Source organism: Vreelandella hamiltonii (genome assembly GCF_014651775.1).
GTDB classification, from domain to species: Bacteria; Pseudomonadota; Gammaproteobacteria; order Pseudomonadales; family Halomonadaceae; genus Vreelandella; species Vreelandella hamiltonii.
In genome coordinates, this window is the sequence record NZ_BMXN01000022.1 from 1 (window position 1) to 56,938 (window position 56,938).

49 protein-coding genes and 1 tRNA gene are annotated in these 56,938 nt (G+C 59.9%); 31 read left to right on the forward strand and 19 right to left on the reverse strand.

All coding sequences use genetic code 11. The annotated features are described in order from the left end of the window. Positions 1 to 257: 257 nt before the first annotated feature. The 7 genes from rpsA to IE091_RS14935 form a co-directional block, all read right to left on the reverse strand. Complete coding sequence (gene rpsA, locus IE091_RS14905; RefSeq protein ID WP_039178097.1) at positions 258 to 1,937, reverse strand: 30S ribosomal protein S1; 1,680 nt, start codon at positions 1,935 to 1,937, stop codon at positions 258 to 260. 184 nt (positions 1,938 to 2,121) lie between these two features. Beyond that, on the reverse strand, positions 2,122 to 2,811 hold the full coding sequence (gene cmk / locus IE091_RS14910) for a (d)CMP kinase (RefSeq protein WP_096923040.1): 690 nt from the start codon (positions 2,809 to 2,811) through the stop codon (positions 2,122 to 2,124). Beyond that, positions 2,801 to 5,089, reverse strand: coding sequence for a bifunctional prephenate dehydrogenase/3-phosphoshikimate 1-carboxyvinyltransferase (locus IE091_RS14915; RefSeq protein ID WP_229800858.1), 2,289 nt, complete (start codon positions 5,087 to 5,089; stop codon positions 2,801 to 2,803). Before IE091_RS14915 ends, cmk begins: the two co-directional genes overlap by 11 nt. After that, positions 5,086 to 6,177 (reverse strand): prephenate dehydratase, encoded by a 1,092-nt coding sequence (pheA, locus tag IE091_RS14920; protein ID WP_039178103.1) that lies wholly within the window; start codon positions 6,175 to 6,177, stop codon positions 5,086 to 5,088. Before pheA ends, IE091_RS14915 begins: the two co-directional genes overlap by 4 nt. A 5-nt stretch (positions 6,178 to 6,182) precedes the next feature. Further along, positions 6,183 to 7,286: a 3-phosphoserine/phosphohydroxythreonine transaminase gene (gene serC, locus IE091_RS14925; RefSeq protein WP_189464013.1), complete on the reverse strand. Its 1,104-nt coding sequence runs from the start codon at positions 7,284 to 7,286 to the stop codon at positions 6,183 to 6,185. Continuing rightward, a complete protein-coding gene (gene gyrA, locus IE091_RS14930; RefSeq protein WP_189464014.1) occupies positions 7,270 to 9,969 on the reverse strand; it encodes a DNA gyrase subunit A in 2,700 nt (899 codons plus the stop codon). Before gyrA ends, serC begins: the two co-directional genes overlap by 17 nt. A gap of 153 nt (positions 9,970 to 10,122) precedes the next feature. Beyond that, positions 10,123 to 10,572 carry an acyl-CoA thioesterase gene (locus IE091_RS14935; RefSeq protein WP_096923045.1) on the reverse strand — a complete coding sequence of 150 codons (450 nt, stop codon included), beginning with the start codon at positions 10,570 to 10,572 and terminating at the stop codon, positions 10,123 to 10,125. Between the two features lie 184 nt (positions 10,573 to 10,756). Here IE091_RS14935 and IE091_RS14940 point away from each other — a divergent pair, with 184 nt between their 5' ends. From IE091_RS14940 to IE091_RS15000, 13 genes are all read left to right on the forward strand, one after another. Then, a complete protein-coding gene (locus IE091_RS14940) occupies positions 10,757 to 11,695 on the forward strand; it encodes a recombination-associated protein RdgC (protein WP_144982700.1) in 939 nt (312 codons plus the stop codon). A 64-nt stretch (positions 11,696 to 11,759) separates the two neighbouring features. Then, positions 11,760 to 12,941: a 1-acyl-sn-glycerol-3-phosphate acyltransferase gene (locus tag IE091_RS14945; protein WP_096923047.1), complete on the forward strand. Its 1,182-nt coding sequence runs from the start codon at positions 11,760 to 11,762 to the stop codon at positions 12,939 to 12,941. 132 nt (positions 12,942 to 13,073) lie between these two features. Further along, entirely contained in the window at positions 13,074 to 13,355 is a 282-nt protein-coding gene (locus IE091_RS14950; protein WP_039178116.1) for a hypothetical protein, read from the forward strand. An 83-nt stretch (positions 13,356 to 13,438) separates the two neighbouring features. Continuing rightward, positions 13,439 to 15,475, forward strand: coding sequence for a methionine--tRNA ligase (gene metG, locus IE091_RS14955; RefSeq protein WP_096923048.1), 2,037 nt, complete (start codon positions 13,439 to 13,441; stop codon positions 15,473 to 15,475). Between the two features lie 146 nt (positions 15,476 to 15,621). Then, positions 15,622 to 17,211, forward strand: coding sequence for a diguanylate cyclase domain-containing protein (locus IE091_RS14960; protein WP_189464015.1), 1,590 nt, complete (start codon positions 15,622 to 15,624; stop codon positions 17,209 to 17,211). Further along, positions 17,208 to 17,795, forward strand: coding sequence for an electron transport complex subunit RsxA (rsxA, locus tag IE091_RS14965; RefSeq protein ID WP_016913743.1), 588 nt, complete (start codon positions 17,208 to 17,210; stop codon positions 17,793 to 17,795). The genes IE091_RS14960 and rsxA overlap by 4 nt, the downstream gene beginning before the upstream one ends. Continuing rightward, on the forward strand, positions 17,795 to 18,376 hold the full coding sequence (rsxB, locus tag IE091_RS14970) for an electron transport complex subunit RsxB (RefSeq protein ID WP_039178126.1): 582 nt from the start codon (positions 17,795 to 17,797) through the stop codon (positions 18,374 to 18,376). The genes rsxA and rsxB overlap by 1 nt, the downstream gene beginning before the upstream one ends. Further along, on the forward strand, positions 18,363 to 20,030 hold the full coding sequence (gene rsxC, locus IE091_RS14975; protein ID WP_189464016.1) for an electron transport complex subunit RsxC: 1,668 nt from the start codon (positions 18,363 to 18,365) through the stop codon (positions 20,028 to 20,030). Before rsxB ends, rsxC begins: the two co-directional genes overlap by 14 nt. Next, on the forward strand, positions 20,027 to 21,055 hold the full coding sequence (locus IE091_RS14980; protein WP_189464017.1) for an RnfABCDGE type electron transport complex subunit D: 1,029 nt from the start codon (positions 20,027 to 20,029) through the stop codon (positions 21,053 to 21,055). Before rsxC ends, IE091_RS14980 begins: the two co-directional genes overlap by 4 nt. Continuing rightward, on the forward strand, positions 21,052 to 21,687 hold the full coding sequence (locus IE091_RS14985) for an RnfABCDGE type electron transport complex subunit G (protein ID WP_189464018.1): 636 nt from the start codon (positions 21,052 to 21,054) through the stop codon (positions 21,685 to 21,687). The genes IE091_RS14980 and IE091_RS14985 overlap by 4 nt, the downstream gene beginning before the upstream one ends. Then, complete coding sequence (locus tag IE091_RS14990) at positions 21,684 to 22,382, forward strand: electron transport complex subunit E (RefSeq protein WP_096923055.1); 699 nt, start codon at positions 21,684 to 21,686, stop codon at positions 22,380 to 22,382. Before IE091_RS14985 ends, IE091_RS14990 begins: the two co-directional genes overlap by 4 nt. 15 nt (positions 22,383 to 22,397) lie before the next feature. Then, complete coding sequence (nth, locus tag IE091_RS14995) at positions 22,398 to 23,036, forward strand: endonuclease III (protein ID WP_039178135.1); 639 nt, start codon at positions 22,398 to 22,400, stop codon at positions 23,034 to 23,036. 28 nt (positions 23,037 to 23,064) lie between these two features. Beyond that, positions 23,065 to 24,204 carry a carboxysome shell carbonic anhydrase gene (locus IE091_RS15000; RefSeq protein WP_229800859.1) on the forward strand — a complete coding sequence of 380 codons (1,140 nt, stop codon included), beginning with the start codon at positions 23,065 to 23,067 and terminating at the stop codon, positions 24,202 to 24,204. Here IE091_RS15000 and IE091_RS15005 read toward each other — a convergent pair. Genes IE091_RS15005 through IE091_RS15020 form a run of 4 tightly spaced genes read right to left on the reverse strand, consistent with a single transcriptional unit; the run spans position 24,189 to position 28,290 of the window. Beyond that, positions 24,189 to 25,241: a tRNA-queuosine alpha-mannosyltransferase domain-containing protein gene (locus IE091_RS15005; protein ID WP_189464019.1), complete on the reverse strand. Its 1,053-nt coding sequence runs from the start codon at positions 25,239 to 25,241 to the stop codon at positions 24,189 to 24,191. The genes IE091_RS15000 and IE091_RS15005 overlap by 16 nt on opposite strands. Further along, positions 25,241 to 26,248 (reverse strand): ArsA family ATPase, encoded by a 1,008-nt coding sequence (locus IE091_RS15010; protein WP_096923058.1) that lies wholly within the window; start codon positions 26,246 to 26,248, stop codon positions 25,241 to 25,243. The genes IE091_RS15005 and IE091_RS15010 overlap by 1 nt, the downstream gene beginning before the upstream one ends. A gap of 39 nt (positions 26,249 to 26,287) precedes the next feature. After that, entirely contained in the window at positions 26,288 to 26,587 is a 300-nt protein-coding gene (locus tag IE091_RS15015; RefSeq protein ID WP_016913733.1) for a cory-CC-star protein, read from the reverse strand. A gap of 26 nt (positions 26,588 to 26,613) precedes the next feature. Continuing rightward, the gene (locus IE091_RS15020; RefSeq protein WP_039178148.1) at positions 26,614 to 28,290 is read right to left on the reverse strand and encodes a carbon starvation CstA family protein; all 1,677 of its coding nucleotides are present in this window, start codon (positions 28,288 to 28,290) and stop codon (positions 26,614 to 26,616) included. A gap of 243 nt (positions 28,291 to 28,533) precedes the next feature. Between IE091_RS15020 and IE091_RS15025 the strand changes: the two genes are divergently transcribed. The 5 genes from IE091_RS15025 (at position 28,534) to IE091_RS15045 (ending at position 35,215) form a co-directional block, all read left to right on the forward strand. Next, positions 28,534 to 28,917, forward strand: coding sequence for a response regulator transcription factor (locus tag IE091_RS15025; protein WP_189464020.1), 384 nt, complete (start codon positions 28,534 to 28,536; stop codon positions 28,915 to 28,917). Beyond that, positions 28,914 to 30,971 carry a 3'-5' exonuclease gene (locus IE091_RS15030; RefSeq protein WP_144982663.1) on the forward strand — a complete coding sequence of 686 codons (2,058 nt, stop codon included), beginning with the start codon at positions 28,914 to 28,916 and terminating at the stop codon, positions 30,969 to 30,971. The genes IE091_RS15025 and IE091_RS15030 overlap by 4 nt, the downstream gene beginning before the upstream one ends. Then, positions 30,968 to 31,174 carry a hypothetical protein gene (locus IE091_RS15035; protein ID WP_039178157.1) on the forward strand — a complete coding sequence of 69 codons (207 nt, stop codon included), beginning with the start codon at positions 30,968 to 30,970 and terminating at the stop codon, positions 31,172 to 31,174. The genes IE091_RS15030 and IE091_RS15035 overlap by 4 nt, the downstream gene beginning before the upstream one ends. Positions 31,175 to 31,176: 2 nt before the next feature. Next, entirely contained in the window at positions 31,177 to 33,891 is a 2,715-nt protein-coding gene (locus tag IE091_RS15040) for a sensor histidine kinase (RefSeq protein ID WP_189464029.1), read from the forward strand. Between the two features lie 112 nt (positions 33,892 to 34,003). Continuing rightward, positions 34,004 to 35,215 carry an EAL and HDOD domain-containing protein gene (locus tag IE091_RS15045; protein ID WP_144982660.1) on the forward strand — a complete coding sequence of 404 codons (1,212 nt, stop codon included), beginning with the start codon at positions 34,004 to 34,006 and terminating at the stop codon, positions 35,213 to 35,215. Here IE091_RS15045 and IE091_RS15050 read toward each other — a convergent pair. Further along, positions 35,208 to 35,540, reverse strand: coding sequence for an HlyU family transcriptional regulator (locus IE091_RS15050; protein WP_189464021.1), 333 nt, complete (start codon positions 35,538 to 35,540; stop codon positions 35,208 to 35,210). The genes IE091_RS15045 and IE091_RS15050 overlap by 8 nt on opposite strands. A 54-nt stretch (positions 35,541 to 35,594) precedes the next feature. Then, the gene (locus IE091_RS15055) at positions 35,595 to 36,815 is read right to left on the reverse strand and encodes an argininosuccinate synthase (RefSeq protein WP_096923063.1); all 1,221 of its coding nucleotides are present in this window, start codon (positions 36,813 to 36,815) and stop codon (positions 35,595 to 35,597) included. Positions 36,816 to 37,028: 213 nt separating this feature from the next. Here IE091_RS15055 and rnt point away from each other — a divergent pair, with 213 nt between their 5' ends. Both rnt and IE091_RS15065 read left to right on the forward strand, forming a co-directional pair. Next, entirely contained in the window at positions 37,029 to 37,700 is a 672-nt protein-coding gene (rnt, locus tag IE091_RS15060; RefSeq protein ID WP_016913724.1) for a ribonuclease T, read from the forward strand. Positions 37,701 to 37,829: 129 nt separating this feature from the next. Continuing rightward, complete coding sequence (locus IE091_RS15065) at positions 37,830 to 39,089, forward strand: 6-phosphofructokinase (RefSeq protein ID WP_189464030.1); 1,260 nt, start codon at positions 37,830 to 37,832, stop codon at positions 39,087 to 39,089. A gap of 70 nt (positions 39,090 to 39,159) precedes the next feature. On the opposite strand, the gene IE091_RS15070 is transcribed toward IE091_RS15065, so the two are convergent. Then, positions 39,160 to 40,875 carry a bifunctional protein-serine/threonine kinase/phosphatase gene (locus IE091_RS15070; RefSeq protein ID WP_039178470.1) on the reverse strand — a complete coding sequence of 572 codons (1,716 nt, stop codon included), beginning with the start codon at positions 40,873 to 40,875 and terminating at the stop codon, positions 39,160 to 39,162. 259 nt (positions 40,876 to 41,134) lie between these two features. On the opposite strand from IE091_RS15070, the gene ppa reads away from it, so the two are divergent. From ppa to purH, 8 genes are all read left to right on the forward strand, one after another. Next, positions 41,135 to 41,665 carry an inorganic diphosphatase gene (ppa, locus tag IE091_RS15075; RefSeq protein ID WP_039178176.1) on the forward strand — a complete coding sequence of 177 codons (531 nt, stop codon included), beginning with the start codon at positions 41,135 to 41,137 and terminating at the stop codon, positions 41,663 to 41,665. A 186-nt stretch (positions 41,666 to 41,851) separates the two neighbouring features. Beyond that, positions 41,852 to 43,717 (forward strand): protein-disulfide reductase DsbD, encoded by a 1,866-nt coding sequence (gene dsbD / locus IE091_RS15080; protein ID WP_189464022.1) that lies wholly within the window; start codon positions 41,852 to 41,854, stop codon positions 43,715 to 43,717. A gap of 325 nt (positions 43,718 to 44,042) precedes the next feature. After that, positions 44,043 to 44,504 (forward strand): acetyl-CoA carboxylase biotin carboxyl carrier protein, encoded by a 462-nt coding sequence (gene accB, locus IE091_RS15085; protein WP_039178182.1) that lies wholly within the window; start codon positions 44,043 to 44,045, stop codon positions 44,502 to 44,504. Between the two features lie 30 nt (positions 44,505 to 44,534). Continuing rightward, positions 44,535 to 45,875, forward strand: coding sequence for an acetyl-CoA carboxylase biotin carboxylase subunit (gene accC / locus IE091_RS15090; protein ID WP_039178186.1), 1,341 nt, complete (start codon positions 44,535 to 44,537; stop codon positions 45,873 to 45,875). Between the two features lie 126 nt (positions 45,876 to 46,001). Then, positions 46,002 to 46,916, forward strand: coding sequence for a 50S ribosomal protein L11 methyltransferase (prmA, locus tag IE091_RS15095; RefSeq protein ID WP_189464023.1), 915 nt, complete (start codon positions 46,002 to 46,004; stop codon positions 46,914 to 46,916). Positions 46,917 to 47,015: 99 nt separating this feature from the next. Then, complete coding sequence (gene dusB, locus IE091_RS15100; protein WP_189464024.1) at positions 47,016 to 48,056, forward strand: tRNA dihydrouridine synthase DusB; 1,041 nt, start codon at positions 47,016 to 47,018, stop codon at positions 48,054 to 48,056. After that, entirely contained in the window at positions 48,053 to 48,376 is a 324-nt protein-coding gene (gene fis, locus IE091_RS15105) for a DNA-binding transcriptional regulator Fis (RefSeq protein ID WP_189464025.1), read from the forward strand. Before dusB ends, fis begins: the two co-directional genes overlap by 4 nt. Positions 48,377 to 48,436: 60 nt before the next feature. Beyond that, entirely contained in the window at positions 48,437 to 50,017 is a 1,581-nt protein-coding gene (purH, locus tag IE091_RS15110) for a bifunctional phosphoribosylaminoimidazolecarboxamide formyltransferase/IMP cyclohydrolase (protein WP_039178194.1), read from the forward strand. 49 nt (positions 50,018 to 50,066) lie between these two features. Here the strand turns inward: purH and IE091_RS15115 are convergent, their stop codons facing one another. Next, a complete protein-coding gene (locus tag IE091_RS15115) occupies positions 50,067 to 51,524 on the reverse strand; it encodes an NAD-dependent succinate-semialdehyde dehydrogenase (RefSeq protein WP_039178199.1) in 1,458 nt (485 codons plus the stop codon). A 132-nt stretch (positions 51,525 to 51,656) separates the two neighbouring features. Further along, a complete protein-coding gene (gene folE / locus IE091_RS15120; RefSeq protein ID WP_039178202.1) occupies positions 51,657 to 52,208 on the reverse strand; it encodes a GTP cyclohydrolase I FolE in 552 nt (183 codons plus the stop codon). Positions 52,209 to 52,588: 380 nt separating this feature from the next. On the opposite strand from folE, the gene IE091_RS15125 reads away from it, so the two are divergent. Next, positions 52,589 to 53,164: a hypothetical protein gene (locus tag IE091_RS15125; RefSeq protein WP_096923069.1), complete on the forward strand. Its 576-nt coding sequence runs from the start codon at positions 52,589 to 52,591 to the stop codon at positions 53,162 to 53,164. Between the two features lie 51 nt (positions 53,165 to 53,215). Here the strand turns inward: IE091_RS15125 and IE091_RS15130 are convergent, their stop codons facing one another. Together IE091_RS15130 and IE091_RS15135 are read right to left on the reverse strand one after the other, a co-directional pair. Next, complete coding sequence (locus IE091_RS15130; protein ID WP_096923070.1) at positions 53,216 to 54,202, reverse strand: serine/threonine protein kinase; 987 nt, start codon at positions 54,200 to 54,202, stop codon at positions 53,216 to 53,218. A gap of 32 nt (positions 54,203 to 54,234) precedes the next feature. After that, entirely contained in the window at positions 54,235 to 54,933 is a 699-nt protein-coding gene (locus IE091_RS15135; RefSeq protein WP_229800860.1) for a ComF family protein, read from the reverse strand. A gap of 84 nt (positions 54,934 to 55,017) precedes the next feature. On the opposite strand from IE091_RS15135, the gene IE091_RS15140 reads away from it, so the two are divergent. Together IE091_RS15140 and IE091_RS15145 are read left to right on the forward strand one after the other, a co-directional pair. Then, positions 55,018 to 55,102, forward strand: a tRNA-Leu gene (locus tag IE091_RS15140). A 160-nt stretch (positions 55,103 to 55,262) separates the two neighbouring features. After that, the gene (locus IE091_RS15145; RefSeq protein ID WP_189464026.1) at positions 55,263 to 56,501 is read left to right on the forward strand and encodes a tyrosine-type recombinase/integrase; all 1,239 of its coding nucleotides are present in this window, start codon (positions 55,263 to 55,265) and stop codon (positions 56,499 to 56,501) included. A gap of 212 nt (positions 56,502 to 56,713) precedes the next feature. Here the strand turns inward: IE091_RS15145 and IE091_RS15150 are convergent. Beyond that, positions 56,714 to 56,938: hypothetical protein (locus IE091_RS15150; RefSeq protein ID WP_229800861.1), on the reverse strand; the 225-nt coding region annotated here is incomplete at its 5' end.

The following is a 56,938-nucleotide window of genomic DNA, read 5'->3' on the forward strand; positions in this document are numbered from 1 at the left end:
AAGGGGTGGCGGCGCATACCGCACTGGAGCAACTGTTTGCGGGGGAGGTGCCAGCCTTCATGCAGCAAGAAGCCCCGACTCAGCCAACCGGTGCTGAATAGTTACCAATTTTATACACTCTTGCGCTATTTAAAGGCGCCATGACAATTGCAAACCCCTTTTATAGCAACGCATGCAACGCTTAATCACAACGTATTTTAAAACCACAGAAACAAAAACGCCGCCCCAAGGGCGGCGTTTTTCGAGACAGGACTAAATTAGTCTTGACCCATTTGCTGCTTGATCAGATCACCAATCGTGGTCGGACCACCGGCAGCTTCCGGCTCTTGCTCACGCAGTTTCTTCATGTTCTGACGCGTGTCATCCTGCTCTTTGGCTTTCACGGACAGAGCAATCTGACGGCTCTTGCGGTCGACGCTGACGATACGCGCTTCGACGCTGTCGCCTTCGCTCAGCACGTTACGCGCGTCTTCAACGCGGTCAGCACTGATTTCAGAGGCTTTCAGAATCGCGATGACGTCGGTAGCCAGCTCGATGTGAGCTTCTTTGGCGTCAACTTCCACGACGCGACCCGTCACGATGCTGCCCTTGTCATTGACGGACAGGTATTCGGCAACCGGATCGGAATCCATCTGCTTGATACCCAGAGAGATGCGCTCGCGCTCGGGGTCGATAGACAGGATAACGGCTTCTGCCTCGTCGCCTTTCTTGAAGTTGCGAACCGCTTCTTCGCCGGTTTCTGTCCAGGAGATGTCGGACAGGTGAACCAGACCGTCGATACCGCCTTCCAGGCCGATGAAGATACCGAAGTCCGTGATGGACTTGATGGTACCAGAAACGCGATCGCCCTTGTTGTACTCGGCGTTGAAGGTTTCCCACGGGTTAGCAGTGCACTGCTTGATACCCAGGGAGATACGACGACGCTCTTCGTCGATATCGAGCACCATGACGTCAACATCGTCGCCCACTTGAACGACTTTAGACGGATGGATGTTCTTGTTGGTCCAGTCCATTTCAGACACGTGAACCAGACCTTCGACGCCTTCTTCCAGCTCGGCGAAGCAGCCGTAATCGGTCAGATTAGTGACCACTGCCTGCACTTTCATGCCTTCCGGGTAGCGCTCTTTGATGTTGACCCACGGGTCTTCACCCAGCTGCTTCAGACCCAGAGAAACGCGGTTGCGCTCACGGTCGAACTTCAGCACTTTGACGTTGATCTCGTCGCCAACGGCAACGATTTCAGACGGATGCTTGATACGCTTCCACGCCATGTCGGTGATGTGCAGCAGGCCATCGACACCGCCCAGATCTACGAAAGCACCGTAGTCGGTCAGGTTCTTGACGATACCCTTGATTTGCTGACCTTCTTGCAGCGTCGCCAGCAGTGCTTCACGCTCGGCGCTGTTTTCGGCTTCAAGCACGGCGCGACGCGAAACAACGACGTTGTTACGCTTCGGATCCAGCTTGATGACTTTGAAGTCCAGCTCTTTGTTTTCCAGGTGCGCAGTGTCGCGAACCGGACGAACGTCAACCAGAGAGCCCGGCAGGAAGGCACGGATGGAGTCGACGTCGACAGTGAAGCCGCCTTTGACTTTACCGTTGATCACGCCTTTGATGATTTCGTCTTTCTCGAAGGCCGCTTCCAGAATCTTCCAAGCTTCTGCGCGCTTGGCTTTTTCACGGGACAGGCGAGTTTCGCCGAAGCCATCTTCCACGGCTTCCAGCGCAACGTGCACATCGTCACCGATCGCGATGGTCAGCTCACCATTTTCGTCACGGAATTGTGCCGCAGGGATCTGACCTTCGGATTTCAGACCAGCGTTGACGGTAACCCAGTCACCGTCGATGTCGACAACTTGAGCCGCAACGATGGCGCCCGGCTCCATGTTGATGTCGTTAAGGGACTGTTCAAACAGTTCAGCAAAGCTTTCGCTCATGGTTTTCCTACGTGATCAACGTTGTTGAGGCATAACTGCCTTCTCCGTACCACCAGCGAGTACGGGCCTAATGTCATTCAGCTTCTGGAGGCGTTAGCGCTGGTTGGACCTGACCGGGCTCACTAAGATATTACTGTCGCCCTGCCACGTCGTGACACCTTTCCAAAAACGCCGCAAGGGAGAATCAAGCGCCGTCAAACATGCCCCGTTGGGCAAGCAGCTCGGTCAGTTGATCAACCACTTCCGGTATACTCAGGCGCGTGGTGTCAAGCGTAATGGCATCATCTGCCGGCTTGAGCGGAGCCACACTGCGCTGCGTGTCGCGTGCATCGCGTGCCTGAATCTCCTTCAAAAGACTCGACAGACTAGCATCCACCCCCGATTCCTGCAACTGCAGATGCCGTCTACGCGCCCTTTCCTCCGCACTGGCGGTCAAAAAAATCTTCAGCGGCGCCTCTGGAAACACCACCGTACCCATATCGCGCCCATCCGCCACCAGGCCGGGGAATTGACAGAAATCCCGTTGCCGCTGAAGTAGCGCCGCGCGCACCTGCGGCAATGCGGCCACTTGAGAAGCACACTCGCCCGCTTGCTCGGTACGAATGAGCCGACTGACGTCTTCGCCTTCCAGCAGCGTACGTGGCTGACCCTCTTCCACGGGGAAAGCAACGTCCAGGGTTGCCGCAATATCGGCCAGCGCCGCTTCGTCATCCAGCGCCACGTGATGCTTGACGGCCGCCTGGGCCGTCAACCGATAGAGCGCACCGCTGTCCAGCAGATGCCAGCCCAGTCGCTCAGCCACCAGACTGCTGATCGTGCCTTTACCGGCACCGCCGGGGCCATCGATCGTCAGCACAGGTACGTTAGCGGCCATGGACGCCCTCCACATCGACACGCATCCCGATACGCTGAGCCAGCGCAACGAAGTCAGGGAAGGATGTCGCCACGTTGGCGCAATCGTCGATGACGATCTCGGCACCCGCGCGCAGGGAGGCAATCGCAAACGCCATGGCAATGCGGTGATCCCCGAGGCTATCGATGCGGCCACCGCCGTAACTCGGCACGCTCTCGTCAGCGTTACCGATGATGTCGATGCCGTCTTCCACGACCGTATGCTCGACCCCCAGAATCGCCAAACCATCTGCCATGGCCTGAATACGATCTGACTCTTTGACGCGTAGCTCTTCAGCACCGCGCAGCCGCGTGGTGCCTTGTGCATTGGCCGCCGCAATGAACAGCGCCGGGAACTCATCGATGGCGAGCGGCACTTGATCGACAGGAATATCAATACCCTTCAGCGGCGCATGGCGAATACGGATGTCGGCCACGGGCTCACCGCCTACCTCGCGCTGGTTTTCAAGCGTCAGGTCAGCGCCCATCAGGGTCAGAATATTGATGACACCGATACGCGTCGGGTTGATACCCACGTGCTCCAGCGTGATGTCGGAACCTGGAGTAATGGCCGCGGCGACCAGGAAGAAGGTAGCCGAAGAGATGTCGGAGGGTACGTCAATCGGCCCCGCCGTCAGTTGACCGCCTCCCTGCAGCCAGCAGGTGTCGCCCTCGCGAGAAACGGCATAGCCAAACCCGTTGAGCATCCGCTCGGTATGATCGCGGGTCGGCGCTGGCTCGCGCACGCGGGTCTCTCCCTCGGCGTAGAGCCCTGCCAGCAGCAGACACGACTTCACCTGAGCACTGGCCATGGGCATATCATAATGAATGCCTTTCAGCGCAGCGCCGCCATGAATTTTCAATGGCGGACGACCACCCTCTGCCGTATCGATGGTCGCTCCCATCAGGCGCAGCGGGTCTGCCACACGCCCCATGGGGCGCTTGGTGAGTGACTCATCACCGGTCAATTCGCTATCGAACGCCTGACCCGCCAGCAGCCCGGCAAACAGGCGCATGGCGGTGCCAGAGTTACCTACATATAGCGGGCCTGCCGGCGCCTTGAGGCCGTGCATGCCAACCCCATGAATGGTCACACGCCCCTGGTGCGGGCCTTCGATGGCCACTCCCATTTCACGAAAGGCCTGCAAGGTGGCCAGACTATCTTCGCCCTCCAGGAAGCCTTTGACCTCGGTCACCCCTTCGGCCAACGCGCCAAGCATGATCGAGCGGTGAGACATGGATTTATCGCCCGGCACCCGCAAACGCCCCTGCGCCTGGCCGCCTGGCTGCACGCGATAAGTCACTTGACCGTGTGGTTGCATATGATATTCCGCCTGGTAACTGGTTTTATTCAATAACGTATCAAAATAGTGGCGAGCATGACTGGCTCGGTCGAAGGTGGCAATCATCGCATCGCTGTCGGCACTTTCCACCGCCTGACGCAGCCGCTTGAGCCCCGCCTCGAAATCATCCAGAGAAGAGAGCACGGCGTCACGATTGGCCACGAAAATGTCGCGCCACATGACCGGGTCACTGCCTGCAATACGGGTAAAATCACGAAACCCACCCGCGGCATAGCGGAAGATATCCAGCCGCTCGTCCTGCCGCGCCAGCGTGTCCACCAGTGAAAACGCCAACAAGTGGGGCAAGTGACTGGTGCGCGCCAGCACCTGATCATGGCGCTCGACGCTCATTTGCAGCACGTCGGCGCCACAGGCTCTCCACAGGGTTTCTACTCGCGCCAGCGCTACCGGGTCGACATCCGGCTCCGGCGTCAGGATCACCTTGTGATTGACGTACAGCGATGGATTGGCGGCTGCCACACCGCTTTTCTCGGAGCCCGCAATAGGATGACCCAGCACGATATTAGGCATGACACGGCCGAATACGCGCTCGGCGCAGTCACGTATGGTGGCCTTGGTGCTGCCTACATCGGTGATCACGACATCGGGAGCCGCCTGATCGAGAGAACGCGACAGCATGCTCATCACGCTTTCCATGGCCAGCACCGGTACCGCCAGCACGACCATGGAAACGTCTTTCAAGCAGTTGGCAAGCTCGACACCGCCGGCATCCACCAACCCCAGCTCGATGCCCAATGCCACTTCCTGCTCATTGGGGTCGCAGGCGATGATCTGGCCAGCGTAGCCCGAGGCACGCAATGCGGCGGCCAACGAGCCGCCGATCAGGCCAAGGCCGACAATCAGAATGCGCGGCTCGACACACGCCACCCGAGGTGCAAGAGAAGGTGGAACCGTCACAGCACACCCTGAGGGTAGGAACCCAGCACCCGCAGTTCAGAGGCGCGAAGGCGAACTTCTTCCAGCACCGCAGCCACCTGGGGCTCGTCACGGTGGCCCTTGAAGTCGATGAAGAAGACGTAGTTCCACACACCGGTGCGCGAGGGCCGCGTTTCGATACGCGTCAGATCGATCTTGTGGCGATGGAAGGGCTCCAGCAAATCGTGCAGCGCACCGGGCTGGTTACGCATTGCCACGACGATGGAGGTCTTGTCTTCGCCCGACATGGGCACGTCCTGATTGCCAATGATCAGGAAGCGCGTGGAGTTATCCGGTCGGTCTTCGATTTTGTCGGCAATGCGCTCGAGGCCATACAGCTTGGCGGCCATGTCGCCCGCAATTGCGGCGCTGTGCCACTCGGTTTTCACCAGCTTGGCGGCTTCGGCGTTGGAAGAGACCGGCACCCGCTCGGCATGAGGGTAGTGAGCATCCAGCCACTTGCGGCACTGACCGAACGACTGAGGGTGCGAATAGATGCGTGACACCTTCTCTTGACGCGTGGTTTCACTGATCAAGAGGTGGTGGTGAATGCGCAGCACCACTTCACCACAAATCCTGATGGAGGAGTCCATGAACGTGTCGAGGGTGTGATTGACCACCCCTTCGGTGGAGTTCTCGACGGGAACGACGCCATAGTTGACGGCCCCCGCCTCCACTTCCCGGAACACTTCATCGATGGCTGCCATCGGCAGGCTGACGGCGCTTTCACCGAAATGCTTCAACGCGGCCTGCTGGGTGAAGGTTCCTTCAGGCCCCAGGTAGGCAACCTTGACCGGCTGCTCCAGCGCCAGGCAGGCAGACATGATTTCGCGAAACAGCCGCGCCATTTCTTCGGAGTCCAAAGGCCCCTTGTTCAACGCCATGATACGGCGCAGCACCTGGGCTTCGCGCTCCGGACGGTAGAACACCGCATCCTTGTCCTGAGCCAGCTTGACGTGAGCCACCTGCTGGGCACAGTTGGCCCGCTCACTGATCAAACGCAGAATATCGCCATCCAGCTGGTCGATACGTTGACGCAAGTCGTCGAGATTGATCGGCGTATCGGACATGGGGGTTAGCCTCTTCGTTGTTCGAAATCTGCCATGAAGGCAATTAACGCATCCACCGCATCTTCCGGCACCGCGTTATACAAGCTGGCACGCATGCCACCGACGCTGCGGTGACCCTTGAGATTCAGCAGCCCGGCCTCGTCGGCCTCCTTGAGGAAGGCACCGTCCAGCCGGTCATCCGCCAGCACGAACGGCACGTTCATGCGCGACCGATTGGCTGTGGCGATAGGATTGCTGTAGAAGTCACTTCCATCGATGGCCGCGTAAAGTTTTTGCGCCTTGCGCTGGTTCATGCGGTCCATGGCGTCCAGCCCGCCAATGTCGTTTTTCAACCACTGAAACACCAGGCCCGAGAGGTACCAGGCGTAGGTAGGCGGGGTATTCACCATCGAGCCTGCGTCAGCCAGCATCTGGTAGTCGAACAGCGAAGGGACGCTTGCAGGCGCCTTGCCCAGCAGATCATCGCGGACGATCACGATGGTCAATCCCGCCGGACCGATGTTCTTCTGCGCCCCGGCATAAATCACCCCGAAGTCGCTGACATCGACAGGCCCCGACAGGATATTGGAGGACATGTCGCAGACCAGGGGCACGTCGCTGCCATTGGCACGGGTGACGTCTGGCACGTAGTCGAACTCCAGCCCGCCAATAGTTTCATTGGAGGTGTAATGCAGGTAGGCCGCGTCGCTGCTGAGCGACAGGGAAGCTTCGTCAGGCACCGCCAGATGTCCATTGGACTCGCTACTGCCCGCCACATGGCAGGCAAAACCGAGCCGCTTGGCTTCGCTCAGCGCCTTCTTGCCCCAAATGCCCGTCTGGATGAAGTTGGCACTACCGCCCCCACCCAGCAGGTTCATGGGGAGCATGGCAAACTGCATGCTGGCACCGCCCTGAAGAAACAGCACCTTGTACTGATCAGGGATGCCCAGCAGAGACCGCAGATCGGCTTCTGCCTGCTCGGCAATGGCAATGAACTCATCGCTGCGATGACTCATTTCCATCACCGACAAACCGCGCCCCTGATAGTCGAGCAGCTCACTGCGAGCGCGCTCCAGTACGGCAACAGGCAGGGCCGCGGGCCCTGCGCAAAAATTATAATGACGTGTCATCGGTTCCCGGTTCCTGTGCGCCATTGTCTTGTTCGTCTGGCTCGACCGCCTCGGGCGCTCCCGTATCTTCGGGCTCATCGACACGCACGGTTTTCACCAGCTGCTCTTCTTTGCCCAGGCGAATCAGCATCACGCCCTGGGTATTACGCGACGTGATCGACACTTCTTCCACCCGCGTACGCACCAGGGTGCCACGGTCGGTGATCAGCATCATTTCATCGCTGTCATACACTTGCATGGCCGCCACCAAGGCGCCGTTGCGCTCACTGGTCTGCATGGCAATCACGCCCTGTCCACCACGACCACGCAGCGGGAACTCTTCCAGGCGCGTGCGCTTGCCATAGCCCTTCACACTGGCGGTAAGGATGTAGATCTGACCATCGCTCTGCGCCAGCTCGGCGGCATCTGCCGGGGCTTCCTGCTCGGCATCGGCATCCGCTTCGGCATCGATTTGCTGGCTCTTGGGAATGATCAGGCTGATCACTTCCGCGTCGTCCAGCAGGCGCATGCCGCGCACACCGCGAGCGGTACGGCCCATGGCGCGCACGTTGCCTTCCTCGAAACGGATCGCCTTGCCGTTGGAGGAGAGCAGCATGACGTGGTCGCTGCCCGAGGTAATCGCAGCCCCCACCAGGCGGTCGCCCTCTTCCAGATCGATGGCAATCAAGCCCACGCTGCGCGGGCGAGAGAACTGCTCGAGACTGGTGCGCTTGACGGTACCGTTGGCGGTGGCGAAGAAAATATAGTGCTCGGGGTCGTAGTCACGCACAGGCAGGATGGCGTTGACCGACTCGCCCTCTTCCAGCGGCAGCATGTTCACCAACGGCTTGCCGCGTGAACCACGGCTGGCGTTGGGCATCTCGTACACCTTCAGCCAATACACCTTGCCACGGTTGGAGAACAGCAGCACCGTGTCATGGGTCGAGGCAACCAGCAGATGCTCGATGACGTCCTCGTCCTTCATGGCCGTGGCGGACTTGCCGCGACCACCCCGACGCTGGGCCTGATAGTCCGAAAGCGGCTGCGTCTTGGCGTAGCCCGAGCGCGACACCGTGACCACCATGTCTTCTTCGGCAATCAGGTCTTCGATGGACAGGTCCAGGTGGCTGGCCTGAATTTCCGTGCGACGGTCGTCGCCGAACTGGTCGCGCACCGCATGCAGCTCTTCCCGAATCACCTCCATGAGGCGGTCGGCAGAGGCAAGAATTTCTGTGAACTCGGCAATCTTTTCGAGAATCGACAGGTACTCATCCAGCAGCTTTTCGGTTTCGAGGCCGGTCAAGCGGTGCAGACGCAGTTCCAGAATCGCCTGAGCCTGAGCAGGCGAAAGGCGATACTCGGTGGCCGAGGGGTTCAGTCCAAACCCTTCATCCAGGTCTTCGGGCTTGCAGGAAGTGGCACCGGCACGCTCCAGCATGGCCGTCACCTGGCCCGGCTGCCATACCTTGTCCAGCAGCTTCTCGCGGGCTTCGGCGGCATTGGGCGATGCCTTGATCAGCTCGATGACTTCATCGATGTTCGAGATGGCGACAGCCAGGCCTTCCAGCAGATGGCCGCGCTCACGCGCTTTCTTGAGTTCGAACAGGGTACGCCGCGTGACGACTTCCCGACGATGGCGGATGAACGCCTCGAGCATCTCTTTCAGATTGAGTGTGCGCGGCTGGCCATTTTCCAGCGCCACCATGTTGATACCGAAGACATTCTGAAGCTGGGTCTGGGCAAACAGGTTATTGACCACGACCTCGCCAGACTCACCGCGCTTGACTTCGATCACCACACGCAAACCATCCTTGTCGGACTCGTCGCGCAGCTCGGCAATGCCCTCGATCTTTTTCTCTTTGACCAGCTCGGCGATCTTCTCGATCAGCCGCGCCTTGTTCACCTGATAAGGCAGTTCAGTGACGATGATGTGGTCACGCCCGGTCTTGTCATCGTGTTCGATGGTGTGACAAGCGCGCACGTAGATGCGTCCACGCCCGGTGCGGTAGGCATCCAGAATGCCGGCACGACCATTGATGATGCCGCCGGTGGGGAAATCAGGCCCGGGGATGTACTGCATGAGGTCATCGACGGTCAAGGTGTAGTCGTCGATCAGCGCCAGACAGCCATCGATCACTTCCCGCATGTTATGGGGAGGAATGTTGGTGGCCATGCCCACGGCAATGCCCGAGGAGCCGTTGATCAGCAGGTTCGGCACTTTGGTGGGCAGCACTTCGGGGATACGTTCGGTGCCGTCGTAGTTATCGACCCAATCGACGGTATCTTTTTCGAGATCCGCCAGCAGCTCGTGGGCCAGGCGCGCCATGCGCACCTCGGTGTAACGCATGGCAGCCGCGTTATCGCCGTCGATGGAACCAAAGTTACCCTGACCATCGACCAGCACGTGACGCATGGAGAAGTGCTGTGCCATGCGAACGATGGTGTCATACACCGCTCTGTCACCATGCGGGTGGTACTTACCGATGACATCGCCGACGACACGCGCCGACTTCTTGTACGGTTTGTTCCAGTCATTCCCCAGCTCATGCATGGCAAACAGCACACGGCGATGAACCGGCTTGAGGCCGTCGCGCACATCGGGGAGCGCACGACCAATAATGACACTCATCGCATAGTCGAGGTACGACTGCTTGAGCTCGTCTTCAATATTGACGGGCAAGATTTCTCTGGCGATGTCACCCATGAAAGTCAGATCCTTTGCACTGCATTGGCACTGCGAGAGTTGAAAGCGCTTGAAAATACCGCCTTTAGCTAACCATCAAGGCGGCGCGCAGAGTCGCTCACATCATACCACTGCATACGCATCAAGGGCAGTCGGTGACACCTCCATTGCTATTTAAGCCAAAAAGGCCTCTTTGCCGACCTGTAGCCCCATGAGCGCTTCACGCACGTCGCCCTCGATGGTCGCCGCCCGATTTTGCTGCATGTCCAGCAGCACGAAGGTCAGATCCGCCTGGGCCACCACGCTGCCATCCTGACGCACGATGCGGTGATGACAAAGCGCGCTGCGCTCGTTCACGTCGATGATGCCGGTCTGAACCGTCAAGTCATCTCCCTGCAAGGCTGCCGCACGGTAATCGATATTCAGATTCACCACGACGAACGCCCGCTTTGCCTGGTGCAGCTGCTTCATCAGTTGCGGGTGCTCATCGAAAAATGCCCAGCGCCCCTCCTCCATGAACTCCAGGTAGCGCGCATTGTTGACGTGGCCGTAGCCATCCAGGTGGTAGCCTCGCACCCGCATGGTAACGCTGGAAATGGTAGCGCTTGAAATCGCTTCAGACATGACAACCTCTTTTATTGATGACAGTGATCAGCAGGCGCAGGCACCTGCCAGCGACAGACAGCATGCCCCACATAAATCAAACACAAGTTTAAAACTAGTGCAACAACATGACGGAACGCCAGAGTGCTGGCAGGAAAGAGCTGCTTTCGACATAATGTGCCACCTTTTAAACAGGATTGGTGACATGTGGTTCAAGCACCTGCATCTATATCGCCTGCACGGCGCGCCCGAGCTCGACAGCCACACCCTGGCCAACGCGCTGGATGAACACGCCGCCAAGCCATTGGGCAATGCGGATGCTCGCCGACTAGGCTGGACCGCGCCCGCAGGCCGTCTGGGCGGCGGGCAGCGCCTGCACGAGATCCAGGGACATCGGCTGCTTTCGGCACTGCGCCAGGAACGTCTGCTGCCTGCCTCGGTGGTCAAGGAAGAAGTCGATGAGAAAGTCGCCGACATCGAAGCCAGCGAAGGACGCAAGGTAACGCGCAAGGAAAAGACCGCTCTCAAGGAGCAGGTCACCGAAGAGCTGATGCCCCGCGCTTTCGTGCGCAGCCAGAAAATCGACCTCTGGTGGGACACCCAGCACCAGCTGATCGGCATCAACGCCAGCTCGCGCACCCGCGCCGAAGACGTGCTGGACCTGCTGCGGGAAACCCTGGGCAGCCTCAAGGCAACGCCACTCAGCAGCCAGACGTTGCCGATACGCGCCATGACGACCTGGCTGGGTGACTCCGCCAGCCGCCCCGCCGACCTGCAGCTGGGCGACCAGGTCGAGCTGAAGGCGAAAGGCGATGATGGCGTACTGCGCGCCCGACAAGTGGATCTGGATAGCGACGAAATACAGCAGCTGCTCGAAAGCGGCCGTCAGGCGAGCAAGCTGGCCATGCAGATAGAGGGCCGCCTGAGCTTCGTGCTTCACGATGACCTTGCTCTGAAATCTCTGCGTTTCGGCGATGCATTGATCGAAGAGGCCGACCATGCCGATGATGGTGACGACGCTCTGGCACGCCTGGAAACCGATTTCATATTGATGGCTCAGTCGCTGTCCGAGGACATTCGCCGTCTCATGGAGTGGCTGGGCGGTGAAGCCCAGCGGGAACCGAGTGCGCTATCTGGCACCTAATGATGGGCAACCCCATACCTTCTCGGTGAATCGTTCATTTACTTGCTGACACGTTACGGATCGCATGACTCAACACAATAACGCTCCTCACGCAGACGACACGAGTGACCCCTGGGCCGACATTCGGCCCTATATGGATCATGAGGTTCCTGAAGTTATTGCCCGGCTCTCTCGCGACACTGAGCTTCTGGACGCTTTGACCCGCTTTCGCCTGCCACGCATGGCCAAATGGGCTCCGCCCCTGGCCAGGGCACTGGCCGGTCACGCGGTGCGTCGTGAGGTCAAGGGCGTAACCAGTGTGCATGAATTTCAGATGCGCATTGCCCGTTACATGGAGCGGATGATACGCACCACCACCACTGCCTTTGACGTTTCAGGCCTGGACAAGCTCGACGAGCACAGTGCTTATCTCTTCATCGGCAACCACCGTGACATTTCGCTGGACCCAGCATTCGTCAACTATGCGCTCTACCAGGCGGGTCGTGACACCGTGCGTATCGCGATTGGCGACAACCTGCTGAAGAAGCCCTACGTCACGGACCTGATGCGCCTGAACAAGAGTTTCATCGTGCCGCGCAGCGCCAGAGGAAAACGTGCCATGCTGGCCGCCTACCAGCAGCTGTCCGGCTACATTCGCCACTCGATCACCGACGACAACCACTCCATCTGGATGGCCCAGCGGGAAGGTCGCGCCAAGAACGGCATCGACCGTACCGACCCCGCCATCATCAAGATGTTGATCATGGCCAAACGGCTTGCCGAGCGCGACATCGTCTTTGGTGAAGCAGTAGCGGAACTCAAGCTGGTGCCTGTATCCATCAGCTATGAATACGACCCTTGTGACGTGCAAAAAGCTCAAGAACTGCACGACATCGCAACCCACGGCCGCTATGCCAAAAGCGAATTCGAAGACATCCGCTCCATCGTCTCCGGCATCACCGGCTCCAAAGGTCGCGTTCAGCTGCGCTTTGGCAGCCCGGTAGGCTCGGACATGGAGACCCCTGATGAAGTCGCCGCCGAGATCGACCGTCAGGTCATCGGTGGCTATCGGCTGTTCCCGAGTCACTACCTGGCCCTGGAAGCGCTGGGCGAAGCACCCGAGCTGGTGGCCCGCAAGTCGATCACCCGCCAGGACCGCGAACGCTTCAAGGCGCGGCTTGCCGAGGTTCCGGAAGCACTGCGACCCTATTGGCTGGAGCAGTATGCCAACCCCGTCAAGCACAAGGCTGGCAGGCTGAGCCTGTAATCCGGTTGCTCATCGGTCGTGTTGGGCAGGTCATGTGACTTTGCATGCTCAACATGCAAAAAAGTGCTATGGTCAAGGCATTCATTGGTCTCGCCAGGGCACCTGCCCTGGCGTGGTCTTAAGGAGACTCCCATGTCCGCATCAGAAATCCAAAAAACTCGTATTATCAACGAACTGCGTGGATTCATTCGCAAGCTTCTTCAGGATCCCAAAATCCTCGAGCAGTCGCTGACCATCGCCCGTCAGCAGCTGTCGGAAGGTAGCAGCCCCGCCATCATGGCGCGCATTGCCAATGAAATTTCCGACACCACCAGCGTGCACATCCCTGAAGACCCTGCCGAGCACTCCGATGCCGACAAGCTGTTTCTGGAACTGCTGCGCGAAGTGGTTCAGGAAGAGCAGGCGCTGTACTAGTTTCGCTGGCTGCATGCCAGGTGGCGACACACGTTTATCTCACTCCATTTATTTGTTTTGCCTAGACGGAATCAACCTTCACCATGTCCAACACTGCTCCACGCAACATTCTGGTGACCAGCGCACTGCCCTATGCCAACGGTGCCATCCACCTGGGTCATCTGCTTGAGTACATCCAGACCGACATCTGGGTACGTTTTCAGAAAAGCCGTGGCCAGCAGTGCTACTACGTATGCGCCGACGACGCCCATGGCACGGCCATCATGTTGCGAGCCGAGCAGGAAGGCATCTCCCCAGAAGCGCTGATCGAAAGAGTCTCTCAGGACCATCAGGAAGACTTTGCTCGCTTTGGCGTGGGCTTTGACAACTACCACTCCACCCACTCCGAAGAGAACCGTCACTACAGCGAACTGATCTACAAGCGCCTGCGCGACAAGGGCCATATTGCGACCCGCGACATCGAGCAGATGTACGACCCCCAGAAAGGCCTGTTCCTGGCGGATCGCTTTATCAAGGGCACCTGCCCCAAATGCCATGCTGACGATCAGTACGGGGATAACTGCGAGAAGTGTGGCGCTACTTATACCCCCGCTGATTTGATCAATCCGGTGTCCGCCATTTCCGGCGCCACGCCCGAGGTGCGTAGCTCGACCCACTACTTCTTCAAGCTGCCGGACTTCGCCGAGTTCTTGCAACAGTGGATCAACGACGGTCACGTTCAGCCCCAGATTCGCAACAAGCTGATGGAGTGGTTCGAATCCGGCTTCAATGAATGGGACATTTCTCGGGACGCGCCCTATTTCGGCTTTGAGATCCCGGATGCGCCCGGCAAATATTTCTACGTCTGGCTGGATGCCCCCATCGGCTACCTGGCCAGCTTCAAGAACCTGTGTGACCGCCAGGGCATCGACTTCGACAGCTTCTGGCAGCCGAACTCCAACGCGGAGGTCTACCATTTCATCGGCAAGGATATCGTCTACTTCCACGCCCTGTTCTGGCCGGCCATGCTCCATGGGGCAGAGTTCCGTACGCCCACGGCGGTCAACTGTCACGGCTTCCTGACCGTGGATGGTGCCAAGATGTCCAAGTCCCGTGGCACCTTCATCAAGGCTGCCACCTATGCCGAGCACCTCAACCCCGAGTATCTGCGCTACTACTTTGCCGCCAAGCTGACCTCCAAGGTCGACGACCTCGACCTGAACCTCGATGACTTTGCCGCGCGCGTGAACTCGGATCTGGTCGGCAAGGTCGTGAACATCGCCAGCCGCTGTGCAGGCTTCGTCAAAAAACTCGGCGGCGGAACGCTCTCCGAACATTGCGCTGAACCGGCCATGGTTGCCCGCTTCATCTCGGCCGGTGAGGATATCGCTGCCGATTTCGAAGCGCGGGAATTCAGCCGCGCCATGCGCAAGATCATGGAGCTGGCCGATGAAGCCAATACCTACATCGCTGACAAAGAGCCCTGGGCACTGGCCAAGCAGGACGGACGCGAACAGGAAGTGCTGGAAATCTGCTCGGTGGGCATCAACCTGTTCCGCCAGCTGATGGTCTATCTGGCGCCGGTGGTGCCGAGCATGGCGGAGCAAGCCCGCGAGTTTCTGGCGCTGGATACCCTCGATTGGGAAAGCCGCCAGAGCGTACTGGTAAACCACGCCATCAACAAATTCAAACCGCTGATGACCCGGGTAGAGCGAGACAGGATCGACGCCATGATCGACGCTTCCAAGGAGGATCTGGTGGAAGAGCAGAAACTCAAGAATACGCCCAAAGGCCCGCTGGCCGAGGATCCCATCGCCGCCGAGATCAGCTTCGACGATTTCGCCAAAGTCGACCTGCGCATTGCGCGTATCGCCAAGGCACAGTACGTGGAAGGCGCAGACAAGCTGCTGCAGCTGACCCTCGACCTGGGCGGCGAGACCCGCAACGTCTTTTCCGGCATTCGCTCGGCCTATTCTCCAGAAGCGCTGGAAGGACGACTGACCGTCATGGTCGCCAACCTGGCTCCGAGAAAAATGCGCTTCGGCCTGTCAGAAGGTATGGTGTTGGCTTCCGCCAATAACGATGGCATCTATCTGCTGTCTCCCGACTCTGGCGCGGAGCCCGGTCAGCGAGTCACCTGAGCCTGGCCTGATCAGTCGCGCAGCAGACGCCAGCAAGGGGCATAGCCAACCGCCTGCCCCTTGCTGTTTGAGGAAAATGAAAGTCAAGGAGAGTGAAGGGGCTTCACGACGCTACCTTCATCGCGACAACAGGACTGAGTGCACCCATGGTTCAACGCTGGCCTTTGTCATTGCGTTTTCGCTTTCTTGCCCTGCTGGGCAGCGTATTGCTGTGCGCCATGCTGGCACTGGGGGCGCTGAGTCACTGGCTGATCTTTCCTGCTCTGCAGGCAGAAGAAAGGGACGCCGCTCACCGCGAGCTGGATCGTACCGCCCGTGGCCTGGTCTTGAGCCAACAGCAGCTGCATGCACAAGTACGTGACTGGGCACACTGGGACGATACCTATCGTTTCCTGCAAGGGGATTACCCAGGCTTCACCGAGGTGAATTTTAGCGCGCAAATGTTCGAGGACATGCGCTATCAGCTCATGGTGCTTTTTACTCTCGACGGTGAGCTGTATCTGCTATCGGGCATCGACCCGCAAACAGGCCAGTTCAGCACCTGTACCTCAGCCACCGGCGAGTGCGCCTGGATGGCGCCTTGGACTCAGACCATGCAACTGGCCATCGAGGAGGGCCATGCCAACGAGGTCCACATCGCCATCGAAGGGTGGCCAGCCTTGCTGGCGGGTAGCCCTATCCTGCAAACCGACGAGAGTGGCCCCGCCGTGGGGTGGCTGTTCAAGATACGTGCGCTGAACGACTCATGGCAAGCCCTCATGGCGGATTACACAGGGCTGCCCATCGCACTGTCGGTGACGGACGCAACACATCCGCCGGAAGCACAGTTGACCTTCTCCGACGACACGGCCTATGCCGAACAATACTTCCCGACGCTAGGCAATGACAGCCAGCTAGCCTTGGGAATCGAGCTCAATCGCCATGGCTATCTAAGCAGTTTGACGACCTTCAACTACGTTCTGATATGGACGGCCGTGCTGATGTCCCTGGTCATCGGACTGGTGCTGCTGGTGCTGGAGCGGCTGGTACTGACGCCCTTGCGCCAGTTGACCCACTTCACCCAACAGTTGGCGCCAGCAGAGGCGGCAACGCTCACCCTGGTAGAGCGGCGAGATGAGATCGGCACCTTGTCACGAGCCTTTCACCACCAGCTGGACTGCCAACATCGGTTGAACGCCGAGCTACTGACACTCTCCACCCATGATCCGCTGACAGGCCTGCCCAATCGGCGGCTGTTCGACCAGCGCCTGGAGGCTGCCATCTCAGATGCCCAGCAACACCCGGTGGCCGTCATGATGCTGGATATCGATCATTTCAAACTCTACAACGACCATTACGGGCATGTGCAGGGCGATAGATGCCTTGAACAAGTTGGGCAGGTATTCGAGCGCTGTGCCGCTGGGCGTGGCTATCTGATTGCCCGCACCGGTGGCGAAGAGTTCAGCGCCTTGCTGCTCACCACGGAACCTTCGCAAGCTCTGCAACTTGGCCAGGACATCATCGCGGCCATCGACCAACTTGCACTACCCCATGCAACATCGCCCGTCTGCCATCATGTCACCATCAGCGTGGGCGTTGGCTCGCTGCAGGATAGCCAGACGGCTCAGCCAAGCGCCGTCATGAGCACCGCCGACCAGGCGCTGTACCTGGCCAAGGCGCAAGGCAGACACCGCGCCGTTCGATTTGCATCTCCGCTAGCCAGCGACGCCAGTTCCACGCACAATACGCCGCCATGAACGAACTGTTTGTCATCCTGATCAGCACCGCGCTGGTCAATAATTTCGTGTTGGTCCAGTTTCTTGGCTTATGTCCTTTCATGGGTGTCTCCAACAAGCTGGAGTCTGCCATGGGCATGTCTCTGGCCACCACCTTCGTGCTTACCCTGGCCTCCGCGGCCAGCTACGTGGTGTACCACGGCCTGCTGGTACCGCTGGACATTACCTACCTGCGAACGATCAGTTTTATCGTGGTCATTGCTGCCGTCGTACAGTTCACCGAGATCATGGTGCGCCAGCTGAGCCCGCTGCTGCATCAAGTGCTGGGTATTTTCCTGCCCCTGATCACCACCAACTGCGCCGTACTCGGAGTGGCGCTGCTGTCGCTCAACCGCGAACTGAGCTTCTTCCACACCACCCTCTATGGCCTGGGCGCGGCAGCAGGTTTCTCGCTGGTGCTGGTGCTGTTCGCCGCCATGCGTGAGCGGCTGGCCGGTGCCGATATACCAAAGCCGTTCCAGGGCGCCGCCATTGCCATGGTGACCGCCAGCCTGATGTCGCTGGCGTTTCTGGGCTTTTCCGGCCTGGTGCAGGGGGCATCGTAATGGGCGAATCATTGTCATGGTGGGGGGTCGCCAGCGCCGTGGGCGCATTGACCACTCTGGGCCTGCTGTTCGGGGCGCTGCTGGGTTTGGCCAGCGCGCGCTTCAAGGGGGATGAAAATCCCCTGGTGGAGCAAATCGATGCGCTGCTGCCACAAACCCAGTGTGGCCAGTGCGGCTACCCCGGCTGCCGCCCTTACGCCGAAGCGATCAACCAGGGCGATGCCATCAACAAGTGCCCGCCCGGCGGAGACGCCACGGTAGTGGCCCTGGCCGAGCTGCTGGGTCGCGAACCAGCGCCCCTGGATGGCGAAGCCCCCAGCGAAGATCGTGTGGCCTTCATCCGCGAAGCCGAGTGCATTGGCTGCACCAAATGCATTCAGGCCTGCCCGGTGGATGCCATCATCGGCGCGGCCAAACAGATGCACACGGTCATCGAAGACGAATGTACCGGCTGCGATTTATGCGTCGCCCCTTGCCCGGTGGACTGCATCGACATGCTGCCACGACGCAAGCCGTTGAGTCAGTGGGAGCCCATTATCAGCGACCGCGCAACGCCAGGGAGTGCTCATGTCCCGTCATGATTTTCCCGGCGGCATTTATCCGCCCGAGCGCAAGCAGCGCTCACTCACCGCGCCGCTGAGGGTGGCCCCGCTGCCTGCTCAAGTGGTGTTGCCCCTCGATCAACATGTCGGCAAGCCCGCCCTGCCCTGCGTGGCCGCAGGCGAGCGCGTTAAGGTGGGCACTGTGGTGGCCCGTAAAGGTGGGCTGGTATCGGCCAATGTGCATGCCAGCCTGAGCGGCACCGTGCGTGAGGTCAGCCCTCAGTCGGTGACGATCGTAGGCGACGGCGACGATGAGTGGCAGCGGCTGGCCCCGCTCGACTGGCGGCGGGCGGAGCCTTCAGCGCTGGTGGCACGCTTGGACGATAGCGGCCTGGCAGGTCTGGGTGGCGCGGGCTTTCCGACTCACGTCAAAGCGCAGGTCAGCCTGCAGCACCCCATCGATACGCTGGTGGTCAATGCCGCCGAGTGCGAGCCCTACATCACCGCCGACGACATGACGCTGCGCCACTATGCCGCCCAGGTGCTGGAAGGCGCAGCAATTTTGGCCACCCTGTGTGACGCGTCGCGTATCGTCGTGGGTATCGAGGATAACAAGCCCGAGGCATGCCAAGCCCTGCAGGCGGCGCTGCCCCAGGTGCCATCACCGATTCCGGTGACGCTCGAGGTGATCGAAACCCGCTACCCCAGCGGGGGCGAGCGACAGCTGATCAAAAAGCTGCTGGGCAGAGACGTACCCAGCGGCGGCCTGCCAGTGGATGTGGGCGTTCTGTGTCACAACCCGGGGACGCTGCTGGCGGCACAGCAGGCCATCTGTGAGGGCACACCGTTGGTCGAGCGCATCGTCACCCTGACAGGGGAGGCCATCGAACGGCCAGGCAACTACTGGGTACGTCTGGGCACCCCGATAGAGGGTCTGCTTCAGCAGGCGGGGCTGGCGCCGGATGCCCTGCATCAAGTAGTGGTGGGTGGGCCCATGATGGGGAAAGCGCTGGCATCGCTGGACGTTCCCGTCATCAAAACCACCAACTGCCTGATTGCCGCCACCCGCCAGGAACTGCCCCCGGCGCCAGACGCTTCCCCCTGTATTCGCTGCGGTGCCTGCGAAACCGTCTGCCCGGTGCAGCTGCTGCCCCAGCAGCTGCATTGGCACGCGCAAAGTGGCCATGACGCGGCTCTGGAAAAACAGCACCTGTTCGACTGCATCGAATGCGGCGCCTGCAGTTTCGTATGCCCCAGCCATATCCCGCTGGTGGCGGAATACCGCACGGCCAAACAGCGGATCCGCTTGAAGCGCATCGAAACCGCCAAGGCAGAGCACGCTCGCCACCGCTTCGAGTTCCGCCAGGCCAGGCTGGCCCGGGAAGAGGCGGAGAAGCAGGCTCGCCGCCAGGCGCGGCTTGCCCAGCAGCGTCAGCCGTCGTCATCGGGTGCCGAGCCCCGCGCCGCAGAGCTGCCAGCCGTTGACCTGCGCAGCTTGCGCATCGCACAGACCGCGGCCAGGGCGGCGGTCAAAAAAGCCGAGAAAGCGCTGGCTCGCGCCGTGGCAGAAGACCCTCAACAATCCCAGGAGGATCTGGAGATGCAGCTGGCCACTGCCCAGGAAAACCTGCTCGCCGCGGATGCCCGACTGGCCGATGCCAGAGCCCGCGAACGGGAGCAAACGACACCATGAGCATGCTCCAGGCCTCGACGCTGGGCCTTGCCCCTTCCTCGGCATCGATCATGCGCTGGGTCATTTTGGCGACCCTGCCGGGGCTACTGGCCATGACCTTCTATTTTGGGCTGGGGGTGCTGACCAACGTGGCAGTGGCCGCCGGCGTTGCCATGCTGGCAGAGGCCGCCATACTCGCCCTGCGCCGTCGCCGCGTGGTCGCTACCTTGACCGACGGCAGCGCCCTGCTGACGGGCGTTCTGCTGGGCGCCTCGCTGCCCCCCGGTAGCCCCTGGTGGCTGCTGGCGGTAGGGGCCATCGCCGCGGTGGTGGTCGCCAAGCAGCTGTATGGAGGGCTGGGGCACAACCCCTTCAATCCGGCCATGGTGGGTTACGCCCTGCTGCTGGTATCGTTTCCAACCTACATGACGCTGTGGCCAGTGCCGCACCAGGCAGGTTCGATGGCGACACTCTGGGCCCAGGTCAGCGGCACCCTCTCCGCTGCCGAGCTGGACGCGCTGAGTGGTGCCACGCCATTGGATGCCTTCAAGCATAAAGGACTGACAGGGGCAGATGAGTTCTGGGCGGCGGCTGCGCTGGAAGACACGGTACAGGCCTGGCGCATGATCGCGCTGGCGTGGCTGGCAGGCGGGTTGCTGCTGTTGTTCAAACGAGTGATCAGTTGGCATATTCCGGTTGCCATGCTGGGTAGCATGGCACTGATCGCGGCACTGCTCTACGGCCTGGACAGCGACCAGTATGCTTCTCCGCTGTTTCATCTGACCATGGGGGCTACCCTGTTTGGTGCCTTCTTCATTGCCACGGACCCGGTATCGGCGGCGACCAGTCGGCGCGGCAAGCTGTTGTTCGGCATCGGCATCGGGGTGTTGGTCATGATCATCCGCACCTTCGGCGGCTATCCCGATGCCGTCGCCTTTGCCGTGCTGCTGATGAACCTGTGCGTGCCGCTGCTGGATCTTTACAGCGCTCCTGTTCCTACAGGGCATCGTCCCACAGGGCACCGCCCCCAGGCGAAGCGCCCATGACGCTCTATCAATCCATGTGGCGTGGGGCGCTGGCGCTGGGCACCTTTGCGCTGGTAACGGCAGGCAGCGTGGCATTGACTCGGGCGCTGACCGCCGAGCGTATCGAGCAGCACCAGCTGGCCTATCAATATCGCCAGCTGCAGGCAGTGCTGCCAGCTTCGCTGGTCACGGACTCACAGGCATCGCTGCTGGAAGACACCTTCGAGCTGCCTGAGCCCGAGCGGCTGGGCCACCGCGCGCCCACACACGGCTGGTATGTTCACCACGCAGACGAGGCTGCCGTCGTTCTGCCGGTCATCACCCACCAGGGCTACAGCGGAGCCATTCACCTGCTGGTGGGGATTGACCATGAGGGCCGTATCAGCGGCGTTCGGGTCACTCGGCACCAGGAAACGCCAGGGCTAGGCGATGCCATCGAACGCCAGCGCAGCGACTGGATCACTCGCTTCGATGGCTTGACACGTCACAGTCTGCCCCCAGAAAGCTGGGCGGTGCGACAACAGGGCGGCGCGTTCGATGGCTTCACCGGGGCCACCATCACCCCAAGCGCGGTCATCAATGCCGTTCACGATGCCCTGCGCTATGCCCATGAGGTCCGTTTGCCCATCACCATCGAGGAGCCCGAGACATGACCCCATGGCAACAGCTGACCCAGGACGGGCTCTGGCGCAACAACCCGGCCCTGGTGCAACTACTGGGGCTCTGCCCGCTGCTGGCCGTGAGCGCCAGCGTGGTCAACGCACTAGGGCTGGCGCTGGCCACCCTGCTGGTCATGGTCGGGGCGAGTACGACTATCTCGCTGATTCGCTATCAGGTGCCCAGCGCGGTGCGGCTACCCGCCTTCGTGATGATCATTGCCGCCTTCGTGACCTGCGCCGAGCTGTTGATGGCTGCCTTTGCCTATTCGCTCTATCAAATTCTGGGCATTTTCATCCCATTGATCGTGACCAACTGCGCCATCCTGGGACGTGCCGATGCGTTTGCCTCGCGCCAGCCGGTACTTCCTGCGGCGCTGGACGGGTTCATGATGGGGCTCGGGTTCGGCTGGGTGCTGGTCTTGCTGGGAGCGATCAGAGAACTGCTGGGCCAAGGGACGCTGTTCCACAACATGCATCTGCTGCTGGGCCCCAGGGCCGCCGAGTGGCAGATAACGGTGATGGACGACTATCAGTTTCTGTTTTTCATGTTGCCGCCAGGGGCCTTTTTCGTTGCGGGCCTGCTGATCGCGCTCAAGAATGTCCTCGACCAGCGCCAGCGCAAGGCACAGCCCTCCCCCACCCACGAGCGCAGCGAACGCCGCGTCCGGGTCACTGGCATCATCAAATAGTCTGGAGAAACGTTCATGAATGCCCAGAAACGGCAGGAGATTTTTGCCCGCCTGCAGGCGGAAAATCCGCACCCCACCACCGAGCTGAACTGGAGCACCCCCTTCGAGCTGCTGGCTGCGGTACTGCTCTCGGCACAGGCCACCGACGTGGGCGTCAACAAAGCCACCGACCGACTGTTTCCGGTGGCCAACACCCCCGAAGCAATCATCGCGCTGGGCATCGAGGGACTCAAGGAGTACATCAAGACCATCGGCCTGTTCAACACCAAGGCTGAAAACCTGATGAAGACCTGCCATATTCTGGTGAACCAGCATGGTAGCGACGTGCCGCAAACCCGCCAGGCGCTGGAAGCCTTGCCGGGTGTCGGGCGCAAGACCGCCAACGTCATTCTCAATACCGCCTTTGGGCAGCCCACCATCGCCGTGGACACGCATATCTTCCGAGTCTCCAACCGGACGGGCATCGCCAAGGGCAAGGACGTGGTCGAAGTGGAGCAGAAGCTGTTGCGCCATGTGCCCAAGGCTTTCAAGCAGGACGCCCATCACTGGCTGATCCTGCATGGCCGCTATACCTGTATCGCTCGCAAGCCACGCTGCGGTAGCTGTATTATCGAGGATCTCTGCGACTATAAAGACAAAACCGAGCTGGCCTGAACGTTTGGGCCGCCCCAGGGAGCTGCCCATGCCCAGCACTGATCACAGTACCATCTCAAGTACCATCTCAAGTACCATCTCAAGTACCAGCAACAGCTCTGCCACAAGGCTTCACCAGCGCCCTATCCACGAGCGAATCGACGCGCTGCTGGCTCTCTCCCGCCAGCACGCAGAGCACTTCTGCAGTCCTGACGCGTGGCTGGCACGGCAGCGCTATCTGGCGCAGCACCCTACTTCACTTCTGGTGATGAAGTGCATGGATGGCCGTATCCACCTTCCCCATGCCACCCGCACCCCGCTGGGCATCATCACGCCGTTTCGCAACCTGGGGGGTATTTTCGACCTGGGCTGGCCTTACCTGGGTGAGCTGCTCACCGATTCGGTGCTGGCGGCAGCGCAGCAGGGGCGCGGCACCTTGATGTGCATTACTTATCACTACTCCGCCGGACAGCCACAGCGGGGCTGTGCAGGCTTCGGCTGCGATACGGCGGCCGCCCGGGCTCACGCATACGGCATTGCCGAGCAGGCGGGCAAACTGTTTGGCAAAGACCACCAGCAGGTGTACCCGCTGGTGTGTGGCTTTGAAACGGATAGCGACGCGCTGGTGATTCATGGCAAGGCAGGAGCGGTCCTGGACATTCGCGACTGGGTAGGCCAACCGGCAGAGGCCCTGGCCATCCGCCTAGCCACCGTCTGCCCGGATATGCCTGACGACATACGCCGTGACCTGCTACCGCTACTGGAAGGTAACCTGGCCCATGTCACTAGCCTGTATGGCACCGCCCGGGCGCTGGATATCGAACACCGCGAGTGGGTCATTTGCATTGGCCGAGGTTTCGATTTTCTTCACCTGCCCAATACCGCACTGATCATCGGCCCCTACGGGCCCGACCTGGCAGAACCCATTGGTACGGCGGCGGATATCATCGCCGCCAACATGCTCCATGGCCGCATTCCAGACGACGGTTTCATGCTACTGGCCTCGACCCCTTATCAACACAGCGGCGTCGATCGCGCGCGGGCAGAGCTGAAATCGCAGTTCCTGTCGCGCTTTGCCGCACAGGTGATCGGCCAGCGTCATCCTGAGCTGGCCAGCAAGATGCGACCTCACACGGCCGTGGTGCACTGGCCTACCAGGCGTCTGGACCTGCTTCAGCCCAGCAACTGACGATACGCCTCACGCCACTGGGGCCACTCCCAGGGCGACGTATCCAGCCGCTCAGGAGCGGTCATCGTGCCTTGTAGCCACGCGGCAAGGCGCTGATAGAGCCCCTCCCGTGTCCCATCGTAACGGTAGGCGTCAGGATAGAGTTCCGGAAAGCAGAGTCTGTCCGGCACCAGCGGCCACGCGCCACGCTGGGCAGCCTCCATGATGGCCAGCCCCTGAAACTCATGCCAGGTGGTCGACACGACGATACCACCGCCGTTCAACAGCGCCTGATACTGCTCCTCTGGCTGAGGCCCCCAACAGACGAGATGCTGCGCCAGCCGCACCTGCGCCTCAGCAAAGATGGCGGGCTCGTCGCGAAACCGTTGGCCCATGACGGCAAGTTCGAAAGGCACGCCCTCCTCACTCAGCCTGAACAACACCGCAAAGAAGTCCTCGGGGTTCTTGTCGTACTCCCAACGGTGGTTCCAGACGATGCGGCGAGGTGGCGGTGCAACGTCGGGCCCCTGCGCCAGCGGCTGCAAGGGCACCGGCAACACTTTTGCCGAACGCCTCAGCCGCTCCAGCGGCGCGGCGGCCGGCAGGTTCTCGGGCATTTTTTTCAGAAATTGCCGGACGCCAGTAAAAAAGGAGTCGCGGTTATAGGCGGTGTTGAATACCAGGGTATCCGCCGCCAAGGCCGCATAGAGATTGACCATTTTGGCTTCGACCTGGGGCACCTGTTCGCTGGACTCCGGGTAGGCAAACTGGTTCTCGTGAAAATAGACGATTTTGCGGGCCTGGCCCAGGTGCGGAAACAGTCCCACCAGCGTGGCCATGTCCACCATGGAGGTGGCCAGCACCACATCGAAGCGCTGGCTGAGGGTAGCGTGTTCCTTCAACCACCAGCTCAGCGGATTACCGCGTATGCGCCAGGCAAAATGGCGCGGTGGCAAGCTCAGCAATGTCCATTCCACATCCGTCAGTTCAGCCATCAAACTGTTTGCCCAGTAACGATGGCTGACCGCCTCGTAGGCGGAGAGCAGTAATACCCGCATCAAAATCCTTGCTGTTCAAGCTGGGCAGCCAACTGCTCCAGCACCTCAATACCTTGTACATCTGTCGGCAGCCAAGGTAGCACGGGGCGCGGCAGGTGGCGAAAATGTTGTTCGATGCGCGCCAGATAAGTAGCCTCCTGCTGCCGCCTGGCTGCCAGGAACTCGCCGTCGGCGTCTGCGGGAATCACCCGATTGATGAGCACCCCCGCCACCGGGATACGCACTTCCTCCAGCGCTTTCACCGCACGATCGGTTTCCAGGATCGGCAGCCGCTCGGGGGTCATGACGAACAAGAAGCTGCAGGCGCTTTTATCCTCGATACGTCGTCGTGCCTGGTGAAACAGGCGGCGGCGCTCGATCAGCGTGCTGGCCACGTCGCGGGTGCGTTCATCCAGGTCTTCCAGCGGGTCCTGGGTGGGGTCGTCAAAGGGCGTGGCCACGTCCCTGCCTCGCTTGGGGGTCAGATGCTCCAGCACCTTGCCCAACTCGGCGGATTTGCGGTTATGGGCCAGCAGCCCGTCGGTCCACGCGGCCATGGCCTCGGGCAGGGTCAGCAGCCTTAGGGTATGCCCCGTGGGCGCCGTATCGAAAATGATCACGTCATAGGGGGCCTCATCGTCCACCATCAGACGAGCCAACCGCTCCAGCAAGGCGGCCTCCTGAGTGCCGGGAGACTGACGTGTCAGGCGCATCTGCCGCTCCAGCTCCTGCATCATTTCTGGCGCTGCATAACGCCGCATCTGGGCCACGACGCGGGCAAGGTGTGCTTCCACTTCACGGTCGGGGTCGATCTCCATGGCATCCAGGTTGGGCAACAGGCGGCGAGGCGTATCGCCCAACTGCCTGTCGAACACATCGCCCAGGCTATGGGCCGGGTCGGTGGAGACCACCAGCACCCGTTTGCCTCGGCTGGCGGCCAGCACGGCCAATGAGGCCGCCACGGTGGTCTTGCCAACGCCCCCTTTGCCACCTACCCATAGCAGGCGTCGATTCAATACAGCGTGCATGGTCTGTCCTGATGTGCGGGCTACCGCTGGGCAAATGCCTCAACAGCAGCGGAAGTGATCCAGTGGGGAGTGCTCCATGCCCATGCGTCGATGCCAGTCATGGAAGCGTTCGAGCAGCAATGGCTGCAGCTCAAGCGTGTAATAAGCAGCAGGATTCTGCAGGCCCATCATTTCGGCAAACACCAGCAGCATGAACAGGTCGTCTTCATCGCGTCGCGCTCTGGCGATGGCGCCCCGGTAGCGGGCGCTGTACACCTCTTCGGTAAAGAAGCGGGCCTGGTCGAGCCAGGCCCTGAGCGTTTCTCGACGCGACGACCCGGAATGCAGATCATCGCTCATGGGGTTTCTCCAGGGTTATGCAGCGGCTAAGGCTGCTGCTCGGCGACTTCGGAACGCGAGCGCTTCAGCGCGGCCGCACACTCCATGGCCACCATGATGGCCGCAATCAGGACGACGATGTCCAGTACCAGCAGGAACATGTTGCCCTGATTCCAGAAAGTGCGCAGCTGCAGCAGCAGCGCCAGGATCGTCATCACCAGCAGGAAGCACAGCGGTGCCAGGGTGTACCACATGGGCCGTTTCAGGCGCACCAGCATCACGGTGATCACCAGCAATGTCAGGCCTGCCAGCAACTGGTTGGTGGTCCCAAACAGCGGCCAGATGATCAGCCCACCCGAGCCGTCGGCCCCACCGGCGCCAAACGCCAGCAACAGGCAGCTACCCACGGCCAGGCCGGTGGCAATGGCAGGTTTCTTCATCCACGGCTGCTGATAGATATCGCCCCACTCCTGGAAAATATAGCGCTGCAACCGCAGCCCGGTATCCATGGTGGTCCCGGCAAACAGCGCCGCCATGACCGTCAGCAGCGTCGCCGCCGTCACTTCAGGCAGCCCCAGGCCGTTATGGATGATGTAGGCTCCGCCCTCCACGAAGGCGTTGACGCCCCCCTGGCCAAAGGCACTGTACATGGCCTGCCAGTCACCCAGCGTTGCAAAGCCTGCCGTGGCCGCCAGAATCGCCGCCAGGGCCAACATGCCTTCGCCTACCGCGCCGAAATAGCCCACGAACCGCGCGTCGGTCTCCTTGTTGAGCTGTTTGGAGGTGGTCCCCGAAGACACCAACCCATGGAAGCCAGAGATTGCCCCACAGGCAATGGTCACGAACAACAAAGGAATGAGCGATGGCGTACCCGCAGGCACATCGCTGTTGAACGCCGGTGCTACCAGAGTCGGGTTCAGCAACACCAGGGCGCCGTACAGCACCAGCAGACCGATGAACAGCTGCAGACCATTGATATAGTCACGGGGTTGCAGCAGCATCCAGACGGGCAGCAAGGAGGCGATGGCGGCGTAGGCAAACAGGATCAGGATCCACACCGCGTTACCGGACATACCCGCCACTTCCGAGGGCATCTGGATCGGCACCGAAGGGCCAATGAAGATCAGGGCATAGAGCGCAATGACCCCCAGTACCGATACAACGGGCAAGCTCATGATCCGACGGTAGATCAACTGGCCGATGATCAGTGCCACGAGGATGGCTCCCCACACCGGCACGACCGCGCTGGAGAAATTCATCATGAGACCGGCAATGACCACCGCGAACACCGCGTTGACCATGAGCAGCACCAGAAAGATGACGATCATGAAGATACTGCGGGCACGCTTGCCAACGACATCTCCAGTGAGCGCCCCCACCGATTTTGCCTTGTTGCGCACACTGGCCCAGATGGCGCCGAAATCATGAATCCCGGCAAAGAATATCGTGCCGAACACCACCCACATGAAGGCCGGTGCCCAGCCCCAGATCACCGCGATGGCCGGCCCGACGATGGGTGCGGCACCCGCCACCGAGGTAAAGTGGTGCCCCCACAGCACGAACCGATTGGTAGGCACATAATCGACGCCATCTTCGAACTCATGGGCAGGGGTTTTAAAGTCAGGATCTAGTTGGTAGATCTTTTGAGCAACGAACTTGGAGTAAATAAAGTACCCCAATGCCATTGCACCAAGACCCACCACCAGCAAGAAAATAGCACTCATAAGCGCAGCTCCTTTAATGGTGATGCTTTATTGTTGGGCTTACTCGCTTGCTCACTTCGAGCGTTTTCATAGTGGTATGAGACGTCTGGCAAGTCCATGAAAAAGCCCTTTTATGGCTTTAAACCACTGCGAAAGTTGTAGACGTCATGGCCATACTCATCGAAGGTCGTCTTGGCGGGCTCGGCTTGGCTACCTAAACTTCTTCAAGAACCAATAATAACGTTGCGTTATCAGGAGCCCTCCATGGCCAAAGTCTTAGTGGTCGACGATGAACCCAATATTGTCCTGTCTCTGGAGTTCTTGATGTCCCATGCCGGACTCGAAGTAGTGACTGCCGAGGATGGAGAAAGCGCACTTTTACGTCTGGAAGATGCCTCCCCCGACCTGCTGTTATTAGATATCAGCCTGCCCGGCATCAGCGGCTTCGAAGTGCTCGAGCAGCTGCGCCAGCGTGAACAACAAGCAACGACCCAGCGGCTGCCGGTCATCATGCTGACCGCCCACGGCCGCGAAGTAGAGCGTGAGAAAGGCCTGGCGCTGGGAGCAGACGACTACGTGACCAAACCCTTTTCCACTCAGCAACTGATGGAAAAGGTCAAATCCCTGTTGGGTGAGCGAACGCCATGACCGGCAAAGGGTTACCCAAACGCCAGCGCCTCATGGGCGTATGGCTGCTGTTGAGCGGCATCAGCCTGCTTGGCGGGGCTATTTTTGCCGCCTGGCTCGATGCTCAGCTGGGCCTGTCGGGAATTGCCCGCGCCGCGCTGTGGTTGGGCAGCTTCTCTGGCGGCATGACGATTTTTCTGGTTGGGCTGCTGCTCGAACGCATGCTGTTCACCCCGCTGCGCCACCTTCAGGCCCAGTTGGCACGCTGGGTAGCCAATCCGGATGCCCAGGACGAAAACACCCCCGAAGGCTGGCTGAAGGGGCTCGGCCCCGATTTGCGGCGCCTCAGCCAGAGCTGGCGCGCCGACCGAGGGCGGTTGGCCACCGCTCATGCAGAGGGTGCGCGTAGCGCCACCCGCATACGTCAGGAGCTGGAAACACTGCTGCAGGTGCTGGAAACGCCGCTGCTGCTCTGCGACCGTCATCGCCGGGTCATGCTGTTCAACCAGGCCGCCGAGGATTTTTTTGCCGGGCACACGGGGCTGGGGCTTGGCAAACGCCTCGACACGCTGCTGCCCACCGTTGGCCTTGAACATGCCCTGGCCCAGTTGCCGGACGATGGCTCTCCCAGGGAACTGCTGGCCCCCTGCGAACAGCGCTGGCTGAAAGTGGTGATCCGACGCGTGCCCGGCAGCGAAAAAGAAACCCTTGTGACGTGCAGCGATGCCACCACGGCTTGGAACAACGAGATGGGCGTGCGCGCCGACCTGGGTAGTCTGCTGCCATCGCTACGCCAGCACTCTGCCAGCCTGGGCAGTGCAGCGGACGTCATGCGGCAACTGGCCACCCTGCCCCAGGACCCTGCACTCCGAGAACGCCTGGAGCAGGTCATTCAGGAAGAGAGCCATGGCCTGAACCAGCAGGTCGCCAGAATGGCCACGCTTCTCGAGGACATGCAGTACCACGGCGAGCGCTTGCGGCCCATGTGGTCCAATGACTTCTGGCAATCCCTGGATGAGCGACTGGACCCTGCCCATCGGCTGATTACCCCCATTGGCATGCCTGCCTGGTTCAAGGGCGATGCTCCCGCCCTGATCGAGCTGTTCGACTCCCTGGTGCGCTATTTACACAGCCACTTGCCCAGCGGCGGCTTCGAGGGCGAGCTGAGCCATCATCAGAAACGCGTTTACGTCGACCTGATCTGGCAAGGTGCTCCCGTGCCCGAGAGCGAGCTGGTACGCTGGCGTGAAGAGCGGCTGACGGCGCTGCCGCTGGGGCCATCGGTGGCCGACATCTTGCGCCAGCACGCCGCCGATATCTGGAGCGTTGCCGACAGCGACAAGCGCCACGCGCGTTTGCGCATGCCGCTACCTACCCTGGAGCGTACCGACGCTCCCCGTGAACCCGCCCCGCCACGGCCCGAATTCCACGACTTCGGCATTGCCCAGTTGCCCGCCCCGGATGATGCGCTGGCCAGTCGTCGGCTGCGCAACCTGGATATCGTTTCCTTCGACACGGAAACCACCGGCCTGGAGCTGCGTCGAGGCGACACGGTGATCAGCCTGGGGGCGTGCCGTATCGTCAATGGGCGGCTGTTGGCCAGTGACGCTTTCAACCATTACGTCGACCCCCAACGCCCCATACCGGCGGCCAGTACGGTCATCCACGGCATTACCGATGCCGATGTTGCAGGTGCTGCCACACTGGACAGCGTGCTGACCTTGTTCAGCGCCTATGTGGACAATGCCGTCTTGCTGGCCCACAACGCCGCCTTCGACATGCTGGCCATCAGCGGCCATGGCGTTCGCTTTGACATGCCGGTGCTCGATACGCTGTTGATATCCAGAGCACTGGACGAAGCGCTGGATGGTCACGACCTGGATACCCTTGCCAAGCGCTACGATCTGCACTTCCCCCCCGGCACGCGGCATACGGCGCTGGGCGATGCCCGCGTCACGGCGGAGCTGTGGTTGGCGCTGCTGCCCCGACTGGAGGCAAGAGGCATCGATACCCTCGAGGAACTGCTAGCCCTGCAGGCCAATGCCTTCGACCGTGAGGATGCCAGCGCCTCATGAAAACCTCCCGCCCGCTCTCCCGACGTCAGGAAAGATTGATCGCCTTGATCATACTGGCCTTGCTGCTGTTTTGTCCGCCCGCCCTGCTGATCATGGACCGTTTGCCCTCCTCATTGGGTTGGCTGCCGCTCTACCTGTTCGTGGTCTGGGGCGCGCTGATCGGCATGACCGCCTGGCTGGTGGAAACGCCCGGACGACGATGAGCATGCGTACCGACCTGGTGGTGATTGGGGCTGCCTTCAGCTACTTGGCGCTGCTGTTCATGGTGGCCGCCTGGGGAGACCGCCGCGCCGAACAGGGGCGCTCGCTGATTGGCTCGCCCACGGTGTATGCGCTCTCCATTGCGGTCTACTGTACCGCCTGGACCTTTTACGGCAGCGTGGGCCGGGCCGCGCAGTTTGGCCCTAGCTTCTTGCTCATCTATCTGGGGCCCACGCTGGCCATGCTGTTGGCGCCTTTCACGCTGCGCAAGATGGTGCGCATTGCGGCTCAGCAGCGGATCACCTCCATTGCCGACTTTATCAGTGCCCGTTACGGAAAGAGCTCTTTGCTGGGTGCCCTGGTGGCCCTTATGGCCTTGATCACCATCACGCCTTATATCGCGCTGCAGCTCAAGGCGATCACGGTCAGCCATGCGGTGCTGATGAATTACCCGTTGAGTGCCGACGCGACCCTGGCCACCGAGCGATTCTGGAGTGATCGTTCGTTCTGGATCGCCATGGTACTGGCCGTGTTCATCATTCTGTTCGGCACTCGCCATCTGGATGCCAGCGAGCGCCACGAGGGCATGGTCGCGGCCATTGCAGTCGAGTCGCTGGTCAAGCTGGTGGCGTTTCTGGCGGTGGGTATCTTCGTCACCTTCGTGCTGTTCGAGGGGCCTGCCGCCCTGTTCGCGCAGGCCGCGGCCATGCCGGAGCTGACCAACGCCATGCGCCTGGAGAGCGTACCCGGCGGGGCCACCGGCTGGGTGGGCATGCTGCTGCTCGCGTTTCTGGCTTTTTTGACCCTGCCACGTCAGTTCCAGGTACTGGTCGTCGAGAACGTCGATGAGCAGCACCTGATTCGCGCCAGCTGGCTTTTTCCGCTCTACATGCTGCTGATCAACCTGTTCGTGATTCCCATTGCCCTGGCGGGGCTGCTGCTGGATGCCGGAGACCCGGACAGCTTCGTGCTGACGCTGCCTCTCTCCGCAGGTCTCGAGGGCCTGCCCTTGCTGGTGTTCATCGGTGGGCTGTCCGCGGCCACGGGGATGGTGATCGTGGAAACCATCGCGCTCTCTACCATGGTGAGCAACCAGCTGGTCATGCCGCTGTTGCTCAAGGTCAAAGGGCTCTATATCGGCAGCCACGGCAAGCTGGCCGATTGGCTGCTGGGGATACGCCGAATCGCCATCCTCGTGATTCTGCTGATGGGGTATCTCTACCACGCGCTGATTGGCGACACTTACAGCCTGGTCACCATCGGGCTGGTCTCGTTTGCGGGCGTCGCTCAATTTGCCCCCGCGCTGCTGATTGGCCTTTACTGGCGCGGCGCCACCCGCCAAGGGGCGGCCGCGGCTCTGGTAGCAGGCTTTATCGTCTGGTTCTACACCCTGCTGCTGCCGGGCTTTGCCCAATCGGGATGGCTGGATGGCACGCTGATCACCCAAGGACCATGGGGGCTATCGTGGCTGTCGCCCTATGCCCTGCTGGGCCTGACTGGCTGGGATATTTATACCCACTCACTGTTCTGGAGCATGCTGTGCAATGTGGGACTGCTGGTAGGTGTATCGCTGTTTACCCGGCCCACACCGCTGGAACAGACCCAGGCAGCGCTCTTCACCGGCGCCATGCACCCGGGCCTGCACACGACCTCTCTATGGCGAGGCGAAACCACCGAAGGGGCACTACATGCCCTGCTCATCCGCTACCTGGGCAGTACGGCCACCGAACGCGTGTTTACCCAACATGAGCCGCTGAACAAAACACAGCCTGCTTCCAGCGGGCTGATCACGCGGGCCGAGCAGGCGCTGGCAGGCTCCCTGGGCAGTGCCTCCGCCAGCGTGTTGATCAATTCGGTGCTGCGCGGTGAAGCGCTGGACGTCGCCTCGGTGCTGAGCATTCTGGATACCACGTCACAGACGCTGGAGTACAACCGTCGCCTCGAGCAGAAATCCCAGGAGTTGGCCCGCGTGGGCCAGGAATTGCGCAGTGCCAATGAGCGGCTGCGCGAGCTGGACCGGATGAAAGATGAGTTCGTGGCCATGGTCAGCCATGAGCTGCGAACACCGCTGACGTCGATTCGCTCGTTTGCCGAAATATTGCGCGACACGCCGGATATCAGCGATGACAAGCGCCATCAATTCTTGGCCATCATGGTGCAGGAAAGCGAACGACTTTCCCGGCTGATCGAGGAAATACTCGACTTGGCACGCTTGGAAAGCGGTCGTCTGACCATGTCGCCGAAACCCGTCGACCTGGTGGCATTGGCCAGACAAAGCAGCGACGCACTGGCCCGCTTGCATCAAGAAGCAGCCTTGACCTTCCGGCTGGAGGTGCAATCCGAGACTGCCATGGTGGAAGCCGACCCCGACCGGCTGGAACAAGTGATCATCAACCTGCTGGAAAATGCGCGCAAGTTTGCGCATCATACCCATCCCGAGATAGTGCTACGTGTCGAGGCCCACGGAGATCAGTTTCGCTTGAGTGTGGAAGATAACGGGCCTGGTATTCCCGAGGAAGAAAGGGAGCACGTCTTCGAAAAATTCTACCAGCTGCAGCGTAGCGGACAGCCTCATGCCCAACGCCCAAAAGGCAGCGGGCTTGGGCTACCGATCAGTCGCGCCATCGTTCAACACCTGGGAGGGAAGCTGTGGGCAGACGCTTCCGACCTGGGGGGCACGCGAATGTGGATCGAACTGCCCGCCCTACCGTTTAAATGACTCCTCCTTTTTGTCAACGCACTGTGCTGCGATGTAACTGGTATGTTCCTGTGTTTGTACGTTATTCTTTGGATCCTTGTACACCGTCATATCGCCATGCTGGAGCTGTATCATGTTGAGCGGGTCAGAACTTAACGATGTCGAGAGCGACCAATACACGATCGCCATTCAGCCCATCGTCAACGTGCAGTTGCAGCATGTCGCGGATGAATTGCTGTATCGGGGAAACGCCAGCGCAGGTAACGCCGTGATTCTAGACGCCGTACAGGCGACGGCTCGCGCCTGCGCGGTGGCCATCTACGAAATCGGTCTCGATAAGCTCTGCGGCCAACGCCAGCTGTTCATCAACGCTTCCCATGACTGGCTGCTGAACCCCGATCTGGCTGGCCTGCCTGCGGATCAAATCGTCATCGAAATTCTGGAAGACACGCAGCCCAGCGAACCCTTGACCGACGCTCTCAGGCGGCTGAAAAAGCAGGGCTATCGACTGGCGCTGGATGATGTGGAGCCCAACTCAGCCAATCAAGGGCTGATGCCCTTTGCCGATATCGTCAAATTCGATATCTCGGTGGGATTGCCCATCGACATGATTACGTCTCTCCATCGTCAAGGCTACACCTTGCTGGCGGAGCGGGTCGAAACCCATGATGAATTCGAGCAGTGCAAAGCGCTGGGCTTCAGCCTGTTCCAGGGCTACTTTTACCAACGCCCACAAATTCAGACCACCAGAACCCAGCGCCACAGCACGTCGCGCGCCAATCAGATGCAGCTACTGGCGCAGCTTTACAGCGACCGAGTTCGCCTGCCTGCGCTGAGCACGCTGATTGCCCGCGACCCCTACCTGCTCAATGCGGTATTCAAGCGCGCCAATTCCGCAGGAAAGGCCGCACAGCGTCCCGCCTACAAGCTACTGGATTGTGTTCACATCATCGGGTTGAAGGAGCTGCGCACCCTGGTATCGATCGTCATGCTGGCGGGCAACAATCCGGCCAGCAAGGTCAACCTGATCAATGGGCTGACGCGTGCCTTTGCCTGTGAGGCCTTGGCGGAGCAGCGTGGGCTGGACGCAGAAGAAGCCTTTATCGTCGGGCTGTTTTCGCGCATGCCGGTCATTCTGGGGATTGAACTGGAGGTCATGCTGCAGGAGCTGCCCCTGAGCCAGAGCATACACAAGGCGCTGGCAAGCTATGCCGGCGCACTGGGGCAACTGCTGGTGGATATAGCGGCCTGTGAGCAGGGCGCCGTCCTGACGAGCGTGCCCGCAGAGTTCATGCTGAAAGCGGCCGCTGAAGCGCGTGCCTTGATGGATTCACAGCTTAGCTAGGGGTACCGCTTTCACGACGGGGGTCCGGTTCGAACATCGCCTCCCCCACCTCATCGATGAAGCGCTGCGCCTTGCTGACCATCAGCGCGTCGCAGGCATCACGCCCCGGCAGCATGTCGGAACGCTCGAAGCGGTGCTCTTGAACGCTATCATCCGCAATGGCTTTACGAATCACACCGCTGACACGGTACTGGCCACTCTGGTCATCCGGCTGTGAAATGATCAGGTACTCTTTGTAGGCGACAGGCTCTGCCGCCTTGGTGCCCGACACGCTTTTACGCTCATCGCTTGACCCAAACAGGCCCGCAAGTAGTTTTTTAAACATGACCACTCCAGGAAAGAGTGACCAACCCACCGGGGCTGGTCACAAGGGAAGAGACTAGCTTTGCTGGCGACCTTTGCCGGCCGCAATGCGCAGGCGCAGTGCGTTCAGCTTGATGAAGCCTTCGGCATCTTTCTGATTGTAGGCACCGGCATCGTCTTCGAACGTGGCAATGGACTCGTCGAACAGCGACTGCTCGGATTTGCGACCCACCACCGTGGCATTGCCCTTGTAGAGCTTCATGCGCACGACGCCTGAGACGTTTTTCTGCGTTTCGTCAATGGCCGCCTGCAGCATGCGACGCTCGGGGCTCCACCAGTAGCCGTTGTAGATCACTTCGGCGTACTTGGGCATCAGCTGATCTTTCAGGTGTGCTTCTTCACGGTCCAGCGTCAGCGACTCGATGGCACGGTGGGCACGCAGCATGATCGTGCCTCCGGGAGTTTCGTAGCAGCCGCGCGACTTCATGCCCACATAGCGGTTTTCGACGATATCCAGACGACCGATACCGTTGTCGCCGCCCAGCTTGTTAAGCTTTTCGAGGACTTCGTGGGGCTTCAACGTCTCGCCGTCGATGGCCACGATATCGCCTTGCTCGAAGGTCAGCTCGACGTAGGTGGGCTGTTCAGGGGCGGCTTCCGGTGAAACGCTCCAGCGCCACATGTCTTCTTCGGCTTCGGCCCACGGATCTTCCAGAATGCCGCCTTCGTAGGAAATGTGCAGCAGGTTGGCATCCATGGAGTACGGAGATTTCTTCTTCTTGTTAGAGAAATCCACCGGGATATTGTGCTCTTCGCAGTAGGCCATCAGCTTCTCGCGGGAAGTGAGGTCCCACTCGCGCCAAGGCGCGATGACCTTGACGCCCGGCTTGAGCGCATAGCCGCCCAGCTCGAAACGCACCTGATCGTTGCCCTTGCCGGTCGCACCGTGGGAAATGGCGTCGGCGCCGGTTTCGTTGGCGATTTCGATCAACCGCTTGGCAATCAGCGGGCGAGCAATGGAGGTACCCAGCAGGTACTCGCCTTCGTAGATGGTGTTGGCACGGAACATGGGGAAGACGTAATCGCGCACGAACTCTTCACGCAGGTCTTCGATGTAGATTTCCTTGACGCCCAGCGCCTGGGCCTTGGCACGCGCGGGCTCGACTTCCTCACCTTGACCGATGTCGGCAGTGAAGGTCACTACCTCGCAGTTGTAGGTCTCTTGCAACCACTTGACGATAACGGATGTGTCCAGGCCGCCTGAATATGCCAGCACAACCTTTTTGACATCGGACATTCTTTGCTCCTCTTGAATAAGAACACAGTTCACCAGAATCGACAGCACGCTCGGGCGCTATCCATTACACCTGGCGTCCAGTATAGCGCTCTCGATGCCCAGCGAATACCGTCAACGACGCCTCGGGCCCAAAGCTGCTAGAATCAGCACATTCGTGGCGACTCCTCATGACCGCCACTGTGTTCGATTACTCGCTTTACTAAGGAGAGCTGCATGAGCGAGGCAATTGCCCGCGATCTGATGGCCCAGCGTTTTCGCAGTTACCTGCCGGTGGTCATTGACCTGGAAACGGGCGGGTTCAATGCCCAGACGGATGCCGTACTGGAAATTGCCGCTGTGACGCTCACCATGGACCCGGAAGGCAATCTACTGCCCGACGCCACCTATGCGTACCACATTCACCCCTTCGAAGGGGCCAATGTGGAGCAATCGGCTCTCGATTTCACAGGTATCAACCTGGATGACCCGCTGCGCCGCCAGGTCGCCTTGAGCGAGTCCGAGGCGCTGGGAGAAATCTTTCGCCCCATCCGCAAGTCCATCAAGGCGCATGGCTGCTCTCGCGCCATCCTGGTCGGCCACAACGCGGCTTTCGATCAAGGGTTTCTGAACGCAGCCGCCAATCGGTGCGGTGTCAAGCGCAATCCGTTTCACCCGTTCTCGAGCTTCGATACGGCGACCCTGGCAGGTTTCGTTTACGGCCAGACCGTGCTGGCACGCGCCTGCCGGGCGGCGGGTATCGAATTCGACAACAAATCGGCTCACTCCGCCCGTTATGATACCGAGCGCACCGCCGAACTGTTCTGCGCCATGGTCAATCGCTACAAGGATCTGGGCGGCTGGCGGCTGGCTTTGAAAGAGCAAGCCATGGACGCAGGCGAGGAGTAGCTCCAGCAGCCTTGCCCTGCGTGTAATGCAGTGGCAACGGCTTTAGGCTAAACTCCGCAGCATTTATTGATAAACCCGAAAGCTCATTTAGCTAGTCACACGATACTCGTTCAGGAGATGAAACGTTCCATGGCCCTGCACAATGCCTTTTACGCCCAGTCCGGTGGCGTTACCGCCGTCATCAATGCCAGCGCCTGCGGCGTGATCGAAGCGTGTCGGCAAGCCCCCGACCAGATCGGCAAGGTGTATGCCGGCCATAACGGCATCATCGGCGCCCTGACCGAAGACCTGATCGACGTCAGCCAGGAGAGCGACGACGCCATTGCTGCCCTGCGTCATACGCCGGGCGGTGCTTTTGGCTCATGTCGCTACAAGCTCAAGGATATCGATACTCATCGCACCCAGTACGAGCGCTTGATCGAGGTCTTCAAGGCCCACGACATCCGCTACTTCTTCTACAACGGCGGAGGTGATAGCGCCGACACGTGTCTCAAGGTGTCTCAGCTATCCGAAAAAATGGGCTACCCGCTGACCGCGATTCACGTACCGAAAACCGTCGACAACGATTTGCCCATCACCGACAACAGCCCAGGCTTTGGTAGCGTGGCCAAGTACATTGCCACTTCTACCCGCGAAGCGTCTCTGGACATCGCCTCGATGTGCGCCACCTCTACCAAGGTGTTCGTGCTCGAAGTCATGGGGCGTCATGCGGGCTGGATTGCGGCGGCGGGTGGTCTGGCCGGGGAAGACGAAGGTGAACCGCCTCACCTCATTATCTTCCCCGAGGTGGCATTCAACCGCAAAGCGGTCATGGCCAGGGTCGATGAGAGCGTCAAGAAGTACGGCTACTGCGTCATCGTGGTATCCGAAGGGGCGCGCTACGAAGACGGCACTTTCCTGGCCGACGCAGGCAATACCGACGCCTTTGGCCATCGCCAACTAGGCGGCGTAGCGCCCACCTTGGCGGGCATGATCAAGCAGGACCTGGGTTACAAGTACCACTGGGCCGTGGCCGACTACCTGCAGCGCGCGGCGCGCCACCTGGCCTCCAAAACCGATGTGGAACAGGCTTATGCCGTGGGCCGCGAGGCCGTGACGCTCGCGCTGGCAGGCAAAAACTCCATGATGCCCGCGATTCGTCGTATCTCTCAGACCCCGTACCAATGGGACGTGATTTCTGCTCCCCTGGCGCAAATTGCCAACCAGGAAAAGTTCATGCCACGTGACTTCATCAGCGAAAGTGGCTTCGACATCACTCAGCAGTGCCGCGACTACCTCTCCCCGCTGATTCAAGGCGAAGACTTCCCGCCCTTCGAAAATGGCCTGCCCAAAGTCGCCAAGCTGAAGCTGGCGAAAGTGGCACAGAAACTGCCCAAATTCACGCTGTAATACGGCCTGAACGGCCCGCAGTAGCGATAGATAGAAGGGATGGCCCAAGCCATCCCTTCTGCGTTCTGATCTAGCGCAACAGCCAGGAGAGCACCAACAACAGCAGCAAAATACCCGCCACCCCCTGCCAGAACCGCCGAGCTTCTGGGCGCGACTCTTCGCGTACCGGCAAACGCCCCAAGGGCACACGCAGTGCGTAGAGAAACTCCGACATGCGACGAAAACGCAGCGCTCGCTGGGGGTCCAGGGCTCGACGCAGCGCCTCATCCAGCTCCGGGGTAATCTCAGGATTGGTGGTACGCGCGCTGCGATAGGCCAGCTCTTCAAGATCGGTATGGCTGCGCAGGCGGTTAGGCGTCAACAGGTACGGCAGCTCGCCGGTCAGTAACCAGTAAACGGTCGAAGCCAGCGAATACTGATCGCTGCGGCGGCCAATGGTGTCGCCCAGCGCATACTCAGGCGCCGTATGCTCGCAAAGCCCCACCTGCCGCAGCAGGTCGCCGGATTGGCGATGACCATCCACCTCGCGCATGTGGCAGGCGCTGAAGTCGGTCAGCACGACTTTACCGTGCTGGTCGATCAATACGTTATCCGGGTTTATTTGCTGATGAATGATATCTCGGTGGTGCAGCGCCTGTACCGCCTTGCCCAGCTGGTTGGCAATGTCCAGACGCTGGTTCAAGCTGGCTTGAGGGTGGCGCTGCGCCCACTCACGCAGCGTCTCGCCTTCCACGTTCTGCATGAGATAGTACAGATAGCGGCGAGGACGCGACAGCTCCATGACCTTGACCACGAAGGGGGAGTTGACCCGCTCGACTACCCACTGCTGCAGCAGGAAGTGTTCCAGATAGGCATTGCGCAGCGAAAGCTCCGGGCTTGGCGCCTTCATGACCATGATCCGGTCGCTGTGCACATCGCGTACGCGGTAGACCCTGGACTGCGCGTTTCGCGACAGTACCGCCTGTATTTCGAGGCCATCCAGCCGCTCGCCTACCGCCAGTTCCGGGGGGATGGGCAAGTCCCCATACAGCATGCTGGGCGTATCACTGGGCTCTTCCGGCAGCTCATCGACACGCAGAATCTGAAAACAGAACTGCTCTCCCCCATAACCTCGCTCCTGGGCGCGCTGCTTGGCCTCGCTGGCCAGGCGCTCACAGGCTGCATCGAGATCACTGGCATCTTCACGAATCAAGCGCACATAGTCAGACGGCATGAGCGTGCCGCGCACGGCTTGGGTGGTAAAGACGAAAAAATCACCCTGTTTGAGCGGCAGGTGGGTGTAATCGATATCCAGGCTGCCATCCATGCCCAAGGCCCGAGAGGGATAGCGATAGCCTCCCACGTCGGTCACATGGTCACGGGTCAACTGTTCGAACTCGGCCCCTCGCAGGCGAAAAACCAGCGTATCTCCCATATGAAACAGATGCCCCTCGCGGCCCAGAAACACCAGCGCAGACATCGATGATACAAAACCGCCTTCCTTGACGTGCTGGCTCTGGCTGTAACACCAGCTGTTGAGCGCTCTCAAGACCCGCGTGGCAGAGGTCTTGGTATCCCAGTGCTCGGGGGTCGAGTAATAATCGGCCAGGAATCCACGAACGCTCAGATCGCCTGCCTGCTTGGCCATGGTATTGCGCGACAGCGAGTCACTGATGACGGCACAGCCGCCCTTCGCCTTCAATACGGGCTCATCCGGCAGGCGTACCGACATGGAGCTGCGATGCTGACGGCGCTGCGGGGCAACGAAAGCCTGACCATAACTGATTAGCAACTGGGCGTGCGCCAACTCATCCTCCTGGACATAAAGGTCCTTGCCACGATCACTCGGCGACATGATACACGCTGAGACGCCGAAACGATGCCCACCAAACGTCGCGTCGGCCATCAAAGAGCACCCCACCCGCTGCCTTGGTCAACGTCAAACACCTATGTCGCATTGGTAATCTGGCAGTCATGTTCGTATAATTCTGCCCTATTAATGCAATGCATCAATTGTGTGACATCTGCCTCAATCGCAATAGATAAGCCAAGCCAAGGAACTCAAGATGAACTTCGATAACATCCCCGCTGGAAAGGATCTGCCCAACGATATCTATGTGGCGATCGAAATTCCTGCCAACCACGCGCCTATCAAGTATGAAATCGACAAGGACATGGGCGCACTGTTGGTTGACCGTTTCATGGCCACTCCGATGTTTTACCCGGCCAACTACGGTTTCATTCCGCACACCTTGGCAGATGATGGCGACCCCCTCGATGCACTCGTGGTGACTCCCTACCCGGTCGCCCCCGGCAGCGTCATCCGCGCCCGTCCGGTAGGCATCCTGAACATGACCGACGAAGCAGGTGAAGACGCCAAGCTGGTATGTGTTCCTCACGCCAAGCTCTCCTCGCTCTATGACGACGTTCAGGAAGTCACCGACCTGCCGGAACTGCTGCGCCAACAGATTGCCCACTTCTTCGAGAACTACAAGGACCTGGAGAAAGGCAAGTGGGTCAAGGTAGAGTCGTGGGAAGGGGTTGAAGCCGCTCGCAAGGCCATCGAAAAATCCGTGGCGGCTTACAAGAAGTCCTGAGTCGACGTTCAAGTGGCAAACGTTCTGCCATGATTCGTCCAAGGCCGCCTTCGGGCGGCCTTTTGCATACTGGGTTAAGCGAACATGAAGTAGCGCGTCATGTCACCGCAGCCGCTACGCCCGGGCGAACGGTTACGCTATCCTGCGTGCTATTGTTGGCTAGACACCGCTGCGTAAGGAAACCTCGTGTTACTGCTCAAACGCTTCTCTCTTTTTTGCCTGCTTGCCTGCTTGCCGTTGCTGGCGCAAGGCCAATGGTTTTCGTCCAGTAATCAAAACGATTTTCTGCCTGTCATGGAGGCGTTTCAACCTACCGCCTGGCATGACGAAGAGATGCTCTATATCGGCATCGACATTGCCGACGAATATTATCTTTATCGACACCAGCTCGCGGTCACCAGCCTGCAAGAAGATCTCAGCCTGGAAGCCCCCATCATCGCCGAAGGAACGTTCACCAACGATGAGTTCATGGGTGACGTGTATATCTTTCGCGACAGCCTGGTGTTCGAAGTACCCTTTTCCGCGCCCCATTCTGGCCCGGCCCATATCGAGCTGACGTTTCAGGGGTGTGCCGATGCCGGACTTTGTTACCCGCCCGAACGGGTCACTCTGGAGGCTCCGCAAGCGTCGCCACCTGCCCAGTTCGCACAATGGAGTGAACGCCAAGGGGCGGCTGATCCCGTCAATACCGCGCTTACAGACGATGCTCAATCTTCCATCGCTCAACCCTCCGGCTTTACTGCTCCGCAAAGCGAGGACAGCCGTTTTCGCAACCTGATGAGTGAGGCCAGCCTGCCCTTGATGCTCGGGCTGTTCTTTGTGGCAGGAATCGGTTTGACTTTTACGCCCTGCGTCCTGCCCATGATTCCTATTCTTTCCTCCATCGTGGTAGGGCAAAACCCGACCAGACCCCGGGCTTTCGTGCTGTCAGCCAGCTACGTGCTGGGCATGGCCAGCACCTATGCGTTGGTAGGCGTATTGATGGGCCTGTTCGGCGCAGGCTTGAACCTGCAGGCACACCTTCAGTCGGCGCCGGTGCTCATCACGTTTGCACTACTGTTCACTCTGTTTGCCTTGGCCATGTTCGGCGCTTTCGATCTGCGCGTTTCTCCTCGAGTCGCCAATACCGTCGACACTTGGCAGGCGCGTGCCCAACGCAGCGGCCCGGCAGGCCTGGCCCTGGCGGGAGCCCTTTCGGTGCTGGTGGTTTCACCGTGCGTCACCGCGCCATTGGCGGGCGTCCTGGTGTTCATATCGTCCACCGGTGATGCCATGGTGGGGGGCGCAGCTCTTTTTGCACTAGGCCTGGGCATGGGGGTGCCGCTCCTCCTAGTAGGCACCTTTGGCACGACACTGCTACCGCGCTCGGGCGCCTGGATGAATGGCGTCAAGGTCGCGTTTGGCCTGCTGATGCTGGGGGTCGCCATCTGGATGATCGAACGTCTCGTTGCCCCCTCTCTTGCCCTGCTGCTCTGGGCAGCCCTGGCCATCGGTACCGCCCTGACGCTGGGCGCCTTGACACTCCAGCACACCTCGGGCTGGGCCAAGGCGCGCCAGACCCTGGGCCTGATGCTGCTGGCCTGGGGGATAGCGCTGGTACTGGGAGCGGCTCAGGGCGGCACCAACCCACTACGCCCATTGATGCTAGGCAGCAGCTCGACCACGTCAGCCGAAACACCACTGGCCTTTGAAACGGTCAGTACGCTGAGTGAACTGCAATCCCAACTGGAACAAGCAGCTCAATCCGACCAGCCGGTATTCGTGCACTTCACTGCCGATTGGTGCATATCCTGCAAGCTGATGGAACGAGACGTCTATCCCAACCCGCAGGTGGCCGCGCAATTGAACGATTTTCAACGCGTCGCGGTCGATGTTACCAACACCAACGCAGACAGCAGGGCGTTACTGAATCACTTCGATCTGTTTGGACCGCCCAGCCTGCTGTTCTTTCACCAAGGCGAAGAAGTGCGCGACGCACGTATACAAGGCGAAGTCACGGCACAAGCACTGGCGCAGCACCTCGATTCACTCAAGCGGTGGCAGCAAGGTTAGCCTTGCACTAGTCTGAATGACATGGCCAGCGCAGTACGGTGCGCTGGCCATTTTTTTAAGGCTATGTCGCCAACGTCGTCAAACGGTCGTTTAAGTCGCAAAATTCGTCACGGCTGAGGTGATCACTGGACAGTGCGCTACTTTTTCGGCAAACTCCGCAGCCATATTTGCTAAAAAGCTCATCTTTTAGCGTTTACACAAGGGTAACGTTCGCCATCGTGCAGCGTTCTCCTCGTTTTAAAATCAGGTTTACTGCGCCGCACGCAAGCAGGCAGGTTCGACCTGCTGCGTTGTGTTTTATTGATTAACGTTTGGGGCTATATAGATGGATATTCGTAAGGTCAAAAAGCTGATCGAGCTGCTGGAAGAGTCCAACATCAGCGAAATCGAAATTCAGGAAGGCGAAGAATCGGTTCGTATCAGCCGCCATCCGAATGGAGTCAGCTGGCAGCCACAGCCAATGCCGCAATACGCCCAGCCCGCATACGCGCCACAGGCGGCCGCGCCAAGCGCCCCCAGCGCCGAAGCGGAACCCCAAGGTGCCAGCTATCGCGGTGAAGCCGTCAACTCTCCCATGGTCGGCACTTTCTACCGCAGTCCGGCCCCAGGCGCCAAGGCCTTCGTTGAAGTTGGCGACACCGTGAAGCAAGGCGACACCGTGTGCATCGTCGAAGCCATGAAAATGATGAACCAGATCGAAGCCGACCGTGATGGCGTGGTCGAAGCCATTCTGGTGGAAGATGGCGAGCCGGTGGAATTCGATCAGCCCATGATCGTCCTCGCTTAATCTTTCATTACGATACGGGTGGACTCTCCCATGCTGGACAAGGTACTTATCGCGAACCGCGGCGAGATAGCCCTACGCATCTTGCGAGCGTGTAAAGAGCTAGGCATCAAGACCGTAGCGGTTCACTCCAAAGCCGACCGCGAGTTGATGCACGTTCGCCTGGCAGACGAAGCCGTCTGCATCGGCCCTGCTGCTTCCGCGCAATCCTACTTGAACATCCCAGCCTTGATCAGCGCCGCCGAGGTGACGGATTCGAGCGCGATTCACCCGGGCTATGGCTTCCTTTCCGAGAACGCCAACTTCGCCGAGCAGGTAGAACGCTCAGGCTTCACCTTTATTGGCCCCCGTGCAGAGACCATTCGCCTGATGGGCGACAAGGTCAGCGCCATCGAGGCCATGAAGGCAGCAGGCGTCCCGACCGTTCCTGGTTCGGATGGCCCTCTGGGCGATGACGATGCCACCAACATGGCCACTGCGCGCCGCATTGGCTACCCGGTGATCATCAAGGCCGCAGCGGGCGGCGGCGGGCGTGGCATGCGCGTGGTGCATACCGAAGGGCACCTGCTGTCTGCCATTACCGTGACCCGCACCGAAGCGCATGCTGCTTTTGGTGACGGCACGGTCTATATGGAGAAGTTTCTCGAGAAGCCTCGCCATGTCGAAGTGCAAGTACTTGCCGATGGCCAAGGTAACGCGATTCACCTGTTCGACAGGGACTGCTCCCTGCAGCGCCGCCACCAAAAGGTGCTCGAAGAGGCCCCAGCGCCCGGCCTCGACCCCGAGGCACGCGCCAAGGTTCTGGAAGCCTGCCGTCAGGCCTGTATCGAGATCAACTATCGTGGCGCCGGCACCTTCGAGTTCCTTTACGAAGAGGGTGAGTTCTTCTTTATCGAGATGAACACTCGGGTTCAGGTGGAGCATCCCGTGACCGAGATGGTCACCGGCGTGGATATCGTCAAGGAGCAGCTGCGCATCGCCGCCGGCATGCCCCTGTCGATTCGCCAGGAAGACGTTCAGCTCAATGGGCACGCCTTCGAATGCCGTATCAATGCCGAAGACGCACGTACGTTCATGCCGTCTCCCGGCAAAGTGACGCTGTTCCACGCTCCCGGCGGCCTGGGCGTTCGCATGGACTCGCATCTTTACACGGGCTACACCGTTCCACCGCATTACGATTCGCTGATCGGCAAGCTGATTACATGGGGCGCCGATCGCGACATCGCGCTGACCCGCATGCGCAATGCGCTGGACGAACTGCTGGTGGAAGGTATCAAGACCAATATCGACCTGCAGAAAGACCTGGTTCGAGACAGCTACTTCCGCCAAGGTGGCGTCAACATCCATTACCTGGAAAAGAAGCTGAGCAGCTAGGTAGTGACCTGATGCTTGCAAACCTGACGCCTCCTCATCGGAGTAACGCCAGGTTGTCTACGCGGGGTGGCGATTGCCACCCCGTGAGCGTTTCATGACCATTCACTGACCCCGTGGAGACTTCTCATGCCCTGGCTGCAATTAAAAGCGCACGTTGCTCCTGAGCAGGCCGAGCTTCTTGAAGAGCTGCTGCTGGACGAGGGTGCTACGGCCATCGGCCTCCAGGATGCCCACGACGACCCCGTCTTCGAACCGGAACGAGGCACCACGCCACTCTGGCAAGATACCGTATTGACGGGACTGTATGATGACCTCGATGGCATCAGCGAGATGCTGGAGCGTATCGAGGCCGCCTGGGCAGAACACATGCCCGGCGAACCCTGCCCCACCATCGAGTACGAGCTGCTGGCCGACCGGGACTGGGAGCGGGAATGGATGGATGACTTCACTCCCCTGCGCATGGGCCAGCGGCTGTGGATCGTGCCCAGCTGGCTGGAGCCCCCCGAAGCAGAGGCGGTCAACCTGATCCTGGACCCTGGCCTGGCCTTTGGTACCGGCACGCACCCCACCACCGCACTCTGTCTGGAATGGCTCGACCACCTGGCCGTGCAAGGCGTTCTGACCCACCAGCGCGTGCTGGACGTGGGCTGCGGCTCGGGCATTCTGGCCATTGCTGCCCTGAAACTGGGGGCGTCCAGCGCCGACGGAACCGACATCGATCCGCAGGCGCTGCAAGCCAGTCGCGACAATGCGGAGCGCAACGGTATTGCCGAACAGGCCTTGTCACTTTACTACCCCGAGCAACTGGCCGATGACCAGACCTACCCTATCGTGACGGCCAACATTCTGGCCGGCCCGCTGGTCGAACTGTCGGGCATGATTGCCAGCCACGTGGCACCCGGAGGCCACATTGCGCTCTCGGGCATTCTTGCCAAGCAGGCCAACGATGTGCTGGAAGCATATGAAGCCCAAGGACTTATCATGGAAGAGCCAACCCTGCGTGAAGGCTGGGTACGCTTGACCGGCTGGAGACCCGCATAATTTGCTGCGCTTTCCTTCATTACTGCGGCGAGTAGGCGTATCATACGCTCCCTTGAAACGCGCTATTCGTCGTTTTCATGCCTATCAAAGTGCACCGCCATGACCATGATGACTATCCAGCCCCCTGCGATTGGGCCTTATCAACTGCCCAACCCCGTGATACTTGCGCCCATGGCAGGTGTCACCGATCGCCCTTTCCGGCAGCTGTGTCGGCGCCTGGGGGCGGGCTGGGTGGTGGGTGAAATGGTCACGTCCGACCCTTCGCTCTGGCACACGCGCAAATCGCAGCTGCGTATGGATCATCAAGGCGAACCCGCGCCCCGGGTAGTACAAATTGCGGGTGGCGATGCGCAGATGCTGGCCGAAGCAGCTCGCCTGAATGCCGAACTGGGCGCGCAGATCATCGACATCAACATGGGCTGCCCCACCAAGAAAGTGTGCAACAAGGCCGCTGGCTCAGCGCTGCTGCGCGATGAAGCCCTGGTGGCCGAGATTCTCGATGCGGTGGTCAGTGCCGTCGATATTCCCGTGACGCTCAAGATTCGCACGGGCTGGTGCGCCGACTCCAACAATGGCCTGCGGATTGCCCAACTGGCCGAGTCGGCAGGCATACAGGCGCTGGCCGTCCATGGACGCCACCGCCAGCAGCGCTACACGGGCGAAGCCGAATACGACACCATCGCCGAGATCAAGTCACGACTCACCATTCCCGTCATTGCCAATGGCGACATCACTTCGCCAGAGAAGGCGGCCCGCGTGCTGCGCCATACCGGTGCCGATGCGGTCATGATTGGTCGTGGTGCCCAGGGCAACCCGTGGATCTTCCAGCAGATCACTCACTACCTGACCCATGGCGAGCACTTGCCCGCCCCTGAGCTGGCAGAGCGCCGCCAAGTGTTGACCGAGCACCTGCACGCCCTGCACGCGTTCTACGGCGACACCATGGGCGTGCGCATTGCACGCAAACATGTGGGCTGGTACCTCGATGAAGACACACGCTTCACCCATACCGAGCAGCGCCGCTTGAAGCAGCAGTTCAATGCGCTCGCATCACCCGATGCGCAGTTTCAATGGATTGATGACGCCATGACCCATAGCGCCTCCCAGCATTTGCTAGCCAAAGGAACCCATGCCGCATGACTGAACGCGACCTGTTCTCAAGCGAAAGTTCATCACCACTGGCGGGCACCCTGGCGGACCCGGCGACCACGGCCCAGCCTCAACCGCTGCGGGAAGCCGTCGAAACGGCCATGCGTCGCTATTTCGAGCACCTTGATGGAGGTCAGGCATCGGACCTGTATGCCATGGTGATGGCCGAAGTGGAGGCGCCGTTACTGGCCTGCGTGCTGGAGCACACCGACGGCAACCAGACCCGTGCCGCCGACGTGCTGGGCCTGAACCGCGGCACGCTGCGCAAAAAGCTCAAGCTGTATGGACTGATCGATCGTGACGCCCCTTAAGGGGCGTTGCCGTTTTAAACCTGGCTGTTCCAACCCTAGACCTGATACATGAGCACTCCCATGGCTGATAGCACCGCTACCCCCGTCCGCCGCGCCCTGCTGAGCGTCTCCGACAAAACCGGCATTGTCGAGTTCGCACAGGGCCTCGTGAAACATGGCGTCGAACTGCTCTCGACCGGCGGCACCTACCGACTGTTGCAAGAGAACGACGTCCCCGTGACCGAAGTCTCCGAACATACCGGTTTTCCAGAAATCATGGACGGCCGGGTCAAGACCCTGCACCCCAAAATCCATGGTGGCATTCTGGCCCGTCGCGGTCAGGACGACGCCGTGATGGCCGATAACGATATCAGCCCCATCGACATGGTCGTGGTGAACCTCTACCCGTTCGCGGCCACCATCGCCAAACCGGATTGCACGCTGGAAGACGCCATCGAGAACATCGACATTGGTGGCCCTACCATGGTGCGCGCCTGCGCCAAGAACCATGCCTACACCACTATCGTCGTCAACGCGGACGACTACTCCCGCGTGTTGAACGAGCTGTCCAGGCATGGCGGCCAGGTGACTCAGCCGACGCGTTTCGACCTGGCCGTCAAGGCATTCGAACACACGGCGGGTTATGACGGCGCCATTGCCGACTACCTGGGCCGCAAAGTGGCCAGCGAAGAAACCACATTCTCGCGCACGTTCAACCTGCAACTGCACAAGAAGCAGGACATGCGCTACGGTGAAAACCCGCACCAGCAGGCAGCTTTCTACGTTGACCCCGAGGCCAGCGAGCCCAGCGTGTCTACCGCTCGCATGCTTCAAGGCAAGCCGCTCTCTTTCAACAACGTGGCCGATACCGATGCTGCCTTCGAGTGCGTCAAGGCTTTCGATGACACCGCCTGCGTCATCGTCAAGCACGCCAACCCCTGCGGAGTAGCGGTGGGCGCCAACGCCCTGGAAGCGTACGACAAAGCGTTTGCCACCGATCCTACCAGCGCCTTTGGCGGTATTATCGCCTTCAACGTCGCCCTGGATGCCGCCACCGCCCGCGCCATCGTTGATCGTCAGTTCGTGGAAGTCATCATTGCCCCCGGGGTAAGCGATGAAGCGGCCGCTATCGTGGCTGAAAAACAGAACGTGCGCCTGCTGGATGTCAGCGCACATTGGCCAGGCCAACCGCAGGCTGCCTACGACTTCAAGCGCGTCAATGGCGGGCTGTTGGTCCAGGAGCGCGACGAGGGTATGGTCAGTGAAGCGGAGCTGACGGTGGTCAGCGAGCGTGCGCCCACCGAGCAAGAGTTGCGTGATCTGGCGTTTGCCTGGCGCGTGGCCAAGTTCGTCAAGTCCAACGCGATCGTGTATGCCAAGGCTGGTCAGACGATTGGCGTGGGGGCGGGTCAGATGAGCCGCGTCTACTCCGCCAAAATTGCGGGTATCAAGGCTGCCGATGAAGGGCTCACGGTTCCTGGCTCCGTCATGGCGTCGGATGCCTTTTTCCCGTTCCGCGATGGCATCGATGCCGCCGCGGCGGCTGGCATCACTGCGGTGATTCAGCCTGGTGGGTCAATGCGTGACCAGGAAGTCATCGATGCGGCCAACGAAGCGGGCATTGCCATGGTCTTCACCGGCATGCGCCACTTCCGCCACTAAGCCTTTAAAAACCCCCTGCGAAGCACTTCGCAGGGGGTTTTTTTGAGGGTCACCCCAGATCGATGCACAGGTACTTGGTTTCCAGGTACTCCTCCAGCCCCTGATGCCCCCCTTCACGCCCCAGGCCGGATGCCTTGACGCCACCAAAGGGCGCTGCAGCGTTTGAAATCAGCCCGGTATTGATCCCCACCATGCCATACTCGAGCGCTTCGGCCACGCGCCACACCCTGGCCAGATCACGCGAATAAAAATACGCGGCCAGACCATACTGCGTATCGTTGGCCATTTCGACCGCCGTCTCCTCTTCGTCGAAAGGAAACACCGCTGCCAAGGGGCCGAACGTCTCTTCCTGGGCCACTTTCATGCTGTCGTTGGCAAAGCTGACCAACGTGGGCGTGAAGAAATTCCCCCCCAATGGATGTGGGTGGCCCCCCAACAACAGCTCGGCGCCCTTGTCGATGGCGTCCTGAACGTGTTCACTGACTTTTTTGACGCCATTTTCATCGATCAGCGGGCCAATATTGATCCCTTCTCGCGTCCCGTCACCGACTTTCAGCTCGCTGTTCATGGCCACGGCCAGCTTCTCGCAGAACGCATTGATGACGCTGGACTGCACCAGAAAGCGGTTGGTACAGACACACGTCTGCCCCGCATTACGGAACTTGGCAGCCATGGCGCCTTCGACGGCAGCGTCCAGGTCGGCGTCTTCAAACACGATAAAGGGCGCGTTGCCACCTAATTCCAGGGAAATCTTCTGAACGTGCTCAGCGGCTTGAGCCATCAACTGGCTGCCCACCTCGGTCGAGCCTGTAAAGGTGATCTTGCGCACCTTGGAAGAGTGAGTGAGCGCCTCGGCAATATCCGCCGCACGCCCAGGCACGACGTTGAACACACCGCGCGGCACGCCCGCCCGTTCTGCCAACAGCGCCAAGGCGGTCGCCGAGAACGGCGTCTGGCTGGCAGGCTTCACGACGATGGTACAGCCCGCCGCCAAGGCGGCGCCTGCTTTACGAGTGATCATGGCCGCCGGAAAATTCCACGGCGTAATGGCACCGACAACGCCCACGGGCTGCTTGGTCACCACGATACGCTGATTGGCTTTGGCTGCAGGAATGGTTTCGCCGTAGACTCGACGTGCCTCTTCGGCAAACCAGCGTAGAAAACTGGCCGCATAGGCAATCTCGCCGGCGGCTTCCTTGATCGGCTTGCCCTGCTCATAGGTCATCAGCATGGCGAGATCCTGCTGATGCTCCATCATCAGATCGTGCCATTTCATCAACACGTCGGCACGCTCTTGCGCCGTCATGCCGCGCCAGGCAGGCAGTGCAGCGTACGCAGCATCGATGGCACGCTCGGTTTCTGCCTTGCCCAGCTTGGGCATATCCCCTACGAGCTCACCCGTGGCGGGGTTCACCACCTTGATTTGCTCGCCACTGTCGGCGGCTACCCAACTGCCGTCGATATAGGCAAATGGGCAGTAAAGCTGTGTTTCTCTCAGCGCTTCCATGACAAACTCCTGACCAGAGGATGGCCTTTCAGGCTCATTGACCTCTTCATGCTAAGACGAAATGGCAGTCTTGACCAAGTTCTCGTCAGGAATCCTTGTACGTATCGTACCTTAACTGAGTGCGTGTCGGCCTTAACTGATCAGCGTCAGAAACTCTTGGCGCGTTGCCTGGTTGGTACGGAAGCCTCCCAACATGACCGACGACGTCATGCTGGAGTTCTGCTTCTCCACGCCACGCATCATCATGCACAGATGGCGCGCCTCGATCACGACGGCCACCCCTTTGGCTTGCGTGACCTGCTGCACTGCCTCGGCAATTTCACGGGTCAGATTCTCCTGAATCTGCATGCGACGTGCATACATGTCGACGATACGCGCAAATTTGGACAAGCCCAGAACCTTGCCGCTGGGCAGGTAGGCAATATGACACTTGCCAATGAAGGGCAGCAGATGGTGCTCACACATGGAGTAGAGCTCGATATTCTTGACCAGCACCATTTCGTCGGTTTGCGATTCGAAGACGGCCCCATTTACCAGCTCTTCCAGCGACTGTTTGTAACCTGCGGTCAAGAACTGCATGGCCTTTGCGGCGCGCTTGGGTGTATCGCGGAGCCCCTCGCGATCAGGGTTCTCTCCCAGGGCGGTGATAATTTGACGGTAATGTTGGGCGATATCGTCGGTCATGGTAGGCCTCATATTCGGTACGTGTTCGCTTTTACTGGATCGCCTTGTGCAACCTGCCATGCAAGAAACTGGCATGACATGAACACTGATGTGTCTTGTGCGGCATGGTGACGTCAATCTCGGCCATACCACTTCATTGTTGGCTCACCCTGTGCTGGGCGGCGCTTTATCGTCTTGCAAGCCGAAAGCCCTAACTTATACAAGAAATATACTCTAAAATAATTTATGTACAACAAGAGCGATACAGTTACGTATTCTAACGCACATGAAGTGGCTGTGGCAGAGTGACACGCTCCCCCCTTCGTGCCTATCGGTGCTGTGCTATGATGAAGGCACAATTTCCTGCCAGGCAGGCGGGTGCACTATATCGAGATCTCATTATGTCATTTAAATCATCAGCCTACTGGCTAACGGCCTTGCTTGGCACAGCATTCATCAGCCCTTTGCAAGCGGCAGAACCCAAACTGACGCTGCCCAGTGGTGCCAACCTGGGTGTAGAAGTGATCGAGACTCTGCGTTTTGACAGCCAGCATGCTCGTCACAATGATATTCTGCTACACCCTGCCCAAGTCGACGGTAGCTCGCACGAGCTGCCAGAGTATTGCCTGATGGTGGCTACTGCCCAACTGAGCGGCGAGCGGATACGTATCACCACGCAAGATGCTACTTGCATCGAGACCGAAGGCAGTGAAAGCGCCATCTATTCGGGAACGTTTGCCGCCAGCGCCTACGCGATGGATGGGCAATACGGGATAGAGTGCCCGTCGGGTAACTGTGAACTCTCCCCAGGCGAGGCCTTTCTACTGACCCTGGATGAAAACGTCAGTATCGATGCGCAGGACAACCCCTCCGCCGAAATCAATGCAACGCGCAGGCAGGCCAACGGGGATGGCGTCGCCAACCCTATCCCCAGCGAGCGCCCCGACCCTGACCAGGCGCCCACAAGCAATCAATAAGCTGACATTAGCAACGGAGTGAACAGGCTGGCCTGGCGGTGCCAGGCCAGCTTAACGATTGCCGCCAGCAAGCCATACAGGCGATTCCAGCTGCAGGCTCTGCTGTTCGAGCAGACGAATGTGCTGATCCCAGTACCCCCGTTCTGCCACCCAGGGAAAAGCAGCAGGAAAAGCCGGATCATCCCAGCGAGATACCAGCCAGGCCGCGTGACGAATCAAGCGATAGGCGCGCAATGGTTCGATCAACACCAACTCAAGCTCGGGGAATGCCCTCACCTCTTCATACCCTTCGATCAACTCATCCAACTGCCCACGCCAAAGCTCAGGGTCGTCTACAGGCAGCAGCATCCAGACATCCTGGATGGCGGGCGCCATCAGGCAATCATCGAAATCCACCAGCGTAAAGTCATCATCCCGCCCCAAAATATTACCCAGATGGCAGTCACCATGAGCCCGCAGATAGGCGTCGGGGCTTAGCGACACGCGCGCCAACTGCTCCATCAACTTTTCCACCACGGTCTGGTATGCCCGGGACTGGTACTTATCCAAATGCGGGCTTGCCAGGACTCGCTGCGCGGCATCGGTAACGCCATCCGTGAGCGACAAACTCTCCCGATGCTGAAACCGCTGGCGAGCGGCAACGTCATGCAAGCGCCCCAAGACATTTCCCAAGGCAAACAGGTGTGCCGGGTTATCGAGCTCTGGCGCCTGGCCTGCACATTGGGGGAAAAGCGAAAAGCGGAAAGTTTGGTAGTGATGCAATGAAACGCCATCAGCTGAGCACCATGGCGCGATCACAGGGACACCGGCCAGCGCCAGCTCCCTCAGGAAGTCATGCTCTTCCTGAATCGCGGCATCCACCCAACGTTCGGGGCGATAAAACTTGACCACCCAGCGCTCGCCCTCTTCATCGCGAAACATCAGCACGCGATTTTCATAACTGTTCAAGGCAAAGGGCTCGCCTGCGGGCCAGATACCCACCGACTCGATGGCCGACATCACCAGGTCGGGCGACAGGCTGCTAAACGGGTGCGCCATGGATCACTCCTTTCATTGGGCCAGCCAGTATATCAACTCTTCTCCAGCGGCGTGCGAGACGCCGCCCACACGTCCACGCGCGTGGCACCCGCCGCCAGAGCCGCCAACGCCAGAGCATGCCCCGTGGCACCCGTCGTGACAACGTCATCGATGATGATGACCCATTCTGGCAGTGGACCCGCCACGCGGTAGGCTCCTGCGAGGTTACGCTGACGCTCGGCTCGATTCAGTGACCGTTGCGAGGGTAGCCGCTTGTGACACTCAGCCCCCAGCATCGGTAGGCATAGCCGCTTGCCCAATTGCCTGGCCAGCCACTGGGCCTGGTTGAAGCCTCGCTCGCGCGCCTTGGAAGGATGCATGGGCACCGGCAGCAACGCGCCCCCCAGTTGCACTGGAGGCGTCGAGAGCATCAGCTCGACCAGCAGCGTTCCCGCTCGCGCGGAACCATGAAATTTGAAGTCATGCACCAGTTCTGCCACGCACTCCTGGTAGCGGAGTGCCGCCGTTGTATGCGTAAAGGCAGGGGGCGCTACCAGGCAGTGGCCACAGCGTCCACCCCCACCAGCGGGCAAGGGTTCGGCACATTGCGGGCATGCCGACGTGTTCCAGGGCAGCTCCCGGAAGCACTGCGCGCACCACCCCTGCTCACCGCAATCCGCCGATAGGCAAAACGCACAGTAGCCCGGCAATTGGCGCGACAACCACTGGTTCACGTACTGAACCATTCGCATAGCCACCTCCTCTGCCAACTGGTTTAAAACAGGATGATTGCATTGACATTCATACGTTTATTGGTAGTATACGCAGCGTCTTCTGCGGATGTGGTGGAATTGGTAGACACGCTAGATTTAGGTTCTAGTGCCGTAAGGTGTGGGAGTTCGAGTCTCCCCATCCGCACCATACTCAATCCCCTTGAGTATTCCACGCAGTGATCCAAGCCTTGCTACGAGTGGCTTTTATCGCCACTCTATCACCTGACGTAACCTAGAATACCCCCTCCAACTCGCTCAACGGTGTATGCCGTAGTTGGAGGCATACACGTTCAGGGAGCAGGCAGGCGATGAAGCGCTCACAAATCAAACGGCGACCTCTCGCCGACACTGTACTGGTTTCTCTGGAGCCCGAAGATAAGGATTATCGGGAACTGGATAGCGCCGGTCTCTACTTCCGTGTAAAGCGCAATGGCGCAAAGTCCTGGGAACTGCGATACAAGCGACCAAATGGTCGCTGGACGTGGAAAGGGCTCGGCGGATTCCCTGGTGTCAGCGGCAAGCGAGCACGACGCGAGGCCGAAGACCTTCGAAGGCTCATTGCTGATGGTGTGGATTTATCCACGGTGGACCAGAATGCAAAGCCGCGCTACCTGTTCCGCGACGTCGCCGAGGATTGGTATCAGCGCAAGATCAATGCAGGCCGTGCTGGCGGGACCACTAGGCAGATGCGCTTGTACCTCGACAAGGATATTTTGCCCGCCCTGGGGCGAAAATCCCTGGATGAAATAACACGCCAGGACTGTACTGAACTGCAAAAGCGTCTTGAGGAGCGTGCCGCTCACAACATAGCGAAGAAAGTGCGCGGGTGGGTTAGCCAGATGTTCTCTCTGGCAATCGCAGAGGGGAAATGTGAGCTGAATCCCGCTAGCGAATTGCGCCATGTCGCTGCCGCAGCGCCGAAAACCACACACTACCCACACCTGCTAGAGCCAGAGCTACCTGGGTTCCTTCGCGCTCTGCAACGATCACGCAGCCGCCAAATCACTCAAGCGGCCGTCTGGATGGTGCTGCGCACGGCATCACGGCCAGGCATGGTGCGCTATGCACAGTGGTCTGAGATTGACATTGAAGGGGCCACTTGGACCATCCCAGCGGAGAAGATGAAGGCACGCCGAGACCATATCGTGCCGCTGTCCACACAGACAGTAGAATCACTTCGCGAAATCCGCCAGCAAACCGGGCGGCAGCAGCTTGTGTTTCCTGGCCAGGGTCCGAAGAATCCAGTGCTGAGTGAGGGCACGATCAACAAGGCCATCGCTCTGGTGGGCTACAAGGGTAAGCTGACGGGCCACGGGTCGCGCCATACGGCGAGCACACTGCTTCGCGAGCACAGCTGGCCAAAGGATCACGTCGAGGCGCAGCTTGCCCACAAAGAAGAAGGTATCGCCGGTGTCTACAATCAGGCGGCCTATCTGGAGAAGCGCCGCTTCATGATGCAGTGGTATGCCGACTACCTGGATGCACTCTCGCGTGGGATAACAACAGAGGAAAAGGCGACTTTCAAAAGAAGAATTGAGTCGGCTTAAGCACGAGCATAAACATTTTTCCGTGCAAGCATTCGACCGAGTGGCGTGGGAGACCTGTCCGCTTCCTCTGCTCGACCCAGGTTGGCCCGGACTCGGTGGCAATGTTGCCCTCGCGCCTAGTGGACACTTCCACTGCCCCCATTATGAGGCTTATCGGGGTGTCAGCTCCAATTGGACCACTTCCGATTGAGTACATTCTTATTTGATTTTGGTCATAGTCTGACAAGCCCCTGCGGCAGGCCGAAGACCTCTATACCTCTGGGCGTAGCCTGTCCAATTTCGATCTTGATACGCCGGGGTACGTCCTGTAGCGAAGCGCGATATTCGATGTAGGTATCGTTTTCTTCGTGACGAATTACCTCAGGAGGCACCACCATGGCGCCTTCGCTCCTATAGGTAGTGATATGCACATGGGCACTCATACCAAGACGAATGTA

Coding starts and splice junctions, on each gene's coding strand:
- IE091_RS14960 (WP_189464015.1), top strand. CDS start 15,622: ATGGTTCAACGCTGGCCTTTGTCATTGCGTTTTCGCTTTCTTGCCCTG.
- IE091_RS14985 (WP_189464018.1), top strand. CDS start 21,052: ATGACGCTCTATCAATCCATGTGGCGTGGGGCGCTGGCGCTGGGCACC.
- IE091_RS15115 (WP_039178199.1), bottom strand. CDS start 51,524: ATGGAAGCGCTGAGAGAAACACAGCTTTACTGCCCATTTGCCTATATC.
- dusB (WP_189464024.1), top strand. CDS start 47,016: ATGACCATGATGACTATCCAGCCCCCTGCGATTGGGCCTTATCAACTG.
- purH (WP_039178194.1), top strand. CDS start 48,437: ATGGCTGATAGCACCGCTACCCCCGTCCGCCGCGCCCTGCTGAGCGTC.
- IE091_RS15035 (WP_039178157.1), top strand. CDS start 30,968: ATGAAAACCTCCCGCCCGCTCTCCCGACGTCAGGAAAGATTGATCGCC.
- prmA (WP_189464023.1), top strand. CDS start 46,002: ATGCCCTGGCTGCAATTAAAAGCGCACGTTGCTCCTGAGCAGGCCGAG.
- IE091_RS15055 (WP_096923063.1), bottom strand. CDS start 36,815: ATGTCCGATGTCAAAAAGGTTGTGCTGGCATATTCAGGCGGCCTGGAC.
- IE091_RS15130 (WP_096923070.1), bottom strand. CDS start 54,202: ATGGCGCACCCGTTTAGCAGCCTGTCGCCCGACCTGGTGATGTCGGCC.
- IE091_RS15020 (WP_039178148.1), bottom strand. CDS start 28,290: ATGAGTGCTATTTTCTTGCTGGTGGTGGGTCTTGGTGCAATGGCATTG.
- accC (WP_039178186.1), top strand. CDS start 44,535: ATGCTGGACAAGGTACTTATCGCGAACCGCGGCGAGATAGCCCTACGC.
- IE091_RS15010 (WP_096923058.1), bottom strand. CDS start 26,248: ATGCACGCTGTATTGAATCGACGCCTGCTATGGGTAGGTGGCAAAGGG.
- nth (WP_039178135.1), top strand. CDS start 22,398: ATGAATGCCCAGAAACGGCAGGAGATTTTTGCCCGCCTGCAGGCGGAA.
- pheA (WP_039178103.1), bottom strand. CDS start 6,177: ATGTCCGATACGCCGATCAATCTCGACGACTTGCGTCAACGTATCGAC.
- IE091_RS15015 (WP_016913733.1), bottom strand. CDS start 26,587: ATGAGCGATGATCTGCATTCCGGGTCGTCGCGTCGAGAAACGCTCAGG.
- folE (WP_039178202.1), bottom strand. CDS start 52,208: ATGACCGACGATATCGCCCAACATTACCGTCAAATTATCACCGCCCTG.
- rnt (WP_016913724.1), top strand. CDS start 37,029: ATGAGCGAGGCAATTGCCCGCGATCTGATGGCCCAGCGTTTTCGCAGT.
- IE091_RS15000 (WP_229800859.1), top strand. CDS start 23,065: ATGCCCAGCACTGATCACAGTACCATCTCAAGTACCATCTCAAGTACC.
- IE091_RS14990 (WP_096923055.1), top strand. CDS start 21,684: ATGACCCCATGGCAACAGCTGACCCAGGACGGGCTCTGGCGCAACAAC.
- IE091_RS15135 (WP_229800860.1), bottom strand. CDS start 54,933: ATGCGAATGGTTCAGTACGTGAACCAGTGGTTGTCGCGCCAATTGCCG.
- rsxA (WP_016913743.1), top strand. CDS start 17,208: ATGAACGAACTGTTTGTCATCCTGATCAGCACCGCGCTGGTCAATAAT.
- fis (WP_189464025.1), top strand. CDS start 48,053: ATGACTGAACGCGACCTGTTCTCAAGCGAAAGTTCATCACCACTGGCG.
- rpsA (WP_039178097.1), bottom strand. CDS start 1,937: ATGAGCGAAAGCTTTGCTGAACTGTTTGAACAGTCCCTTAACGACATC.
- gyrA (WP_189464014.1), bottom strand. CDS start 9,969: ATGGGTGACATCGCCAGAGAAATCTTGCCCGTCAATATTGAAGACGAG.
- ppa (WP_039178176.1), top strand. CDS start 41,135: ATGAACTTCGATAACATCCCCGCTGGAAAGGATCTGCCCAACGATATC.
- rsxC (WP_189464016.1), top strand. CDS start 18,363: ATGTCCCGTCATGATTTTCCCGGCGGCATTTATCCGCCCGAGCGCAAG.
- IE091_RS14945 (WP_096923047.1), top strand. CDS start 11,760: ATGACTCAACACAATAACGCTCCTCACGCAGACGACACGAGTGACCCC.
- IE091_RS14935 (WP_096923045.1), bottom strand. CDS start 10,572: ATGTCTGAAGCGATTTCAAGCGCTACCATTTCCAGCGTTACCATGCGG.
- IE091_RS15065 (WP_189464030.1), top strand. CDS start 37,830: ATGGCCCTGCACAATGCCTTTTACGCCCAGTCCGGTGGCGTTACCGCC.
- IE091_RS15145 (WP_189464026.1), top strand. CDS start 55,263: ATGAAGCGCTCACAAATCAAACGGCGACCTCTCGCCGACACTGTACTG.
- IE091_RS14950 (WP_039178116.1), top strand. CDS start 13,074: ATGTCCGCATCAGAAATCCAAAAAACTCGTATTATCAACGAACTGCGT.
- IE091_RS14940 (WP_144982700.1), top strand. CDS start 10,757: ATGTGGTTCAAGCACCTGCATCTATATCGCCTGCACGGCGCGCCCGAG.
- IE091_RS15005 (WP_189464019.1), bottom strand. CDS start 25,241: ATGCGGGTATTACTGCTCTCCGCCTACGAGGCGGTCAGCCATCGTTAC.
- IE091_RS15045 (WP_144982660.1), top strand. CDS start 34,004: ATGTTGAGCGGGTCAGAACTTAACGATGTCGAGAGCGACCAATACACG.
- IE091_RS15025 (WP_189464020.1), top strand. CDS start 28,534: ATGGCCAAAGTCTTAGTGGTCGACGATGAACCCAATATTGTCCTGTCT.
- IE091_RS15030 (WP_144982663.1), top strand. CDS start 28,914: ATGACCGGCAAAGGGTTACCCAAACGCCAGCGCCTCATGGGCGTATGG.
- accB (WP_039178182.1), top strand. CDS start 44,043: ATGGATATTCGTAAGGTCAAAAAGCTGATCGAGCTGCTGGAAGAGTCC.
- IE091_RS15040 (WP_189464029.1), top strand. CDS start 31,177: ATGCGTACCGACCTGGTGGTGATTGGGGCTGCCTTCAGCTACTTGGCG.
- IE091_RS15050 (WP_189464021.1), bottom strand. CDS start 35,540: ATGTTTAAAAAACTACTTGCGGGCCTGTTTGGGTCAAGCGATGAGCGT.
- serC (WP_189464013.1), bottom strand. CDS start 7,286: ATGACACGTCATTATAATTTTTGCGCAGGGCCCGCGGCCCTGCCTGTT.
- IE091_RS14980 (WP_189464017.1), top strand. CDS start 20,027: ATGAGCATGCTCCAGGCCTCGACGCTGGGCCTTGCCCCTTCCTCGGCA.
- metG (WP_096923048.1), top strand. CDS start 13,439: ATGTCCAACACTGCTCCACGCAACATTCTGGTGACCAGCGCACTGCCC.
- IE091_RS15125 (WP_096923069.1), top strand. CDS start 52,589: ATGTCATTTAAATCATCAGCCTACTGGCTAACGGCCTTGCTTGGCACA.
- rsxB (WP_039178126.1), top strand. CDS start 17,795: ATGGGCGAATCATTGTCATGGTGGGGGGTCGCCAGCGCCGTGGGCGCA.
- cmk (WP_096923040.1), bottom strand. CDS start 2,811: ATGGCCGCTAACGTACCTGTGCTGACGATCGATGGCCCCGGCGGTGCC.